At 71.8% G+C, this 56,357-nt stretch carries 49 protein-coding genes (2 of these 49 running past the window's edge); 30 read left to right on the top strand and 19 right to left on the bottom strand.

What is annotated here, in order from left to right; all coding sequences use genetic code 11:
• The 4 genes in view from M0L44_RS14185 to M0L44_RS14170 are tightly spaced (at most 17 nt apart) and all read right to left on the bottom strand, a layout consistent with a single transcriptional unit that may run on beyond the window.
• Positions 1–192, bottom strand: the start of a protein-coding gene (locus M0L44_RS14185) for a chemotaxis protein CheA (RefSeq protein ID WP_252770438.1). The gene continues 1,941 nt to the left of window position 1, outside the view; only the first 192 of its 2,133 coding nucleotides appear in the window; its start codon is at positions 190–192; its stop codon lies beyond the left edge, outside the window.
• A 2-nt stretch (positions 193–194) separates the two neighbouring features.
• On the bottom strand, positions 195–497 hold the full coding sequence (locus M0L44_RS14180; RefSeq protein WP_252770403.1) for an STAS domain-containing protein: 303 nt from the start codon (positions 495–497) through the stop codon (positions 195–197).
• Positions 498–513: 16 nt separating this feature from the next.
• Positions 514–882 carry a response regulator gene (locus M0L44_RS14175; protein ID WP_252770402.1) on the bottom strand — a complete coding sequence of 123 codons (369 nt, stop codon included), beginning with the start codon at positions 880–882 and terminating at the stop codon, positions 514–516.
• Between the two features lie 17 nt (positions 883–899).
• Positions 900–2,054: a methyl-accepting chemotaxis protein gene (locus M0L44_RS14170; RefSeq protein ID WP_252770401.1), complete on the bottom strand. Its 1,155-nt coding sequence runs from the start codon at positions 2,052–2,054 to the stop codon at positions 900–902.
• Between the two features lie 179 nt (positions 2,055–2,233).
• On the opposite strand from M0L44_RS14170, the gene M0L44_RS14165 reads away from it, so the two are divergent.
• The 5 genes from M0L44_RS14165 (at position 2,234) to M0L44_RS14145 (ending at position 7,842) form a co-directional block, all read left to right on the top strand.
• Entirely contained in the window at positions 2,234–3,286 is a 1,053-nt protein-coding gene (locus M0L44_RS14165) for an AraC family transcriptional regulator (protein ID WP_252770400.1), read from the top strand.
• A gap of 6 nt (positions 3,287–3,292) precedes the next feature.
• Positions 3,293–3,946, top strand: a complete 654-nt coding sequence (locus M0L44_RS14160; protein ID WP_252770398.1) for a response regulator transcription factor — start codon at positions 3,293–3,295, stop codon at positions 3,944–3,946.
• A 160-nt stretch (positions 3,947–4,106) separates the two neighbouring features.
• On the top strand, positions 4,107–6,170 hold the full coding sequence (locus M0L44_RS14155; RefSeq protein ID WP_252770396.1) for a carbon starvation CstA family protein: 2,064 nt from the start codon (positions 4,107–4,109) through the stop codon (positions 6,168–6,170).
• Positions 6,171–6,223: 53 nt separating this feature from the next.
• Positions 6,224–6,418, top strand: a complete 195-nt coding sequence (locus M0L44_RS14150; RefSeq protein ID WP_026096154.1) for a YbdD/YjiX family protein — start codon at positions 6,224–6,226, stop codon at positions 6,416–6,418.
• A 35-nt stretch (positions 6,419–6,453) separates the two neighbouring features.
• Positions 6,454–7,842, top strand: a complete 1,389-nt coding sequence (locus M0L44_RS14145) for a cache domain-containing protein (protein WP_252770394.1) — start codon at positions 6,454–6,456, stop codon at positions 7,840–7,842.
• 18 nt (positions 7,843–7,860) lie between these two features.
• On the opposite strand, the gene M0L44_RS14140 is transcribed toward M0L44_RS14145, so the two are convergent.
• From M0L44_RS14140 to M0L44_RS14130, 3 genes are read right to left on the bottom strand one after another with little or no spacing between them, the layout of a single operon-like run.
• On the bottom strand, positions 7,861–8,283 hold the full coding sequence (locus M0L44_RS14140; protein WP_252770391.1) for a response regulator: 423 nt from the start codon (positions 8,281–8,283) through the stop codon (positions 7,861–7,863).
• The gene (locus M0L44_RS14135; RefSeq protein WP_252770389.1) at positions 8,276–14,416 is read right to left on the bottom strand and encodes a PAS domain S-box protein; all 6,141 of its coding nucleotides are present in this window, start codon (positions 14,414–14,416) and stop codon (positions 8,276–8,278) included. Before M0L44_RS14135 ends, M0L44_RS14140 begins: the two co-directional genes overlap by 8 nt.
• A gap of 8 nt (positions 14,417–14,424) precedes the next feature.
• Positions 14,425–15,543 carry an HD-GYP domain-containing protein gene (locus M0L44_RS14130; RefSeq protein WP_252770387.1) on the bottom strand — a complete coding sequence of 373 codons (1,119 nt, stop codon included), beginning with the start codon at positions 15,541–15,543 and terminating at the stop codon, positions 14,425–14,427.
• A 175-nt stretch (positions 15,544–15,718) separates the two neighbouring features.
• Between M0L44_RS14130 and fumC the strand changes: the two genes are divergently transcribed.
• Positions 15,719–17,110: a class II fumarate hydratase gene (gene fumC, locus M0L44_RS14125; RefSeq protein WP_252770386.1), complete on the top strand. Its 1,392-nt coding sequence runs from the start codon at positions 15,719–15,721 to the stop codon at positions 17,108–17,110.
• Here fumC and M0L44_RS14120 read toward each other — a convergent pair.
• A complete protein-coding gene (locus M0L44_RS14120) occupies positions 17,107–18,069 on the bottom strand; it encodes a LysR family transcriptional regulator (protein WP_252770385.1) in 963 nt (320 codons plus the stop codon). The genes fumC and M0L44_RS14120 overlap by 4 nt on opposite strands.
• Positions 18,070–18,179: 110 nt before the next feature.
• Between M0L44_RS14120 and M0L44_RS14115 the strand changes: the two genes are divergently transcribed.
• The 11 genes from M0L44_RS14115 (at position 18,180) to M0L44_RS14065 (ending at position 30,476) form a co-directional block, all read left to right on the top strand.
• The gene (locus tag M0L44_RS14115; RefSeq protein ID WP_252770383.1) at positions 18,180–19,649 is read left to right on the top strand and encodes a form I ribulose bisphosphate carboxylase large subunit; all 1,470 of its coding nucleotides are present in this window, start codon (positions 18,180–18,182) and stop codon (positions 19,647–19,649) included.
• Positions 19,650–19,995: 346 nt separating this feature from the next.
• Entirely contained in the window at positions 19,996–20,430 is a 435-nt protein-coding gene (locus M0L44_RS14110; RefSeq protein ID WP_151125767.1) for a ribulose bisphosphate carboxylase small subunit, read from the top strand.
• Between the two features lie 78 nt (positions 20,431–20,508).
• Positions 20,509–21,483 carry a CbbX protein gene (cbbX, locus tag M0L44_RS14105; RefSeq protein WP_252770381.1) on the top strand — a complete coding sequence of 325 codons (975 nt, stop codon included), beginning with the start codon at positions 20,509–20,511 and terminating at the stop codon, positions 21,481–21,483.
• A gap of 39 nt (positions 21,484–21,522) precedes the next feature.
• Complete coding sequence (locus M0L44_RS14100; protein ID WP_252770380.1) at positions 21,523–22,605, top strand: class 1 fructose-bisphosphatase; 1,083 nt, start codon at positions 21,523–21,525, stop codon at positions 22,603–22,605.
• A 61-nt stretch (positions 22,606–22,666) separates the two neighbouring features.
• Positions 22,667–23,551 carry a phosphoribulokinase gene (locus tag M0L44_RS14095; RefSeq protein ID WP_252770379.1) on the top strand — a complete coding sequence of 295 codons (885 nt, stop codon included), beginning with the start codon at positions 22,667–22,669 and terminating at the stop codon, positions 23,549–23,551.
• A gap of 2 nt (positions 23,552–23,553) precedes the next feature.
• Complete coding sequence (gene tkt / locus M0L44_RS14090) at positions 23,554–25,611, top strand: transketolase (protein ID WP_256490265.1); 2,058 nt, start codon at positions 23,554–23,556, stop codon at positions 25,609–25,611.
• A 32-nt stretch (positions 25,612–25,643) separates the two neighbouring features.
• A complete protein-coding gene (gene gph, locus M0L44_RS14085) occupies positions 25,644–26,354 on the top strand; it encodes a phosphoglycolate phosphatase (protein WP_252770378.1) in 711 nt (236 codons plus the stop codon).
• A 50-nt stretch (positions 26,355–26,404) separates the two neighbouring features.
• Positions 26,405–27,418 carry a type I glyceraldehyde-3-phosphate dehydrogenase gene (gene gap / locus M0L44_RS14080; RefSeq protein WP_252770376.1) on the top strand — a complete coding sequence of 338 codons (1,014 nt, stop codon included), beginning with the start codon at positions 26,405–26,407 and terminating at the stop codon, positions 27,416–27,418.
• Entirely contained in the window at positions 27,415–28,686 is a 1,272-nt protein-coding gene (locus tag M0L44_RS14075; RefSeq protein WP_252770375.1) for a phosphoglycerate kinase, read from the top strand. Before gap ends, M0L44_RS14075 begins: the two co-directional genes overlap by 4 nt.
• Before the next feature lie 24 nt (positions 28,687–28,710).
• Positions 28,711–29,748: a class II fructose-bisphosphate aldolase gene (fba, locus tag M0L44_RS14070; protein ID WP_252770372.1), complete on the top strand. Its 1,038-nt coding sequence runs from the start codon at positions 28,711–28,713 to the stop codon at positions 29,746–29,748.
• Between the two features lie 11 nt (positions 29,749–29,759).
• Positions 29,760–30,476 carry an HAD-IA family hydrolase gene (locus tag M0L44_RS14065; RefSeq protein ID WP_252770369.1) on the top strand — a complete coding sequence of 239 codons (717 nt, stop codon included), beginning with the start codon at positions 29,760–29,762 and terminating at the stop codon, positions 30,474–30,476.
• A 6-nt stretch (positions 30,477–30,482) separates the two neighbouring features.
• Here M0L44_RS14065 and M0L44_RS14060 read toward each other — a convergent pair whose 3' ends face one another.
• Positions 30,483–32,012 (bottom strand): GGDEF domain-containing protein, encoded by a 1,530-nt coding sequence (locus M0L44_RS14060; RefSeq protein ID WP_252770367.1) that lies wholly within the window; start codon positions 32,010–32,012, stop codon positions 30,483–30,485.
• 64 nt (positions 32,013–32,076) lie between these two features.
• Between M0L44_RS14060 and M0L44_RS14055 the strand changes: the two genes are divergently transcribed.
• Positions 32,077–32,697, top strand: a complete 621-nt coding sequence (locus M0L44_RS14055) for a DUF938 domain-containing protein (protein ID WP_252770365.1) — start codon at positions 32,077–32,079, stop codon at positions 32,695–32,697.
• Here M0L44_RS14055 and M0L44_RS14050 read toward each other — a convergent pair.
• Positions 32,694–33,845 (bottom strand): HPP family protein, encoded by a 1,152-nt coding sequence (locus M0L44_RS14050; RefSeq protein WP_252770364.1) that lies wholly within the window; start codon positions 33,843–33,845, stop codon positions 32,694–32,696. The genes M0L44_RS14055 and M0L44_RS14050 overlap by 4 nt on opposite strands.
• Positions 33,842–35,032, bottom strand: coding sequence for an NO-inducible flavohemoprotein (hmpA, locus tag M0L44_RS14045; protein ID WP_252770362.1), 1,191 nt, complete (start codon positions 35,030–35,032; stop codon positions 33,842–33,844). The genes M0L44_RS14050 and hmpA overlap by 4 nt, the downstream gene beginning before the upstream one ends.
• A 176-nt stretch (positions 35,033–35,208) precedes the next feature.
• Here hmpA and norR point away from each other — a divergent pair, with 176 nt between their 5' ends.
• Entirely contained in the window at positions 35,209–36,753 is a 1,545-nt protein-coding gene (gene norR / locus M0L44_RS14040) for a nitric oxide reductase transcriptional regulator NorR (RefSeq protein ID WP_252770360.1), read from the top strand.
• 13 nt (positions 36,754–36,766) lie between these two features.
• On the opposite strand, the gene M0L44_RS14035 is transcribed toward norR, so the two are convergent.
• Both M0L44_RS14035 and M0L44_RS14030 read right to left on the bottom strand, forming a co-directional pair.
• Positions 36,767–37,372: a rhomboid family intramembrane serine protease gene (locus M0L44_RS14035; RefSeq protein WP_252770358.1), complete on the bottom strand. Its 606-nt coding sequence runs from the start codon at positions 37,370–37,372 to the stop codon at positions 36,767–36,769.
• A 28-nt stretch (positions 37,373–37,400) separates the two neighbouring features.
• Positions 37,401–37,886 (bottom strand): hypothetical protein, encoded by a 486-nt coding sequence (locus M0L44_RS14030; protein ID WP_252770357.1) that lies wholly within the window; start codon positions 37,884–37,886, stop codon positions 37,401–37,403.
• A gap of 129 nt (positions 37,887–38,015) precedes the next feature.
• Here M0L44_RS14030 and M0L44_RS14025 point away from each other — a divergent pair, with 129 nt between their 5' ends.
• The 3 genes from M0L44_RS14025 to otnI are packed head-to-tail and all read left to right on the top strand — an operon-like array spanning position 38,016 to position 41,351.
• On the top strand, positions 38,016–39,506 hold the full coding sequence (locus tag M0L44_RS14025) for an amidase (RefSeq protein WP_252770355.1): 1,491 nt from the start codon (positions 38,016–38,018) through the stop codon (positions 39,504–39,506).
• 13 nt (positions 39,507–39,519) lie between these two features.
• The gene (locus tag M0L44_RS14020) at positions 39,520–40,512 is read left to right on the top strand and encodes an alpha/beta fold hydrolase (protein ID WP_252770353.1); all 993 of its coding nucleotides are present in this window, start codon (positions 39,520–39,522) and stop codon (positions 40,510–40,512) included.
• Between the two features lie 38 nt (positions 40,513–40,550).
• Positions 40,551–41,351, top strand: a complete 801-nt coding sequence (otnI, locus tag M0L44_RS14015; RefSeq protein ID WP_252770352.1) for a 2-oxo-tetronate isomerase — start codon at positions 40,551–40,553, stop codon at positions 41,349–41,351.
• A gap of 22 nt (positions 41,352–41,373) precedes the next feature.
• On the opposite strand, the gene M0L44_RS14010 is transcribed toward otnI, so the two are convergent.
• The 3 genes from M0L44_RS14010 to M0L44_RS14000 are packed head-to-tail and all read right to left on the bottom strand — an operon-like array spanning position 41,374 to position 46,057.
• Positions 41,374–42,156: an SDR family oxidoreductase gene (locus M0L44_RS14010; RefSeq protein ID WP_252770350.1), complete on the bottom strand. Its 783-nt coding sequence runs from the start codon at positions 42,154–42,156 to the stop codon at positions 41,374–41,376.
• Entirely contained in the window at positions 42,123–44,627 is a 2,505-nt protein-coding gene (locus tag M0L44_RS14005; RefSeq protein ID WP_252770348.1) for an alpha/beta hydrolase fold domain-containing protein, read from the bottom strand. Before M0L44_RS14005 ends, M0L44_RS14010 begins: the two co-directional genes overlap by 34 nt.
• 8 nt (positions 44,628–44,635) lie before the next feature.
• Entirely contained in the window at positions 44,636–46,057 is a 1,422-nt protein-coding gene (locus tag M0L44_RS14000; RefSeq protein WP_252770345.1) for a coniferyl aldehyde dehydrogenase, read from the bottom strand.
• Positions 46,058–46,214: 157 nt separating this feature from the next.
• Between M0L44_RS14000 and M0L44_RS13995 the strand changes: the two genes are divergently transcribed.
• Positions 46,215–47,258, top strand: coding sequence for an AraC family transcriptional regulator (locus M0L44_RS13995; RefSeq protein WP_252770344.1), 1,044 nt, complete (start codon positions 46,215–46,217; stop codon positions 47,256–47,258).
• 12 nt (positions 47,259–47,270) lie between these two features.
• Here M0L44_RS13995 and M0L44_RS13990 read toward each other — a convergent pair whose 3' ends face one another.
• The 3 genes from M0L44_RS13990 to M0L44_RS13980 form a co-directional block, all read right to left on the bottom strand.
• Positions 47,271–48,185, bottom strand: coding sequence for a restriction endonuclease (locus tag M0L44_RS13990; protein WP_252770342.1), 915 nt, complete (start codon positions 48,183–48,185; stop codon positions 47,271–47,273).
• A gap of 79 nt (positions 48,186–48,264) precedes the next feature.
• Positions 48,265–48,903 carry a response regulator transcription factor gene (locus M0L44_RS13985; protein ID WP_435526420.1) on the bottom strand — a complete coding sequence of 213 codons (639 nt, stop codon included), beginning with the start codon at positions 48,901–48,903 and terminating at the stop codon, positions 48,265–48,267.
• Between the two features lie 19 nt (positions 48,904–48,922).
• Positions 48,923–50,437, bottom strand: a complete 1,515-nt coding sequence (locus M0L44_RS13980) for a PAS domain S-box protein (protein WP_252770338.1) — start codon at positions 50,435–50,437, stop codon at positions 48,923–48,925.
• 166 nt (positions 50,438–50,603) lie between these two features.
• Between M0L44_RS13980 and M0L44_RS13975 the strand changes: the two genes are divergently transcribed.
• The 7 genes in view from M0L44_RS13975 to M0L44_RS13945 are tightly spaced (at most 42 nt apart) and all read left to right on the top strand, a layout consistent with a single transcriptional unit that may run on beyond the window.
• On the top strand, positions 50,604–51,923 hold the full coding sequence (locus M0L44_RS13975; protein WP_252770337.1) for an acetamidase/formamidase family protein: 1,320 nt from the start codon (positions 50,604–50,606) through the stop codon (positions 51,921–51,923).
• 42 nt (positions 51,924–51,965) lie between these two features.
• Positions 51,966–53,171 (top strand): aromatic ring-hydroxylating oxygenase subunit alpha, encoded by a 1,206-nt coding sequence (locus M0L44_RS13970; RefSeq protein WP_252770335.1) that lies wholly within the window; start codon positions 51,966–51,968, stop codon positions 53,169–53,171.
• Between the two features lie 11 nt (positions 53,172–53,182).
• Entirely contained in the window at positions 53,183–53,527 is a 345-nt protein-coding gene (locus M0L44_RS13965; RefSeq protein WP_252770333.1) for a hypothetical protein, read from the top strand.
• Between the two features lies 1 nt (position 53,528).
• Positions 53,529–54,017 carry a nuclear transport factor 2 family protein gene (locus M0L44_RS13960; protein WP_252770332.1) on the top strand — a complete coding sequence of 163 codons (489 nt, stop codon included), beginning with the start codon at positions 53,529–53,531 and terminating at the stop codon, positions 54,015–54,017.
• A 20-nt stretch (positions 54,018–54,037) separates the two neighbouring features.
• On the top strand, positions 54,038–55,303 hold the full coding sequence (locus tag M0L44_RS13955; protein WP_252770331.1) for a styrene monooxygenase/indole monooxygenase family protein: 1,266 nt from the start codon (positions 54,038–54,040) through the stop codon (positions 55,301–55,303).
• Entirely contained in the window at positions 55,293–55,826 is a 534-nt protein-coding gene (locus M0L44_RS13950) for a flavin reductase family protein (RefSeq protein WP_252770330.1), read from the top strand. The genes M0L44_RS13955 and M0L44_RS13950 overlap by 11 nt, the downstream gene beginning before the upstream one ends.
• Positions 55,827–55,843: 17 nt before the next feature.
• Positions 55,844–56,357, top strand: the 5' portion of a protein-coding gene (locus M0L44_RS13945) for an SDR family oxidoreductase (RefSeq protein ID WP_252770329.1). The gene runs 269 nt beyond the window's last position; only the first 514 of its 783 coding nucleotides appear in the window; it begins with the start codon at positions 55,844–55,846; the stop codon falls past the right edge of the window.

The following is a 56,357-nucleotide window of genomic DNA, read 5'->3' as shown; positions in this document are numbered from 1 at the left end:
GGTGAAGCGCACCACCCCGTCCAGCCCGAACAGGCCGGCCGAGCCCTTGATCGTGTGGGCCGCGCGGAAGATGGCGTTCACCAGCTCGTGGCGCTCTTCGCTGTCGAGCACGCTCAGCAGCGCACCCTCCATCTCTTCGAGCAGTTCACGGCTCTCGGCCAGAAAGGTCGGCAGGGCCTGATCCATGTCCAGGGTCATTGCAGCGCTCCAGTCGTCTCAAGCGGTGGGTGCAGCAGGCCGGCCAGGCCCATCAGGCCCAGCACCTCGCGAACGGGGCCGCTGGCCACGGGGATGGCAAAGCGCTTGCCTGCGGCCAGCGCGTCCTGCCGCGCCGCCAGCAGCAGCTGCACGGCGCTGCTGTCGAGCTCGCTGACGCCCTCCAGATCCAGGCGCAGGTCGCCGGGCTGGTCGAGGGCATCGAGCAGGGTCTGTCGCAGCTCCTGGGCCCGGTAGATGGTCAGCTCGCCATCCAGGCGAAGCGCGGTGGGGGTGCTCATCGTGGTGCTCCCCGGCTCAAGGCAGGACCAGCTTCTCGACCGCGGCCAGCAGCTGTGGCGGCTGGAAGGGCTTGACCACCCAGGCCTTGGCGCCGGCCATCTGGCCCTCGCGCTTCTTGGCTTCCTGGCTCTCGGTGGTCAGCATGATCACCGGCGTGAACCGGTAGGCCGGCAGCGCCTTGACGGCCTTCAGGAACGTGATGCCGTCCATGCGCGGCATGTTCACGTCGCTGATGATCAGGTGCACCTTCTGGCCGGTGAGCTTGCCCAGCGCGTCCTGGCCATCGCTGCCCTCGATCACGCTGTAGCCCGCGCCTTTGAGCGCAATGCCCACCACCTGGCGCACGGAGGCGGAGTCGTCGACGATGAGAATGGTCTTGCTCATGGCAGTCCTCGGGGGTCTCAGAAAAAGGTGATCTCGGTCTCGGCGGCGGCCGCCGTGCTGGCCGCCGGGGTGGGTGCGCCGGCATGCACGGCACGCTCGTCGGCCATCGCATAGGTCTGCGCCAATTCGGCCAGCAGCGGCGTGGCATCCAGCGGATGGGGCTGGCCGTCCTGCGCGATGCGCTGCTGGTGGGCCTCCACTACCTCGGGCAGGCGCTGCACGTTGTCGCGCACATGGCAGAGGATCTGGCTGACCCGGTCCTGGAACTGCAGCTGCACCAGGGATTCGTACACCTCGGCCTGGATGCGGGTGCTGCCTTCGCGCAGTTGGCCGGCGGCCTGGCGCAGCCCCTCGGTCAGCGTGCCGAACTCGTCGAGCACCCCCTGGATTGCGGCACCCGAGGCCTGCGCGGCCTGGGCCTCGTGCTGGGCCGAGGCCTCCGCGGCGGCGCGTGCCTCGGCGATGGCCTGGTTGATCAATCGGATCTTCTCGGCGATGTGCGCGCCGGTCTCGCCGGAGCGCTGTGACAGCGTGCGGACTTCGGCGGCCACGGTGGCGAAGCCGCGGCCCATCGGGCCGGCATGCGCCGCCTCGATGGCCGCATTGATGGCCAGCAGGTTGGTCTGCTGCGCGATCTTGGCCACCGCCTCGGCCATGTCCTTGAGTTCGGTGACGAAGCCCTCCAGCCCTTGCACGCGGCTGAGCGTGCGCTGGTTGGCCGTCTGCGAGCCGTGCAGGGCCTGCAGCACCTCGTTCAGGCGGGCCTCGCTGCGGGCCCGCACGGTGTGGGCCTCGGTGCCATCGCCGCTGCCCTGGGCCAGCGTGCTGTCCAGCGCGCTGGCGATGGCGCCGAAGCGCTCGCTCAGGCTGGCGATGGCCTGCTCCATCTGCTGGCGGGAGCTTTCGATCTGGCCCGACCAGACCGGGCTGATCTGCTCGCAGAAGCGCTGTTCGCTGGCCAGGTAGGCCTGCCACGGCGCGGGCAGGCCGGTGGCTGGCGCCGTCGGGCGTGACGCCCAGGCCAGCCCCGCGGCCAGGCTGGCCAGCACGGCCCCCAGGCCCCAGCCCCAGGCCGAGCCGTCGGAGACCAGCACGGCGCCGACCGCGCCCAGGGCGCCCAATGCCAGTGTCCCGTGCCACGCTGGGCGGAATCGCGAAACCGCGGTGCTCATGAATACGACCTCCTTGAGCTCAGGGTTTCGGTTCCATCCCGGGGGGCTGGAGGACCTTGACGGCCAATCAGCGGGCCTGGCCGGCCAAACCCGCAGCCCGTCGGCGGGTACCGATAATCCTTCGTCAGCAAGGGTTGTTCGACGTGTCAGAGAAAACTCAAAGAGGGGTGTGGTCGGGGATGGCGCCGGGTGTCACCGGGGCTGCTCCTGCCCCGGGTCATGTGCCGGTGGTGGTCTGGCAGCTGCTGGCGTGCTGCAGTGAACGGGGCCTGCCGCTGGAGCCCCATTTCGAGCAGCTGGGACTGCTGCCCGAGGACCTGACCCGGCCGGGCTGCCTGGTCGATCCGGCGGTGGGCCTGGAGCTGGTGCGGCGCATGCTGGCCGCGCTGGGGCCACCGCCGCAGCTGGGGCTGCGCTGCGGGCGCAGCATCAACCTCAGCAAGCTGGGCGTGCTGGCCATGGGCCTGCAGGCCAGCCCCACATTGGGGGAGGCGCTGGCATTGACCCTGCGCCATCCCTGGTCGGCGGGCTTCTTCGTCTCGCTGCACGTGGGGCCGGGCCCGGGGCAGGACCTGCGAGCCGAGCCGCTGCCTGGCGGTGCCGACCTGATGCCTTTCCTGGCCGACAACCTGTTCGCCGCGATGGTGGCGCTGCGCCGCCGCATCGTTGGCGAGGACTACACCCCTCAGCGGGTCGAGCTGGTCCACCCAGTGGAGGGGGATGCCCGTGGCTACGAGGACTTCTTCCGCTGCCCGGTGCAGTTCGACGCGCCGCGCAACCGCTTGCTCACCAGCCAGGCCTGGCTCGAGCGCCCTCTGCCCACCGGCCACCTGAGCACCTGGCGCCTGGCGCGGGACATGCTGGATCGCATGGCCCGCGAGCAGGTGCGGTTGCCGCCCCTGGTCCAGGCGGTGGACCGCATCCTGCGCCAGGGCATGCCGCGGCCGCCGGCACCCGCCGAGCTGGCGGGGCGCTTCAACATGAGCGAACGCAGCCTGCGCCGCAAGCTGGCCGAGCTGGGCCTGAGCTACGACGTGCTGCTCGACCGCGTGCGCCATGCCCGTGCCGAGGAGCTGATCCGCAACTCCGCGTTGAGCCTGACCCAGGTGGCCGACCAGCTGGGCTTCACCGACGTGCGGGCCTTCCGCCGGGCGTTCCGGCGCTGGACCGGCCGCTCCCCGTCCGAAGCCCGTGGGCAGGGTGAGGCCGGCCCGACCGATGGCACCATGTGACCCACCATGTCCGAACCCACCCGCATCCGCCTGCTCCTTGTTGACGACCACCCGCTGGTGCGCGACGGCCTGCGCGCGCGCCTGTCCGCGCTGGACGGTGTGGCCGTGGTGGGCGAGGCCGGCGATGCCACCGAGGCCCAGGCCGAGGCCCTGCGCTGCCAGCCCACGCTGGTGCTGATGGACGTGGGCATGCGCGAGGTCAACGGCATCGAGCTGGCCGCCCGCCTGCTGGCCGACCACGCGGGCCTGCGCGTGCTGATGCTGAGCATGTACGACAACCCGGAGTACGTGCAGCGGGCGCTGCAGGCCGGTGCCAGCGGCTATGTGCTCAAGGACGCGCCGGCCAGCGAGATCGTCAGCGCCATCCGCACCGTGGCCGAGGGCGGCGTCTTCCTCAGCCCGGCGGTCTCACGCCGGCTGTTTCGAAATCAAACGCCCCGGCCCTTGCTTTCCCCGCGCGAAAGCCAGATCCTCTCAGCCCTGGCGCGCGGCCTGTCGAGCAAGCAGATGGCCCGCGAGCTGGACCTGAGCGCCCGCACCGTCGACGCCCACCGCCAGAGCATCAAGCGCAAGCTGGCCCTGGACACCCAGGCCGACCTGATCCGCTACGCCGTCGAGCATGTGCGCCTGCAGGGCGCCGGAGACGCACCGACAACCTAGGGTTATCCATTAAGGATCGTCCCTTAGGCGAGTTGGCGCGGCGCGCTGCGCATTGCGACGGTAGCGGCGCCCCACCCCCCACGCGCAGACTGAAGCCCCCTTGCCCCGGCACCCGTTCCGGGGCGGATGCCTTTGGATCGACCCCATGGAGACAGCCCTCATGTCCAGTCTGCGCCGCCACCTGCCGTGGCTGCTGGTCGCCATCCTCGGAGCCTTCGGGCTCGCCACGGTCGCCCTGGCCCGTGGCGAGCCCGTCAGCGCCCTGTGGATCGTGGTGGCCGCCGTCTGCACCTACCTGATCGCCTACCGCTACTACAGCCTGTTCCTGGCCGACAAGGTCTTCGGCCTGGACCCGCGCCGGCAGACCCCGGCCTGGGCCCACAACGACGGGCTGGACTACGTGCCGACCAACAAGTTCGTGCTCTACGGACACCACTTCGCCGCCATCGCCGGCGCCGGCCCGCTGGTGGGCCCGGTGCTGGCCGCGCAGATGGGCTACCTGCCCGGCCTGCTGTGGATCCTGGCCGGCGTGGTCTTCGCCGGCGCGGTGCAGGACTTCATCGTGCTGTTCATCTCCACCCGCCGCGACGGCCGCTCCCTGGGCGACCTGGTCAAGCAGGAGATGGGCAATGTGCCAGGCGTGATCGCGCTGTTCGGTGCCTTTATGATCATGATCATCATCCTGGCGGTGCTGGCCCTGATCGTCGTGAAGGCCCTGGCCGGCTCGCCCTGGGGCACCTTCACCGTGGCGGCCACCATCCCGGTGGCGTTGTTCATGGGCCTCTACGTGCGCTACATCCGCCCGGGCCGCATCGGCGAGGTCTCCGTCATCGGCTTCGTGCTGCTGATGCTGGCCATCGTCGGTGGCCAGGCCGTGCACGACAGCCCGACCTGGGGCCCGCTGTTCACCTTCGACGGCAAGGCCCTGACCTGGATGCTGATCGGCTACGGCTTCATCGCCTCCGTGCTGCCCGTGTGGCTGCTGCTGGCCCCGCGCGACTACCTGTCGACCTTCCTGAAGATCGGCACCATCGTCGCGCTGGCCATCGGCATCCTGTTCGTCGCGCCGGAACTGAAGATGCCGGCCTTCACCCAGTTCGCCGCCGGCAACGGCCCGGTCTGGTCGGGTGACCTGTTCCCCTTCCTGTTCATCACCATCGCCTGCGGCGCGGTGTCGGGCTTCCATGCGCTGATCTCCTCGGGCACCACGCCCAAGATGCTGGAGAGCGAGAGCCATGCCCGCTTCATCGGCTACGGCGGCATGCTGGCCGAGTCCTTCGTGGCCGTGATGGCCCTGGCCGCCGCCTCGGTGATCGACCCGGGCGTCTACTTCGCGATGAACGCGCCGGCCGCGCTGGTGGGCAGCACGCCCGAGGCCGTGGCCCAGACCCTGTCCACCTGGGGCTTCGTCATCAGCCCTGACGTGCTGGTGCAGACTGCCCAGGACGTGGGCGAGCACACCATCCTGGCCCGCGCCGGTGGCGCGCCCACGCTGGCGGTGGGCATGGCGCAGATCCTGCACCAAGTGGTGGGCGGCAAGGCCATGATGGCCTTCTGGTACCACTTCGCCATCCTGTTCGAGGCCCTGTTCATCCTGACCGCCGTGGACGCGGGCACCCGCGCCGGCCGCTTCATGCTGCAGGACCTGCTGGGCACCTTCGTGCCCTCGCTCAAGCGCACCGAAAGCTGGGTCGCCAACCTGCTGGCCACCGGCCTGTGCGTGGCCACCTGGGGCTACTTCCTCTACCAGGGCGTGGTGGATCCGCTGGGCGGCATCAACACCCTGTGGCCGCTGTTCGGCATCGCCAACCAGATGCTGGCCGCCGTGGCCCTGCTGCTGGGCACCGTGGTGCTGTTCAAGATGAAGAAGGGCCGCTACGCCTGGACCACCGTGCTGCCCGCCCTGTGGCTGCTGGCCTGCACGATGACCGCCGGCTGGCAGAAGATCTTCTCGGCCAACCCCAAGGTCGGCTTCCTGTCGCACGCCCAGAAGTACGCCGACGCCCTGGCCAGCGGCCAGCTGCTGGCCCCGGCCAAGTCGCCCGAGGCCATGGCCCGCATCGTCTTCAACGACCGGCTGGATGCCGCCCTGTGCGCGCTGTTCATGTTCGTCGTGGTGAGCGTGGCGGTCTACGCGGTCAAGGCCATCGCCCAGGCCCGCGCCAGCCAGCGCCCCACCGTGCAGGAGACGCCCTTCGTCGCCCTGGCGGAGGGCGCGCGGTGAGCCTGCTGGGCGGCCTGCTCGAAGGCCAGCGCGCCGGTGCGCTGGCCCGCGGCCTGGGCCAGGAGGTCGGCCAGGCCGGCCGCTACCTGGCCCAGTCCTTCCGGCTGATGGTGGGCGTGCCGGACTACGGCACCTACCTCAAGCACATGGCCGCCACCCACCCGGACCAGGCGCCCATGAGCTACGAGGACTTCTTCCGCGAGCGCCAGCAGGCCCGCTACGGCGCCCGCACCGGCCGCTGCTGCTGACCATGCCCGGGTCCGGCCGCGAGGACAATCGCGGCATGCGCCTTCGCCTCAAGCTCGTCCTGCTGGCCGCCGTGCCGCTGCTGCTCTCGGTGGCCCTGATCGCCGCGGCCGTGCGCCACCAGGAGCAGGCCCTGGCCCGCCGCGAGCAGGCCCTGGTGCAAGAGGCCTACATGGCCGCCCGCCAGGCCGAGCTCAAGCACTACGTGGACCTGGCGGTCAGCACCATCCGCCCGCTCTACGAACGCCGCCACCAGGACCCCCAGGCCCAGGCCGAGGCCTTGCGCCTCTTGGGCAGCCTGGACTACGGCAGCGACGGCTACTTCTTCGTCTACGACCTGCAGGGCCGGGTGCTGATGCACTCGCGCCAGCCCGAGCTGCTGGGCCAGAACCTGTGGGAACTGCGCGACCCGCAGGGCCAGCCCACCATCCAGCAGCTGATCGCCCAGGCCAAGGCCGGCGGCGGTTTCGTCACCTACCCCTGGCGCAAACCGTCGAGCGGCCAGATGGTGCCCAAGCTGGGTTACGTCACCGCCCTGCCCGACTGGAACTGGATGATCGGCACCGGCCTGTACCTGGACGACATCCAGAGCACGCTGGGCGCGCTGGACCGCCAGGTCGGCGCCCACATCACCACCACCTTGCTGTGGATTGCCGGCATCGCCATGGCCGGCCTGGGCCTCTTGAGCGCCAGCGGCCTGTGGCTGAACCTCAGCGAGCACCGGGTGGCCGACGCCAAGCTGGGTCTGCTGGCCCGGCAGGTGGTGCGCTCGCAGGAAAGCGAACGGGCCCACCTGGCGCGCGAGCTGCACGACGGCACCAGCCAGACCCTGGTCTCGGCCAAGCTGATGGTCGAGTCGGCGGTGGACACGCTCGAGCGCGCCGGCACCGTGCCGCCGCCTGCACTGGCCAAGGCGCTGGAACGGCTCAACGACGCCCTGGGCGAGGTGCGCAGCCTGTCGCACCGGCTGCGCCCGGCCACGCTGGACACCCTGGGCCTGCCCGCGGCGCTGGCCTGGCTGGGCCACGAGTTCGGCGAGCACGGCCAGCTGCAGCTCCACCTCCAGCTCGACGAACCCGAGCCGCCCTTGCCCGACGAGGTGGCCACCGTGCTGTTCCGCGTCGCCCAGGAGGCCCTGGCCAACATCGGCAAGCACGCCCAGGCGCAGCGGGTGAGCCTGACCCTGAGCGCCGAGCGCGAGGGGGTCTGCCTGACGATCCACGACGATGGTCAGGGCTTTGATCTGCAGGCGGTGCAGCAGGACCCGCGCCGCGGCATCGGCCTGCGCAACATGCGCGAGCGGCTGGAATCGATCGACGGCACGCTGGAGTTGGACGCGGCTCCCGGCGCCGGCACCACGCTGTGGGCGCGGGTGCCAGCCCAGGCCCTGGCCCGTTTGGGCGGGGCGGTGGCCGGCCAGGCCTGAGCGGGCGGCCCCCGCGCTTCAGCCGGCGGAGGCGCAGCGCACGCCGTGCTGCAGCAGGCAGGCCCGCAGGGCCTCGAGCGTGAAAGGCTTGGCCAGAAAGCCGTCCATGCCGGCGGCCCGGCAATCGGGGCCGTCCACGGCCTCGTCGCCGCCGGTCATGGCCACCACCGGCACGCGCGGGCGGCCCGCGGCTTCGGCGTTGGCACGCAGCTGGCGGGTGGCTTCCAGTCCGTCCAGTCCGGGCATGTGCAGGTCCATCAGCACCAGGTCCAGCTCGACCACGGCCGCGCATTCAACGGCCTCGCCGCCGTCCTCGGCCAGCGTGCAGCTGACGCCCAGGCTGGCCAGCATGGCCTGGGCCACCACCCGGTTGACCGGGTGGTCCTCGGCGACCAGCACATGGGCCGGTCGCCCCGCATCGGGCGCGGTGGCGTCATCCATGGACATCCTCCTTGGGCGCATTCGCTTCCTGCCGCCCCTGCGCCTGCTCCAGTGTGGCATGGGCCGCGGCAAAGCTGTAGGCCGTCACCTCGTCCACCAGGGTCTGTCCCAGCGGGCCCAGGCCGCGGGTCAGCAGGGTGCGCTGGCGTTCCACCAGCTCGACGGCCGCGGTGTCGTGCGATTTGAGCAGCGGCTTGAGCTTGCGCAGCAGGCGGCGCAGGGCGCCGCGCTCGGTCTCGCTCCATGGCGGGGGGGCCGGCTGGGCGGTGGCGGGCAAGGGACTGAGGGCGGCCGCGAGCGCGTTCTGCACGGCTTCGAGGGCGCTGGCCAGGGCCAGGGCGGCGTCGCGGGCGGTGTCGGGCAGCCCGTCGGCCGCATGCCGGGCGGGTTCCAGCGCAGCGCCGAGCGTGCGGGCCAGCGCCGCCAGATCCGCCAGGCCCACCGTGTCGGCCGCGCCGGCCAGGGCATGGGCCAGCGGCCCCATCGGCTCGGCGCTGCCCTGCGCAGCGGCTTCCCGCAGACGGCGCACATCGGGCGCGTGGTGGTCCCGGAACAGCTGCAAGGCGCGCAGGAACACCGCCTGCTGGCCCTGCACCCGGCCCAGGCCATCCGCCAGGTCCAGCCCGGGCACCGTCCGCAGGCGGCTCAGCAGCGCGGCCTCGGCGGGCGCATCGGCCTGGGCGGGGGGCGGGGTCTGCGGGCTGGGCGCGGCGGTGGGCGGGTGGGCCAGCCAGCGGGCCAGGCACTGCCAGAGCAGCTCCGGCACCACGGGCTTGGAGAGGTAGTCGTTCATGCCGGCGGCCAGGCAGGCGGTGCGGTCTTCCTCGAAGGCATTGGCCGTCATCGCGATGATGGGCAGGGCCTCGGCCGTGTGCCGCTGCCGGATCTGCCGGGTGGCCTGCAGGCCGTCCATCACCGGCATCTGCACATCCATCAGCACCAGGGCGAAGCGGCCGCTCTCCACCTGGCGCACGGCCTCCTCGCCGTTGTCGGCCAGGGCGTAGTCCAGCCCCTGGCTGCGCAGCAGCATGCCGGCCACCTCCTGGTTGGTGGGGTTGTCCTCGGCCAGCAGGATGCGGGCCTGGCGCCAGTCCACGCTCTTGACCTCGGCCGCCGGTGTGGCGGGGGCCGGTGGCAAGGGGGACGGAGTCGCCCTTCCCGTCGTCTGGAAGGGCAGCTCCACCCAGAACAGGCTGCCCACGCCGTCGCGGCTCTCGGCCCCGATGTCGCCTCCCATCATCAGGGCCAGGCGCTTGCTGATCGCCAGGCCCAGGCCCGTGCCGCCGAAGCGCCGGGTGGTGGAGACATCGGCCTGCTCGAAGGCCTCGAACAGGTGGGGCATCTGCTCCTCGCGGATGCCGATGCCGGTGTCCTGCACCTCGAAGCGCAGCCGCAGCTGCCGCCCGGCGCGCGCCAGCACCCGCACCCGCAGGTCCACCCGGCCGTGCGGGGTGAACTTCACCGCGTTGCTCAGCAGGTTCAGCAGGATCTGCTCCAGCCGCAGGCGGTCGCCCAGCACGCGGGCCGGGCAGTCGGGCGCCAGGTCGACCTCCAGGGCCACGTCCTTGGCGCGGGCGCGGTCGGCCAGCATCGTGCTCACCCGCTCGATGCTGGTGCTGAGCATGAATTCGCCCACCTCCAGCGAGAGCTTGCGGGCCTCGATCTTGGAGAAGTCCAGGATGTCGTTGATGACCTGCAGCAGATGCTGCCCGGCGTCGCCGATCTTTTCGAGCTGGTCGGTCTGCCGGGGGGTCAGCGGATCCAGGTGCAGCAGGTGGGCAAAGCCGATGATGGCATTCATCGGCGTGCGGATCTCGTGGCTCATGTTGGCCAGGAAGGCGCTCTTGGCCTGGTTGGCCGCCTCGGCGTCCTGCTTGGCCTGGGCCAGGTCGATCTCGATGCGCCGGCGCCGCACGATGCGCCAGAGGTCGCCGCCGAACAGCGTCATTTCACGCAGATCGGCCTCGTCGTAGGGCTGCGCCTTGTCGGCCACGCCCAGCAGCATGCGGGTGCGTCCGCCGTCGCTGACGGGCACCAGGGCCAGGCGCATCAGGCCGGGGTCGAGATCGCCTTCGTGCGCGGCCGGGTCGGTCAGCTCCAGCATCAGCGGCTGGTCGGCCGCCAGCACGCGTGCCTGGGCGTCCTGGCTCCAGCGGGCCAGGCCCTGGCGCAGCGCGGCCGGCGTGCCGCGGCTCCACAGCACCCGCGGGATCTCCCCTTCGGTGCCCCACAGCAGCTGGGCGAAGGCGCCGGCACTGCGGCTGAGCGCGGCCACGTCGTCGATGCCCTTCTGCAGCAGTTCGTCCTCGGACAGGGTGCTGGCCCGCTCGCTGAGCGACAGCATGGTGCGCAGCCGCCGGTCCTCGCGGTGCAGGCGGGCGTTGACGCTCTCGAGCTCGGCCGTGCGGCTCGCGACCAGGTCTTCCAGGTGCTGCCGGTAGCGCATCAGCTCCTGCTCGGAGGCCACCCGGTCGCTGATGTCGGTGCCGGTGCCCACCACCAGGGTCTGCTCGCCCTGCTGGATGCGGCGCGACACGAACAGGTAGGGCGTGCGCCGGCCATCGCGGGATTCCAGCATGGCCTCCACGGTGGCTTCGCCCTCGGCCATCACCTCCAGCAGGCGCTGGGCAATCAGGCCCCGATCCTCCGGCGCGAAGAAGTCCGTGGCCAGCCTGCCCGCGATCTCGTGCGGGCCGTAGCCGGTGACTTCTTCGACCCGGCGGTTCCACAGCGTCAGGCGGCCCTCGCCGTCGATGGCGAAAAAGAGGTTGGAGATGGAGTCGATCAGCTGGCCGCGGAAGCGCTGCTCGGTGCGGCGGGCCTCCTCGGCCGCGGCGAACTCCAGCGCGAAGCCGATGTCCTGGGCCAGGCGGCTGAGCAAGGCCACCAGGTCTTCATCGAAGTGGTTGGCCGCCGAGGCATAGACGTTGAACACCGCGCGGGGTTGACCGGACACCCGGATCGGAAAGCAGGCCGAGGCGCCATAGCCCTGTGCCAGGGCCTTCTCGCGCCAGGGGCCCACCCGCGGGTCGTAGCGCAGGTCGCTCACCACCACGGGCTCGCCGCTGCGCCAGGCCTGCGCGGTGGGCCCGGGGGGGTCTGCCGGGCCCACGGCGATGTGCAGGTCATCCAGGTAGCCGTTCACATCGCCGGCGTGTTCGCTGGGGGTCAGCGTCAAACCGTCTTCGCTCAGCTGACCCATCCAGGCCATGCGGAAGCCGCCGGTCTCCACCGCCACGCGGCACACCTCACCGAACAGCGAGGCCTGATCGCGGATGCGCACGATGGCCTCGTTGACGCCGCTGAGCACGGCATAGGCCTGGTTCAGACGCTGGAAGCGGGTCTCGCGCTGCTTGGCCTCGGTGATGTCGCGCCAGACGGCGCAGACCAGCGGGCGCCCGGCATAGACGACCTGGCGCAGCGTCAGGTCGATCAGCTGAAGATCACCCTGGACATGACGGTGACGGGTTTCCAGGCACACCGTCTCGCCCGCCAGCACGCGGGCCATCAAGGCCCGGATCGCGGGTTCCTCCAGCTCGGCCTGCAGGTCCATCACGCACATCCGGGCGAAAGCCTCGCGGCTGTGGCCCAGGCCCTGCCAGGCCTTGGCATTGAAGTGCACGAAGCCCAGGGTGTCGGGGTCGACCAGCACGATGGCATCGGTGGTCTGACCGAACATGGTGTCGATCAGCCGCTCCTGTTCGGCCACCACCCGCGCGCCCTGTTTGATCAGGGTGATGTCGCGTGCCACGCTGAGCACGCCGGCCACACGGCCTTCGGCGTCGAACAGCGGGGACTTGATCGTCTCGAACAGACGGCGCGCCGCCTGACCGGCCGGGCACAGCCACTGCTCCGTGGCCCGGGGGCTGGCCAGGGCCATGACCTCGGCGTGGCCGGCGGTCAGGGCCAGGCGGGTCTCTTCGTCCAGGCCGGGCAGCGTGCCTTGCTGCAGGATGTCCTGTCGGTGCAGGTCCACAAAGCGTTCGAAGGCCGCGTTGCAGGCCTGGTAGCGGCCCTCGCCATCGGCCAGCCAGATGAGGTCGGGGATGGCCTCCAGGATGGCGCTGAGCCGGCGCTGGCTTTGCTGCAGCGCCTCGGCCGTGCGCCCGTGGATGATGGCCGTGGAGGCCAGCTGGGCAGAGAACTGCAGGTGTTCCAGCTCTTCCGGCGAGGGGTGGGCCGGGTGGCGGTGGTAGATCGCGAAGGAGCCCAGCACCCGCCCGTTCGGGCCGGGAACGGGTTCGGACCAGCAGGAGGCCAGGCCGGCCTGGGCCGCCAGGGTCTTGTAGGGCGCCCAGTTCGGGTGGGTGGCGATGTCCTCCACCACGATGCGGCGGCCCAGGGCCATGGCCGCGCCGCAGGAGCCGGCCGTGGGGGAGATGACCAGGCCGTCCAGGGCCTGGCAGTAGAAGCTCGGCAGGTGCGGTGCGGCGGCCGGCCGGATGTGCTGGCCATCCGGATCCAGCAGCAGGATGGAGCACAGGGCCCCGGGGAACAGCTGCTCGTAGTCCAGCGTCAGCTGCTCCAGCAGGGGCAGCAGGGGCTCGCCGGCCACCAGCCGCTCCAGCAGGACCAGGCGGTCGCGCTCGCGCTGCTGGGCCCGGTCGCTGGGCCCCAGGTCCCTGAGCACGGCCACCCGGCAGGGCCGGCCCTGGTGGGTGATGACATGGGAGCGCCCCAGGACCCGCATCAGGCTGCCGTCCGCCCGCAGGCAGTGCCAGCTGCCTTCGCTGGTCCGGTCGCCCAGGCTGGCCACCCGTTCGCGCATGGCCTGCCGCTGTTCGGCGACGACGAAATCGGGCAGCTGCATCTGCCCGGCCTGCTGTGCGCTGTAGCCCAGCAACGCCTGGAAGGCCTGGTTGCTGCGCAGCACCCCCAGGGTGTCCAGCGCATAGATGAACATGGGCGCCGGGTTGTGGTCGAAGAGGTCGCGGAACTCCTGCTCGGCTTCGCGCAGCGAGGTGATGTCCCGCCCGATGCCCAGCACGCCCTGGACCTGGCCGTCGGCATTGCGCACCGCGATTTTCCGCGTCTGCAGCAGCTCGCGGTGGCCGTCCGGGAAGGTGACCCACTCCTCGTTGCTGCGCGGTCCGTCGCTGGCCATGGCGGCGCGGTCGTTGGCGCGGAAGGACTCGGCCTGCTCGGTGTCGACGAAATCGAAATCGGTGCGGCCCACGATGTCGCGCTCGGTGGCCCCGTAGAAGGCCTCGAAGCGCGGGTTGCAGCTGAGGAAGACCCCCTGGGTGTCCTTGAGCCAGACCAGGTCCGGAATGGCCTGCAGCACCGCCTGCTGCAGCCGGCGTTCCTCCTCGATCACGCCATCCATCACCGCCAGGGCCATGGTGCGCGTGAGGTCGTGTTCGTTGAGCACGCCCTGGAAGAGGCCTTCGGCGTCCACCACCACCAGGTGGCGGATGCCCAGGGCCAGCATGCGGGCGGCGGCCTCGTTGAGGCTGGCGTCCGGGGCGATGGTGTGCACCGGCTGGCTCATCCAGTCCTGCAGCAGGGCGTTGTCCAGGGTGGCCTGGCCCTGCGCCACCTGGCGGGTGAGGTCCCTCAGGGTCAGCACGCCCACCGGGCGCTGGCTGTCCAGCACCACCACCCCGGCTTCGGGCTGCTGGGCCATCAGGGCGCGGGCCTGGGCCAGCGTGGCCTGCGGCGGCAGCGTGGGCGCCACCAGGCGCATCACCGAGCGCACCCGGTGGCGGCCGGTCAGCACCTCCAGGTTGAGCAGGCAGCGGAAGTCGGTCTCGCTGACCACCCCATCCAGGTCGCCCTGCTTGTCCAGCACCAGCAGGTGGCTGACGTTGCGGGTCAGGCAGAGCCGGTAGGCGTCCTCCGCCTGCAGGTGACCCGGCGCCGAGGCGGCCGGCTGCAGCTGGGTGTCCACCCGTGTGTCCGGCGGCAGGCCCTGCTGGCTGGCCCGCAGCAGCTGGGCCTCGGTGATGACGCCCAGGGCCTTGCCATCGGCGTCCAGCACCGGGGCGAAGGAGATGCGGCGCTCGCTCAGGCAGCGGGCCGCGTCGAGCAGTGTCGCGTTCCGCGGCAGCGTCACCACGGGACGGCTGGCCAGCGTGTGCAGGGGCCGGCGCAGCGGATGCTGGGTGTCCAGGCAGAGCAGGGTGTCGGCCATGGTGGGGCTCAGTCGCTCAGGCGTTGCATGACCTGGGCCATCTCGTGGCGCGTGGCCTCGAAGGCCTGCACCACGGCCGGGTCGAACTGCGTCCCCGCGCCGGCGAGGATCTGCGCATCGGTGGTCTCCATCGACCAGGCCGGCTTGTAGACCCGCTCGTGGGTCAGGGCGTCGTAGACGTCGGCCACGGCCATCAGCCGGGCCGGCAGCGGGATGGCCTCGCCGGCCAGGCCATCCGGGTAGCCCTCGCCGTCCCAGCGCTCGTGGTGGTACAGGGCGATCAGCCGGGCCACCTCGAGGTAGCGCAGCGACTCTGGCTGGGTGGCTTCGGTGAAGGCCTGGCCCAGCGTGCCCTGGGCCCGGGCGATGGCATGGCGGATGGCCCGGCTGCCGATGGTGGTGTGCTGCCGCATCAGATCGAACTCTTCGGCCGTCAGCGGGCCCGGCTTAAGCAGGATGTGGTCCGGGATGCCGATCTTGCCGATGTCGTGCATGGGGGCCGCCTTGACGATGCGCTGGATCTGGGCCTCGTCCAGGGCATCGGCGTGCTGGGGGTCCTGCCGCAGCTGGCGGGCCAGCAGGTCGACGTAATGCTGGGTGCGCAGCACATGGTTGCCGGTCTCGCTGTCGCGTGTCTCGGCCAGCTCGGCCATGCCCGAGAGCATCAGCTCCTGGGCCAGCAGCAGCTCGTCCACCCGGCGTGCCAGTTCCTGTTCCAGGCTGCCGTTCTGCTGGCGCAGGCGGTCGCGGTGCTGCTTGATCTCCAGCTGGGTGCGCACCCGGGCCAGCACCACGGCCGGGCGCACCGGCTTGACGACATAGTCCACCGCGCCCAGGGCCAGGCCCAGCTCCTCGTCGCCATCGTCGCCCAGGGCGGAGACGAAGATGACCGGGATGTCGCGCGTGCCTTCCTGCTGCCGCAGGGCGGCCAGCACCGCATGGCCGTCCATGCCGGGCATCTTCACGTCCAGCAGGATCAGGTCGGGCTGCTCGGCCGCGGCCAGCGCCACGGCAGAGGCCCCGGAGCGGGTGGCCAGGACACGGTAGTGGGGATTGAGCAGCCGCGAAAGCACCGCCAGGTTCAGAGGCTCGTCGTCGACAACGAGGATGGTCGCAGGGTGTTTCATCTTGTTTTCGACCGGGGCGGCAGCAGCGGGTCGCGGGCCTTGGCAGGTTCGCGCGGCCATCGTAAGCTGCTGCCAGCCCGTGAGGGCTTGGAGAGAGCCCTCAGTTGCCGTCTATCTTCGCCCCGGGGGCAAGCCAGGTGAGGGCGAAATCATCCCTTCTTTTCGGGAGAACGGCATGAGCGAAGTGCGCCTGGAACGTGACACCTTCGGCGAAATCGCCGTCCCCGTCGAGCGCCTCTGGGGCGCTCAGACGCAGCGGTCACTGGAGCACTTCGAGATCTCCCAAGAGCGTATGCCAGCGGCCCTGGTGCATGCCTTGACGCGGGTCAAGCGCGCAGCGGCCGAGGCCAACGCCGGCCTGGGCCTGCTGGACGCGGCCAAGGCGCAGGCCATCGTGGCGGCGGCCGACGAGGTGCTGGCCGGGCGCTGGGAGGCCGAGTTCCCGCTGGTGGTCTGGCAGACCGGCTCGGGCACGCAGACGAACATGAACGTCAACGAGGTGCTGGCCAACCGGGCCTCGCAGCTGCTGGGCGGCCCGGTGGGCGCCGGGCGGCGGGTGCACCCCAACGACGAGGTGAACCTCGGCCAGTCCTCCAACGATGTCTTTCCGACCGCGATGAACCTGGCGGCCACCCAGGCCCTGCAGGCCGAGCTGCTGCCGGCGCTGGGCCGCTTGCGCGACACCTTGCGGGCCAAATCCCGCCTGTTCGCCGACATCGTCAAGATCGGCCGCACCCACCTGCAGGACGCCACGCCGCTGACCCTGGGCCAGGAGATGTCGGGCTGGGTGGCCCAGCTCGACCATGCCGAGGCCCACCTGCGCGCGGCCCTGCCTCACCTGCGCGAGCTGGCCCTGGGCGGCACCGCGGTGGGCACCGGGCTGAATGCCCACCCCGAATTCGCCACCCGGGTGGTGGCGCTGCTGAACCAGGCCACCGGCCTGGGCCTGGTGAATGCGCCCAACCGCTTCGAGGCCATGGCCGCGCACGACGCCATCGTCCACGCCCATGGTGCGCTCAAGACCCTGGCGGCGTCCTTGTTCAAGATCGCCAACGACGTGCGCTGGCTGGCTTCGGGCCCGCGCGCCGGCCTGGGCGAGCTGCGCATCCCGGAGAACGAGCCGGGCAGCTCCATCATGCCGGGCAAGGTCAACCCGACCCAGTGCGAGGCCCTGACCATGGCCTGCTGCCAGGTCTTCGGCAACGATGTCGCGGTCAACCTGGCCGGCGCCTCGGGCAACTTCGAGCTCAATGTCTACAAGCCGGTGCTGATCCACAACTTCCTGCAGAGCGCGCGCCTGCTGGCCGACGGCATGCGCAGCTTCGACACCCACTGCGCCAGCGGCATCGAACCGGACCGGGCCCGCATGCACGAGCTGCTGGAACGCTCGCTGATGCTGGTGACCGCGCTCAACCCCCACATCGGCTACGACCGCGCCGCCGCCATCGCCAAGAAGGCCCACCGCGAGGGCACGACGCTGCGCGAGGCGGCCATCGCCAGCGGCCACGTCACGGCCGAGCAGTTCGACGCCTGGGTGGACCCCGCGCGCATGGTGGGTCCCGCCTAGGCCTTCGCGGGGCCGCGGTCTTCCAGACCCGGGCCGATCCAGGGCCGGTCGTGCGCGGCCAGCCAGGCTTCGCCCTCCTCCAGGATGAAGTAGCGGAAGGCCTCGGCCGCCGGTGAAAGCAGGCGCGACTGCAGGTGCACCACGTTCCAGGTGCGGATCACCGGCGCGTGCTCCACGTGCAGCAACTCGATCTCCTGCGCGCGCAGCTCCAACCCCAGCGTGTGCAGGCTCAGGAAGCTCAGGCCCATGCCGGCCATCACCGCCTGCTTGATGGTCTCATTGCTGGGCATTTCCATCGCGATGCGCGGCGTCACCCGGTGGTCCTGGAAGAAGCGGTCCATCAGGGCCCGGGTGCCCGAGGCCCCCTCGCGCACGATCAGCGGCTGGTTTTCCAGCATGGCCACCGGCACATGGCCCAGGGCCAGCAGCGGGTGGCCCGGCGGGGCGACGAAGACATGCGGGTGGGCGGCAAAGGGCTCGGCGCGGGTGGCCAGCTCGCGCGGGGGCCGGCCCATGATGGCCAGGTCCACCTCGCCGTTGTTGAGCAGGGTCACCAGCTGGTCGCGCCTGCCGGCCACCTGCAGCCGCACCTCCACCCCCGGGTGCTCGTCGCGAAAGCGCGCCAGCAGGCGCGGCACGAAGTACTTGGCCGTGCTCACCAGACCCACGTTGAGCACGCCGGTCTCCAGGTGGCGCAGGCGCTGCATGGCGTCCTCGGCGTCCTTCATCACCGCCAGCAGGCGCCGCGCATGCACCAGGAAGTACTCGCCCGCCGTGGTCAGCGCCACCTTGCGGCCCTGGCGGTCGAACAGCGGCAGTTCCAGCTGGGCCTCCAGCTCCTTGACCTGCATGGTCACGGCCGGCGGCGTCAGGTGCAGGGCCTCGGCCGCCCGCACGAAGCTGAGCTGCCGGGCCACCTCGGTGAAAACCCGGATCTGCCGGAAGGTGACGTTTTTCATTCAGGGAAACTGAATCGAAAGCCAACGAAGTCTGAATTTACCTTATCCATCGCGCTTCCTACATTGGGCTCCAACGACCGACGAACCCGTCCACCCCGAGGAGACACCCCATGAACCAAGCCGTCGAGACCGGCGTGATCCAGGATGCCAAGAAGCGCTACAGCGCTGGCGTGCTCAAGTACCGCCAGATGGGCTACTGGGACCCGGATTACCAGCCCAAGGACACCGACACCCTGTGCCTGTTCCGCATCACCCCGCAGGAAGGGGTGGACCCGGTGGAGGCCGCCGCCGCGGTGGCCGGCGAGAGCAGCACCGCCACCTGGACGGTGGTCTGGACCGACCGCCTGACCGCCTGCGACAGCTACCGTGCCAAGGCCTACAAGATCGAGCCGGTGCCCGGCACCCCGGGGCAGTACTTCGCCTGGGTGGCCTACGACATCATCCTGTTCGAGGAAGGCTCCATCGCCAACATCACCGCCAGCCTGATCGGCAACGTCTTCAGCTTCAAGCCGCTGAAGGCCGCCCGGCTGGAGGACATCCGCATGCCGGTGGCCCTGGTCAAGACCTTCAAGGGCCCGCCCACCGGCCTGGTGGTCGAGCGCGAGCGCCTGGACAAGTTCGGCCGCCCGTTGCTGGGCGCCACCACCAAGCCCAAGCTGGGCCTGTCCGGGCGCAACTACGGCCGGGTGATCTACGAGGGCCTCAAGGGCGGCCTGGACTTCATGAAGGACGACGAGAACATCAACTCGCAGCCCTTCATGCACTGGCGTGACCGCTTCCTGTACGTGATGGAGGCGGTCAACAAGGCCAGCGCCGCCACCGGGGAGGTCAAGGGCAGCTACCTGAACGTGACCGGCGCGACGATGGAGGACATCTACGAGCGCGCCGAGTTCGCCAAGGAGCTGGGCTCGGTGGTCATCATGGTGGACCTGATCATCGGCTGGAGCGCCATCCAGTCCATCGCCAACTGGGCCCGCAAGCACGACATGATCGTGCACATGCACCGGGCCGGCCACGGCACCTACACCCGGCAGAAGAACCACGGCGTGAGCTTCCGCGTGATGGCCAAGTGGCTGCGCCTGGCCGGCGTGGACCACCTGCACACCGGCACCGCGGTGGGCAAGCTCGAGGGTGACCCGATGACGGTGCAGGGCTACTACAACGTCTGCCGCGACAGCTTCACGAAGCAGGACCTGCCGCGCGGCCTGTTCTTCGACCAGGACTGGGCCGACATGAAGAAGGTGATGCCGGTGGCCTCCGGCGGCATCCACGCCGGCCAGATGCACCAGCTGCTGAGCCTGTTCGGCGACGACGTGATCCTGCAGTTCGGCGGCGGCACCATCGGCCACCCGGCCGGCATCCAGGCCGGCGCCGTGGCCAACCGGGTGGCGCTGGAGTGCATGGTCAAGGCCCGCAACGAGGGCCGTGACATCGCGGTCGAGGGCCCGGAGATCCTGCGCGCGGCAGCCCAGTTCTGCACCCCGCTGAAACAGGCCCTCGATACCTGGGGCGAGATCAGCTTCAACTACGCCAGCACCGACACCAGCGATTTCGCGCTGACGCCTGCCGTGGCGGCCTGAATCACCCCCAGCAGGCCACGGTCTGCGCGGGATCGGGCCCCCCGGGGCACTTCCCTGCGCTCATGTCCCCCGGACGACGCTGCGCGCCGTCCTCCTCCTTGACTTCGCTCCGGCAAGCACCCCGGGTTGCCCGATCGGCACGGTGCTTGGCAGTCAAACCATCGCAGGCCATCCACGTTGCCGGTCAGGTCGGTGGGGTGACTTCTGAAGCGAAGTCAAGGAGGAGGCCCTGGCTGAAGGCCAGGGCCGGGGGACATGAGCGGAAGAAGTCGCCCCGCCGGCCTGACCCCACACGCCGCGACCGCTTTTGACCGAAATGGGCGAGAGCCCCCAAGGAGCACCCACCATGATGACCAACCCCACCGGCCGCCTGACCCAGGGCCAGTTCAGCTTCCTGCCCGACCTGAGCGACGCCGAGATCCGCGCACAGATCGAGTACGGCCTGGCCAAGGGCTATGCCTGGAGCGTCGAATACACCGACGACCCGCACCCGCGCAACACCTACTGGGAGATGTACGGCATGCCCATGTTCGACCTGCAGGACGCCGCCGGCGTGATGCTCGAACTGCAGGGCTGCCGCCAGGCTTTCCCGCGCCACTACATCCGCATGATGGCCTTCGATTCGACCCGCGGCATCGAATCCATCGCCATGTGCTTCATCGTCAACCGCCCGCCGGCCGAGCCGGGCTTCCAGCTGCAGCGCCAGGAGATCCACGGCCGCAGCCAGCGCTACACCCTGCGCGGCTACGCCGCCGACCACCCCGAGGCCGAGCGTTACTGAGCCGCGCGATCCCTGCGCGTCCCCTGTCCCGGGTCAGGCTCGTCCCATGAGCCTGACCCCCTTGCCGGAGGTTCCCCGATGAACGCCCCGCTCTACGCCATTCCCGGCGTGGCGACGGCCACGGCCGCCCCCACGCCCGCCGCCGCGCCCGAGGCTGCCCCCGCGGCCCGCACCGTCCACGAGGTGCTGGCCCAGAGCCGGGTGATGGAGGTGCTCGACGAGCTCGACCGCGACCTGATCGGCCTGCGCCCGGTCAAGGCCCGGCTGCGCGACATCGCCGCGCTGCTGGTGATCGACAAGCTGCGCGCCCAGTTCCAGCTGGCCGCGCAGGCTCCCAGCCTGCACATGTGTTTCACCGGCAACCCCGGCACCGGCAAGACCACGGTGGCCCTGCGCATGGCCGAGATCCTTCACCGCCTGGGCTACATCCGCAAGGGCCACCTGGTGGCCGTCACGCGCGACGACCTGGTGGGCCAGTACATCGGCCACACCGCGCCCAAGACCAAGGAGGTGCTGAAGAAGGCCATGGGCGGCGTGCTGTTCATCGACGAGGCCTACTACCTCTACCGGCCCGAGAACGAGCGCGACTACGGCCAGGAGGCCATCGAGATCCTGCTGCAGGTGATGGAGAACCAGCGCGACGACCTGGTGGTGATCCTGGCGGGCTACAAGGACCGCATGGACACCTTCTTCCAGTCCAACCCGGGCATGAGCTCGCGCATCGCCCACCACCTCGACTTCCCCGACTACAGCGCCGACGAACTGCTGGGCATTGCCGACCGCATGCTCGCCGGCCAGCACTACCGCTTCGGCGAGGGGACGCGCGAGACCTTCGCCCGCTACCTGGCGCTGCGCCTGGCCCAGCCGCACTTCGCCAATGCCCGCAGCGTGCGCAATGCGCTGGACCGGGCCCGCCTGCGCCAGGCCAGCCGGCTCTTCGCCGAGCCCGACCGGGTGCTCGATGCCGAGACCCTGTCCACGCTGGTGCCCGACGACATCGCCGCCAGTCGGGTCTTTGCCTCGGCCACCACGGCTGACACGCCCGCGGCCTGAGCCGGCGCGGCCACCCCCAGAACACACGAGGAGACTGTCATGCCCCTGTCCCACCGCCCCACGCTCACCCAGTACCTGATCGAGCAGCGCCGCCGCTTTCCCGGCGCCAGCGGCGAGCTCAATGCCCTGATCCTCGACGTCTCCCTGGCCGCCAAGGCCATCGCCCGCGCGGTCAAGCTCGGCGAGCTGGGCAGCGCGGCCCCGGCCACCCCGGCGGCCGTCAACGTGCAGGGCGAGGAACAGAAGCCCCTGGACGTGCTGGCCAACGAGGTCTTCCTGCGTCGCAACGAGGGCTCGGGCACCCTGGCCGGCATGGCCTCCGAGGAGATGGAGGCGCCCTACCCCATCCCGGACAGCCAGCCGCGCGGCAAGTACCTGCTGCTGTTCGACCCGCTGGACGGCTCCAGCAACATCGACGTCAACGTCTCGGTGGGCAGCATCTTCTCCATCCTGCGCGCGCCGCAGGACGTGGTGGACAGCGGCCGCGCGCCGGTGGAGGCCGACTTCCTGCAGCCCGGCGCGGCCCAGGTGGCCGCCGGCTACGCGCTCTACGGCCCCACCACCATGCTGGTGCTCAGCGTGGGCCACGGCACGGTGGGCTTCACCCTGCACCCGGACCTGGGCGAGTTCATGCTGACCCACCCGGACCTGCAGGTGCCGCCCGACACCCGCGAGTTCGCGATCAATGCCTCCAACAGCCGCTTCTGGGAGCCGCCGATCAAGCGCTATGTGGACGAGTGCCTGGCCGGCGCCAGCGGCGCGCGCGGCAAGGACTTCAACATGCGCTGGATCGCCTCGCTGGTGGCCGAGACCCACCGCATCCTGATGCGCGGCGGCGTCTTCATGTACCCGCGCGACCGCAAGGAGCCGGCCCGCGCCGGCCGCCTGCGCCTCCTGTACGAGGCCAACCCGGTGGGCTTTCTGATCGAGCAGGCGGGCGGGCGCGCCTCCACCGGCCTGCAGCCGGTGCTGGGCGTGCGGCCCGGCGCGCTGCACCAGCGCATCGGCCTGGTCTTCGGCTCGCGCCACGAGGTCGAGCGCATCGAGCAGTACCACCGCGACCCGTCGGAGGCCGAGCCGGCCAACCCGCTGTTCGCCGAGCGCAGCCTGTTCAGGGCCTGAGGCCTCGCCGGCCCTCGCCCCTCACGCCATCCATTCCAAGAAGACCCGGAGACACACGACCATGTCCGCGCGACACCCCATCATCGCCATCACCGGCTCGTCCGGTGCGGGCACCTCCTCGGTGACCCGCACCTTCGAGAACATCTTCCGCCGCGAGAACGTGCGCGCCGCCGTCGTCGAAGGCGACAGCTTCCACCGCTACGACCGCGGCGAGATGCGCCAGCGCCAACGCGCGGCCGAGGAGGCTGGCAACACCCACTTCAGCCACTTCGGGCCGGAGAACAACCTCTTCGCCGAGCTCGAGCAGCTCTTTCACAGCTATGGCGAATCGGGCACCGGCCGGCGCCGGCGCTACCTGCACGACCCGGTGGAGGCCCAGCCCTACGGCCAGGAGCCCGGCACCTTCACCCCCTGGGAAGAGCTGCCCGGCGACACCGACCTGCTGTTCTACGAGGGCCTGCACGGCGCCGTCGTCACGCCCGAGATCGACATCGCCCGCCACCCCGACCTGCTGATCGGCGTGGTGCCCGTCATCAACCTGGAATGGATCCAGAAGCTCTGGCGCGACAAGCATGTGCGCGGCTACAGCGCCGAGGCCGTGACCGACACCATCCTGCGCCGCATGCCCGACTACGTGCACTACATCGCGCCGCAGTTCGCCCACACCCACGTCAACTTCCAGCGCGTGCCGGTGGTGGACACCTCCAACCCCTTCATCGCCCGCGACATCCCCACGGCCGACGAGTCGATCTGCGTGATCCGCTTCGCCAACCCCAAGGGCATCGACTTCCCCTACCTGCTCAACATGATCAACAACGCGTGGATGAGCCGGGCCAACACCCTGGTGGTGCCCGGCGGCAAGATGGAACTGGCGATGCAGCTCATCTTCACGCCCTACATCTGGCGCATGATGGAACGGCGCCAGCGTGCGCGTCAGGCGGTGTGACCATGGCCGCCAACGCCTCCGCCGCCGAGCGCGTGGTCCGCCCCGCGCGCACCCCGCTGAACCCGCTGGCCAATGCGCTGCGCGCGCTGGCCATGGACGCCGTGCAGCAGGCCCGCAGCGGCCACCCCGGCGCGCCCATGGGCATGGCCGAGATGGCCGTGGCCCTGTGGCACCACCACCTGCGCCACGACCCGGCTGATCCCCACTGGTGGGATCGCGACCGCTTCGTGCTCTCCAACGGCCACGCCAGCATGCTGCTCTATGCACTGCTGCACCTGACCGGCTACGACCTCTCCGTGGACGAGCTGCGCCGCTTCCGCCAGGCCGGCAGCCGCACCCCCGGCCACCCCGAGGTGGACCACACCCCCGGTGTCGAGACCACCACCGGCCCCTTGGGCCAGGGCCTGGCCAATGCGGTGGGCCTGGCCCTGGCCGAGAAGCTGCTGGCCGACGAGTTCAACCGCCCCGAGCACACCGTGGTGGACCACCGCACCTGGGTCTTCCTGGGCGATGGCTGCCTGATGGAGGGCCTGAGCCAGGAAGCCATCTCGCTGGCCGGGGCCTGGCGGCTGCACAAGCTGGTGGCGCTGTACGACGACAACGGCATCAGCATCGACGGCGCCGTCACACCCTGGTTCGCCGACGACACCGCGGCCCGCTTCACCGCCTGCGGTTGGGCTGTGCTGGGCCCGGTGGACGGCCATGACGTGGCCGCGCTGGACGCCGCGCTGGCCCAGGCCCGCCGCCACGACCGGCCCACCCTGGTCATCTGCCGCACCACCATCGGCCGCGGCGCGCCGGGCCGCCAGGGCTCGGCCCAGGCCCACGGCGAGCCGTTGGGCGCCGAGGAGATCGCCGCCACCCGCGCCGCGCTGGGCTGGACGGCCGGGCCTTTCGAGGTGCCGGCCGACATCGCCCAGGCCTGGGACGCCCGGGCCCGCGGCGCGGCCGCGCACGCGGCCTGGCAGGCCCGTTGGGACGCCTACCGGGCCGCCTTCCCCGCCGAGGCCGCCGAGCTGGCGCGCCGGCTGCGCGGCGAGCTGCCGCTGGACTTCGAGCTCGAAGGCTGGCGCGAGCTGGCCGAGGTGCAGCAGCGTGGTGAGGCCGTGGCCACCCGCAAGGCCTCGCAGCAGGCCATCGCCCGGCTGGCGCCCCGGCTGCCGGAACTGCTGGGCGGCTCGGCCGACCTCACCGCCTCCAACCTGACCGACTGGCCCGGCTGCGGCGCGGTGCGCGGCGGCCAGCCCGGCGGGCGCCACATCAACTACGGCGTGCGCGAGTTCGGCATGTCGGCCATCATGAACGGCATCGCGCTGCATGGCGGCTTCATCCCCTTCGGCGGCACCTTCATGGTGTTCAGCGACTACAGCCGCAACGCCATCCGCATGGCCGCGCTGATGAAGAAGCGCGTCATCCACGTCTTCACCCACGACTCCATCGGCCTGGGCGAGGACGGCCCCACCCACCAGCCGGTGGAGCACGCCTGGTCGCTGCGCCTGATCCCCAACCTCGACGTCTGGCGCCCTTGCGATGCGGCCGAGACGGCGGTGGCCTGGCAGATGGCCCTGTCGCAGGCCGACCGGCCCAGCGCCCTGCTGCTGTCGCGCCAGGCCCTGCCGGCCCAGGCGCGCAGCCCCGAGCAGGTGGCGGCCATCCGGCGCGGTGGCTATGTGCTGTCGGACCGGCCGAAGGCTCAGGCGGTGATCCTGGCCACCGGCTCGGAGGTGGCGTTGGCGATGCAGGCCCAGGCCCTGCTGGACGCGCAGGGCCTGCCGGTGCGGGTGGTGTCCATGCCGTCCACCAGCGTGTTCGACGTCCAGGACGCGCGCTACCGCGACAGCGTGCTGGGCCGCCACCTGCCGCGCGTGGCGGTGGAGGCCGGCAGCACCCGCGGCTGGGCCTTCTACGGCTGCCGCGAGGTGCTGGGCCTGGACCACTTTGGCGCCTCGGCCCCCGGCCCGGCCCTGATGCAGTCCCTGGGCTTCACCGCCGAGCAGCTGGCCGACAAGGTGCGCGCAGCGATCGACCACGAGCCCCAGATCGAGCGTTCCTCCAACTGAGGCTGTCCGTCTCCTCCTCTGAAAGGCCCCCCATGCGCTACAGCGTCCTCAGCTTCGACCTGGACGGCACCCTGGTGGACACCGCCGCCGAGATCGCCGAGGCGGTCAACCGCACCCTGGCCGAGTTCGACGTGCCACGCCAGGACGAGGAACGCATCACCCGCCACATTGGCCACGGCGCGCGCCACACCCTGCTACGGGTGCTGGCCGACCTGCTGCTGGCCGACCCGCAGCAGGCCGACCGTCTGCGGCCCGACACGGTGCTGCCCCGCTGGGAAGCCCACTACGGTGCCCTGGCCGGCCGCCAGGCCAAGCCCTACCCGGGCTGCGCCCAGATGCTGCGCGCCCTGCGCCTGGGCGGTGTGCGCCTGGCCTGCCTGACCAACAAGGAGCACCGCCACGCCCAGCAGGTGCTGCAGCGCTGCGGCCTGGGCAGCGCCTTCGACTTCGTGCTGGGCGGCGACAGCCTGCCCCAGCGCAAGCCGGACCCCGCCACGCTGCGCCATGTGCTGGCGGCCCTGGGCGGCCAGCCCCAGCGCGCGGCCCATGTGGGCGACTCGCGCATCGACATCGAGACCGCCCGCGCCGCCGGCGCCCAGGCCTGGGCGGTGCCTTGGGGCTACGACGGCGGGGCCCCGCTGCTGGAGGCCCGGCCCGACCAGGTCTTCGACAGCCTGCCCGACATCGCCGAACACGTGCTGGGCGTCAACCGGGCCTGGATCGCCGCGGCGGCCACGGCCTGAGCACCCGGGTTCTCTCTTCCCTTCACCCTCTCACTTTCTCAAGGTTGCTCATGACGATCCGGATCGGCATCAACGGCTTCGGCCGCATGGTGTTCCGCGCTGCGGTGCAGAACTTCGCCAACGACATCGAGATCGTCGGCATCAACGACCTGCTGGAGCCCGACTACCTGGCCTACATGCTGACCTACGACAGCGTGCATGGCCGCTTCCAGGGCGAGGTGGCCGTGGACGGCCAGACCCTGATCGTCAACGGCCGGCGCATCCGGCTGACGTCGGTGAAGGACCCGGCCGAGCTGAGGTGGGACGAAGTCGGCGCCGATGTGGTGATCGAATCCACCGGTCTGTTCCTGACCAAGGAAGCCGCCGAGAAGCACCTGAAGGCCGGCGCCAAGAAGGTCATCATGTCGGCCCCGTCCAAGGACGACACCCCGATGTTCGTCTACGGCGTGAACGACAAGACCTACGTCGGCCAGGCCATCATCTCCAACGCCAGCTGCACCACCAACTGCCTGGCCCCGGTGGCCAAGGTGCTCAACGACACCTTCGGCATCAAGCGTGGCCTGATGACCACCGTGCACGCCGCCACCGCCACCCAGAAGACCGTGGACGGCCCGTCCAACAAGGACTGGCGCGGTGGCCGCGGCATCCTGGAGAACATCATCCCCAGCAGCACCGGTGCCGCCAAGGCCGTGGGTGTGGTGATCCCCGAGCTCAACAAGAAGCTCACCGGCATGTCGTTGCGCGTGCCGACCTCCGACGTGTCGGTGGTGGACCTGACCGTCGAGCTGAACAAGGAAGCCAGCTACGCCGACATCTGCGCGGCGATGAAGGCCGCCAGCCAGGGCGCCATGAAGGGCGTGCTGGGCTACACCGAGGACAAGGTGGTGGCCACCGACTTCCGTGGCGAGTCCTGCACCTCGGTCTTCGATGCCGATGCCGGCATCGCGCTGGACACCACCTTCGTCAAGGTCGTGGCCTGGTACGACAACGAGTGGGGTTACTCCAACAAGTGCCTGGAGATGGCGCGCGTGGTGGCCCGTGGCGTCGGGCGGGGCCGGGCATGAAGGTGCTGCGCTTCAAGGACCTCGTCAACGAGGGGCGCGTCACCGGCCAGCGCGTGTTCATCCGCGCCGACCTGAACGTCCCGCTGGACGACGCGGGCCGCATCACCGAGGACACCCGCATCCGCGCCTCGGTGCCCTGCATCGAGCTGGCCCTGCAGGCTGGCGCCGCGGTGATGGTCACCTCCCACCTGGGCCGCCCCACCGAGGGTGCGTTCAAGCCCGAGGACTCGCTGGCCCCGGTGGCCGCGCGCCTGTCCGAGCTGCTGGGCCGCGAGGTGAAGCTCGTCCCGAACTGGGTCGACGGCGTGGACGTGGCCCCCGGCCAGGTCGTGCTGCTGGAGAACTGCCGCGTCAACGTCGGCGAGAAGAAGAACAAACCTGAACTGGCGCAGAAGATGGCCGCCCTGTGCGACATCTACGTCAACGACGCCTTCGGCACCGCCCACCGCGCCGAGGGCACCACCTACGGCATCGCCGAGTACGCCAAGGTGGCCTGCGCCGGCCCGCTGCTGGCCGCCGAGATCGATGCCATCACCCAGGCGCTGGCCTTGGGCGCCGTCGCCGGGCCGTCCCAAGACGGTGCCGGCCCCCTCGGGGGGCCCGGCGCAGCCGGGGTGGGGGCTCCAGGACCCAAGCGGCCTCTCATCGCCATCGTGGCCGGCTCCAAGGTCAGCACCAAGCTGACCATCCTGCAGAGCCTGTCGAGCAAGGTCGACGGCCTGATCGTCGGCGGCGGCATCGCCAACACCTTCCTGCTGGCCGCGGGCCTGAAGATCGGCAAGAGCCTGGCCGAGCCGGACCTGGTGGGCGAGGCCACCGCGGTGATCGAGGCCATGAAGGCCCGCGGCGCCGAGGTGCCCATCCCCGTGGACGTGGTTTGCGCCAAGACCTTCGCCGCCGATGCGCCGGCCACCGTCAAGGCGGCCGGCGAGGTGGCCGACGACGACCTGATCCTGGACATCGGCCCGAAGACCGCGGCCATCCTGGCCGACAAGCTCCAGGCCGCCGGCACCATCGTCTGGAACGGCCCGGTGGGCGTGTTCGAGTTCGACGCCTTCGCCCATGGCACCGAGACCATCGCCCGGGCCATCGCGGCCAGTGACGCCTTCAGCATCGCCGGCGGTGGCGACACCCTGGCGGCCATCGCCAAGTACGGCATCGAGCAGGACGTGGGCTACATCTCCACCGGCGGCGGCGCCTTCCTGGAGGTGCTGGAGGGCAAGACCCTGCCGGCCTTCGAGATCCTGCAAAGACGGGCCCTGGCCTGAACCCATCACACAAGGAGACACCCCATGGCCCTCATCGCCCTGCGCCAACTGCTGGACCACGCCGCCGACCACGGCTACGGCGTGCCCGCCTTCAACGTCAACAACCTCGAGCAGGTCCACGCCATCATGCAGGCGGCCCAGGCCACCGACAGCCCGGTGATCCTGCAGGCCAGCGCCGGCGCCCGCAAGTACGCGGGCGAGGCCTATCTGCGCCACCTGGTGCTGGCCGCCATCGAGACCCACCCGGACATCCCCGTCTGCCTGCACCAGGACCACGGCGCCTCGCCGGCCGTCTGCCTCCAGGCCATCCGCTCGGGCTTCTCCAGCGTGATGATGGATGGCTCGCTGAAGGAAGACGCCAAGACCCCGGTCGACTACGCCTACAACGTGGCCGTCACCGCCCAGGTCTGCCAGATGGCCCATGCCGTGGGCGTGAGCGTGGAGGGCGAGCTGGGCTGCCTGGGCTCGCTGGAGACCGGCGATGCCGGCGAGGAGGACGGCGTGGGCGCGGTCGGCAAGCTCAGCCACGACCAGATGCTGACCGACCCGGCCGAGGCCCGGGACTTCGTGGCCCGCACCGGGGTGGACGCGTTGGCCATCGCCATCGGCACCAGCCACGGCGCCTACAAGTTCACCCGCCCGCCCACCGGCGAGGTGCTGGCCATCGACCGCATCGCGCAGATCCACGCCGCGGTGCCCAACACCCACCTGGTGATGCACGGCAGCTCCAGCGTGCCGCAGGAGTGGCTGGCCATCCTGCGCCAGTACGGGGGCGACATCAAGGAGACCTACGGCGTGCCGGTGGAGGAGATCGTGCGCGGCATCGCCAGCGGGGTGCGCAAGGTCAACATCGACACCGACATCCGCCTGGCCATGTTCGGCGCCATGCGCCAGCTCATGGCCACCCAGCCCAGCGAATTCGACCCGCGCAAGGCCCTGGCCGCCGCGACAAAGGCCGCCCAGGGCCTGTGCCAGGCGCGCTTCGAGGCCTTCGGCTGTGCCGGCCAGGCCAGCCGCATCCGGCCGCTGCCGCTGGAGGCCCTGGTGCCGCGCTACCGCTGAAAGGAACCGCGATGCTCGAAGCCCTGCTGTGGGACGTGGACGGCACCCTGGCCGAGACCGAGCGCGACGGCCACCGGGTGGCCTTCAACCTGGCCTTTGCCGAGGCCGGCCTGCCCTGGGGCTGGTGCGAGCGTCGCTACGGTGAGCTGCTGCAGGTGACCGGCGGGCGCGAGCGCCTGCTGGCCGACATGGCCATCCGCGCCGACGCCCCGGCCACGCCGGCCGCGCGCGAGGCCCTGGCCCGGCGCCTGCACGCGCTGAAGAACGCGGCCTACGCCCGCCTGGTGGCCGAGGATCGGCTGCGTGCCCGCCCGGGCGTGGTCGGCCTGATCCGCGCCGCGCGCGCGGCCGGGCTGCGCCAGGCCATCGTCACCACGACCAGCCGGGCCAACGTCCAGGCCCTGCTGCCGCGCCTGCTGGGGTCGGACTGGGCGGACTGCTTCGACGCCCTGCTGTGCGGCGAGGACGTGGCCGCCAAGAAGCCCGACCCCGAGGTCTACACGCTGGCGCTGCAGCGTCTGGGCCTGGCGCCCGAGCAGGCCCTGGCGCTGGAGGATTCGCCCGCCGGCCTGCGGGCCGCGCAGGCCGCCGGCGTGGCGGTGCTGCTGCGCCCGAGCGCCTACTTCCCCCGCCCGCCGGACGGGGCCGGCTGGACCTGGGACGAGGCCCAACCCCCGGACCTGGCCGCGCTGCGCCTGGGCCATGCCCGTCACAGGGCCGTGGCCTGAGGCCGCTCAGGCCATGCCGGCCACCCGGTTGCGGCCCTCGCACTTGGCGCGGTAGAGCGCCAGGTCGGCCTGGGCGATCAGGGTGTCCATGTCCAGCTCGCCGGTCTGCTCGCTGTGGCTGGCCCAGCCCACGCTGACCGTGACGCAGCCGCTGGGCGAGGCCGGGTGCTGCAGGGCCAGGGCCTCCACCGCGCCGCGCAGCCGCTCGGCCAGGCCCGGCGCGTCGCGGTGGGAGGTGGCCGGGAACAGGGCCAGGAACTCCTCGCCGCCGTAGCGCACCAGCACGTCGTCGGGGCGGGCCAGCGTGCCGCTCAGGGCCTGGGCCACCTGGCGCAGGCAGGCGTCGCCGTAGCGGTGGCCGCGCTGGTCGTTGAGCGGCTTGAAGTGGTCCACGTCCACCATCATCACCGTCCAGTCGCGTGGGGGGTGGCGCCGCCGCTCGGGCTGCTGCAGCCGGGCCATCACCTGCTTGAGGTGGTGGCGGTTGGGTACGCCGGTCAGGGCGTCGGTCCAGGCGATGCGGGCCAGCTTGCGGCGCTGGCGCCGCAGTGATTCGCTCTTGAGCCGGTGCTGCACCTGGGCCAGGGTGCTGCGCCAGGCGCTGGCTCCGGCGGCCAGCAGCACGCCGGCCACGCCCCAGCCGTAGTCCAGGCGGACGAGTCGCAGCGACAGCAGCAGCAGCGTGCCCGACAGCAGCATGGGGCTGACGCTGCGCACCAGGAACTCCCAGCGCCGCGAGGGCAGCGGCCAGGGGCTGGGCAGCGACCGGGCTCCCGGCCAGGCCAGCCACACCAGGGGCAGGAAGGCCAGCGTGATCAGGCTGCTCCAGGCCGGGGTCACGGCCTCGGGCCAGTGGACGGTCAGGTGGTTGTTCAGCGCTGCACCCAGGGTGTAGAGGCCCACATGCAGGCTCATTGCGCCGAACAGGGTGCGCTCGGCCGAAGAGACCGCCGCGCTCCAGCAGACCGCCATGCCCACCCCCAGGTAGAGGTTCTGGGTGTCGATCAGCCAGAGCTGGACCGACAGGCCCGGCGCATCCGGCGCGCTGTCCGGCGCCAGCGAACCCCAGGTCAGCCAGAACCAGACCAGCGACAAGGCCAGCGCCTGGAGCACATCCAGGCCGAAGGCGGTGTGGGGTTCGCGCTCACGCCAGGGCCGGGCCAGCAGCAGCAACAGCGGCACCGCCCAGAGCTGGAACAGCAGCAGGATGGCGCGGTGGGGCAGGGCGTGCTGCCCCAGGCCCCATTCCCACCAGAGGTTGCCCGCCTGGCCCAGGCTCCACACGCCCAGGCTGGCGGCCACGCAGGCCCAGCCCCAGCGCACGGCGGGCTCGGTTTCGCTCAGGGCGCGCCGCAGCGTGACGGCCAGGGCCAGCAAGGGGGCGGCCAGCACCACCAGGTAGGCCGGCAGGGTCGTGTCGCCCACCACGCCCCCGGCCAGCAGCAAGGCCTGGGCCGCGAGGAAAGCGACGGTGACACGCGAAGGGGACGGCACGGCGGGCACCCCGCGGTACTGCAGCGGGGCGGTGGCGAACAAGCGTTCGATTCTCGCCAAAACCGCCGGTCGGGCAGGGGGTGTTTCGTCCGTTCACAATGCGAGCGTGAATTCCGCACTCCCCCACAGCCCGGCGGCCGACCGCAACAAGGGCCCCATCCTGGACCAGCTGCGTGCGCTGCTGCCCGTGGGCGCCCAGGTGCTGGAGATCGCCAGCGGCACCGGCCAGCATGCCGAGCACTTCGCCCTGGCCTCGCGCAGCGGCGGCTGGGGCTGGCAGTGGCAACCCAGCGAGGCCGGCCCGGCCAGCCTGCCGGCCCTGACCGAGCGCCTGGCGGCGCTGCCCGGGGTGCGGGCCCCCCTGCTGCTGGACGTCCGCCAGCCCGATTGGCCCCGGGCCCCCGGCGCGTCCGGCTGGGATGGTGTCTACGTGGCCAACCTGCTGCACATCTCACCCTGGGCCTGCACCGGGGCGCTGATGCGCGGCGCCGCCCGGGCGCTGCGCCCCGGTGGGCGGCTGATCGTCTACGGGCCCTTCATCGTCGAGGGTGAGCCCACCTCGCCCAGCAACCAGGCCTTCGACATCGACCTGCGCAGCCGCGACGCGGCCTGGGGCCTGCGCCACCTGAGCGATGTGCAGGACGAGGCCCGCGCCGCCGGCCTGGGTTTCGAGGCCCTGCACGACATGCCGGCGCACAACCGGCTGCTGGTGTTCGCCCGGCCCTAGCCGCCACCCTCGCCCGGTGCCGCCGTCCCCATGCGGTAGAGCGCGGCCACCAGGTCGGACTGGGTCACCATGCCGACCAGGCGCTGGCGCGCGTCGACGATGGGCAGGTGGTGGAAGTTGCGGTCCGACAGCAGCGGCACCAGTTCGCCCACATGCAGGTCGGCCGGGGCGGTGCGCACCGGCTGGGTCATGATCTGCCCGGCCACCTCCGGGTGCAGGCTGTGGCTGCGGCCGCTGGGGCGCAGCAGCGCGCGCAGGCGCCGGCCCAGCGTGGCCGGACCGTCCAGGCCGGCGTGCTGCAGGAAGTCGGTCAGCGTGACGATGCCCACCACCCGGCGTCCGCGGTCCAGCACCGGCAGCGCATGGATGCGGTGCTGGCGCAGCGTGTCCCAGGCCTCCTGCAGCGGGGTGCCGAAATCCAGCGTCACCACGTCGCGCGACATGATGTCGCCGCAGCTCACCTCGCCATGCAGGCGCCGGAAGGCGCGCTGCTCGGTCTGGTGCAGCAGCTCGGCCAGATCGTCCGGGTCCACGTCCAGCACCTGATCCTGCTGGCGCAGCACGGCGTCCAGGTCCTCGCGCGTGAAGCCCAGGCGCTCGCCCGGTGGGGCGTCGCGCGTGCCGTGGTTGGCCGCGGGGGCCGGCGGCCGATGCGGATAGGGATGGCGGGTGGCGTTGTTGTAGACCACCGCCACCGCCAGCAGCACCAGCGACTCCAGCCCCACCGGCACCAGCACGAAGCCCGGGCCGGCGCCCTGCAGCGCCGCGGTCAGCGCAATGGCCCCGCCCGGCGGGTGCAGGCAGCGCAGCGCGAACATGGCCAGCAGCGCGGCGGCCATGGCCACCGCGGGGGCCACCCCCGGTCCGGCATGGCCCAGGGCGGCCGCGCAGGCCACGCCCACTGCGGCCGAGACGGCATTGCCCAGCAGCATGTTCCAGGGCTGGGCCAGCGGGCTGGCCGGCAGCGCGAACAGCAGCACGGCCGAGGCCCCCATCGGGGCGATCAGCGCGGGGGCGCCCAGCGCATGGCTGAGCAGCCCGGTCAGCAGGATGCCCAGGCCGGCACCGCCGGCGGCCCGCCAGCGCTCGGGCCGGCCCACGTTCAGCGTGGGGGCCCAATGCCGCCAACGGTCTGCCAGGTCCCTCATGCCGCCTGCAGCGATTCCAGCGGGCCGAAGAACTCCCAGCGCAGGCGCTCGGGCGCCACGCCCGCGGCCAGGCCGGCGGCATGCACCGCCTGCATGAAGGGCTTGGGCCCCAGGAAGTACAGGTCCACGTCGCGGTCGGCCGGCAGCAGCTCCGACAGCAGCGCGCTGTTGACCCGGCCCACGGCGTCGGGCCGGTCCTGCAGGCGGGGCGACTCGTAGACGAAGAAGGGCTGCACGTTCGGGTGCTGCGCGGCCAGCGCCTTGACCCGTTCGGCGAAGGCGTGCCAGCCACCGTCGCGCGCGGCGTGGATGAAGTGGATGGGCCGGCCGCTGGCCGCAGTGGCCTCCAGCATGCTCATCGCCGGGGTGATGCCCACGCCGCCGGTCACCAGGACCAGCGGGCGCTTGGCCGGGGCCTGGGCGTCCAGCACGAAGTCGCCGCAGGGGGCCAGGGCGTGGAGCGTGTCGCCCACCTGCGCGGTGTCGTGCAGCCAGTTGGAGGCCTTGCCGCCGTCCTCGCGCTTGACGCTGATGCGCAGCCAGGGGCGCCCCGGGGCGTCCGACAGCGAGTAGTTGCGCCGGGTCGGCTGGCCATCGATGTCCAGCACCAGGGTCAGGTACTGACCGGGCTGGAAGGCGGGCAGCGCGCCGCCGTCCACCGGCTCCAGGTAGAAGGAGGTGATGACCTCGCTCTCGGCCTGCTTGCGGGCGATGCGCAGGGCCCGCTCGCCGCGCCAGCCGCCGGGGGCCTGGGCGTTGGCGTCGTAGAGCTGCGCCTCGGCGGCGATCAGCAGATCGGCCAGGGCCTGGTAGGCCTCGCCCCAGGCGGCGATGATCTCGCCGGTGGCGGCCGCACCCAGCACCTCGCGGATGGCCTGCAGCAGGCACTGGCCGACGATGGGGTAGTGCTCGGGCTGCACGCCCAGCGCCACGTGCTTGTGGATGATGCGCGGCAGCGCGCCGGCGATCTCGTCCAGCCGGTCGATGTGGGCGGCGTAGGCCAGCACGGCGCCGGCCAGGGCCTTGGGCTGGGCGCCCCCGGCCTGGTGGGCCTCGTTGAAGAAGGCCTTCACCTCCGGGTACTGGCGGAACATCAGCGGATAGAAGTGGCGGGTGATGGCTTCGCCGTGCTCCTGCAGCACCGGCACGGTGGCCTTCACCAGGGCAATGGTCTGGGCACTCAGCATGTCGTCGGGTCCTTGCGTGAAAGGGATTCGGGTGGTTTGCGCCAGATCAAGATGCGGGCCAGCCGCCGGCCATTCTGCAAGTGCTTGTCAGACCGCGGGTTTTCACCCTGACGTGATCGGGGTGGTCCCCTTGACCACAGCTTGGTCGTGGTCAGTTCGACCACAATGCGGTCACGATGACTTCCAACGTCTCCGCCCACGCCGGCCTGGACCGCGACCGTCTGGCCCCCCTGCTGGCGGCCGTGCGCGGCATGGTGAGCTGCGACGCCGCAGCCCTGCTGCGCCTGGAGCCCGAGACCGGCGTGCTGCGGCCGGTGGCGGTGGACGGGCTCAGCGAGGAGGCCCTGGGCCGCGTCTTCCCGGTGGCGGCCCACCCCCGGCTGGCCCAGCTGCTGGCCAGCGATGGCGAGGGCCTGCGCTTCGCGGCGGACTGCGGCCTGCCCGACCCCTACGACGGCCTGGTGGACGGCCAGCCCGACATCCTGCCGGTGCACGACTGCATGGGCGCGCCGCTGCAGCTGGGCGGCCGGCTCTGGGGCCTGCTGACGCTCGATGCCCTGCAGCCGGGGGCCTTCGACCGCGTGACGCCGGCCCAGCGCCAGGCCCTGGTCGCCCTGGTGCAGGAGGGCATCGAGGCGGCCCACACCATCCACCAGCTGGCCGAGCAGGCCAGTCGCGAGCAGGCCCGCCTGCAGGCCCTGCAGAGCAGCGCCCTGGCCCGCCGCGCCCTGGGCGGCCAGAGCCCCGCCATGCAGGCCCTGCTGCGTGAGCTGGACCTGGTGGCCGGCTCGGCCCTGACGGTGCTGATCCTGGGCGAGACCGGGGTCGGCAAGGAGCTGGTCGCGCAGCGCCTGCATGCCCTGTCCGAGCGCCGCGAACGGCCGCTGGTGCAGGTCAACTGCGCGGCCCTGCCCGACACCCTGGCCGACAGCGAGCTCTTCGGCCACCGCCGCGGCGCCTTCACCGGCGCGCTGCAGGACCGGGCCGGCCGCTTCGAGCTGGCCGACGGCGGCACCCTGTTCCTGGACGAGGTGGGCGAGCTGACCCTGCCGGTGCAGGCCAAGCTGCTGCGGGTGCTGCAGAGCGGCGAGGTGCAGCGCCCCGGCAGCGACCGCCTGCTGAAGGTGGACGTGCGGGTGCTGGCCGCCACCAACCGTGACCTGGCCGCCGAGGTGGCCGCCGGCCGCTTCCGGGCCGACCTCTACCACCGGCTGTCGGTCTACCCGCTGCGGGTGCCGCCCTTGCGCGAGCGCGGGCGCGACGTGCTGGCCCTGGCCGGCGGCTTTCTGGAGGAGAACCAGCACCGCCTGGGCGCGCGCAACCTGCGGCTCAGCCCGGCGGCCAAGGCCTGGCTGCAGCAGCAGGCCTGGCCCGGCAATGTGCGCGAGCTGGAGCATGTCATCAGCCGCGCAGCGCTGCGGGCGGTGGCCGAACAGGGCCGCACGGCCCGCTGGGTCGGCATCGAGCCGCGCCACCTGGGGGACCTGCCGACGCTGGCGGGGTTGCCCCTGTCGCCAGCCCCCTTGGCGGGGCCCGCGTGGGCCGACGAGGCGGCGGCCGGGCCCAGTCTGCGCGAAGCCACCGATGCCTTCCAGCGCCAATGGCTGCAGGCCCTGCTGGCCCGCCATGGCGGCGTGGCCGCGGCCGCCGCGCGCGAGGCCGGCATGGACCGCAGCAACTTCCACCGCCTGCTGCGCCGGCTGGGCCTGGCGCAGCGCTGAAACGGCGGCGGGCTCAGCCGCCGAGCCAGGCCCGCGCCACCCAGCCCGGGGCCACCACCAGCGCGAACAGCAGGCCCGACACCGCGCCCCACAGGTGCGCCTCGTGGTTGGTGCGGCCGCGTTGCTGCTGGCCCGCCCACAGGGTGTAGGCCAGGTAGCCCAGGCCGAAGATCGGCGCCGGGATGGGCACCGGGATCGGCAGGATGAAGAGCTTGGCGCCGGGGAACAGTGCGATGGCCGCGAACACCACCGCCATCACCGCGCCGGAGGCACCCAGGCACTGGTAGGCCGGGTTGTGGCGCTGCTTCAGCCAGGTGCCCAGCGTGCTGGCCAGCAGGCCTACCGCATACAGCAGCAGGAACAGCGGCGTGCCCAGGGCCCGCTCCAGCCCAGGGGCGAAAGCCCAGAAGCTGAAGCCGTTGAAGATCAGGTGGGTCAGGTCCGCATGCAGGAAGGCATGGCTGAGCACGGTGCCCCACTGTCGGCGGCGCAGCAGCCAGTAGGGGCGCAGCACGCCACGGTCCAGCCATTGCGGGGCGCGGTAGAAGGCCCACAGGCTGATGGCGGCCATGGCGGCCAGCAACAGGCTGGCGGCGGGAGCGGCGAGAACAGAGGACATGGCCGGCGATGGTAGCCGGCCGGGAGGGTCAATCCTGTGTCACCGGCAGCAGGCGCTGGTGCGGGACCTCCAGCAGGTCGCGCTCGGCCCAGCCGCGGCCAGCGCACAGCGGGAAGCTGGCCACATGGCAGCCATCGGCCTCGGCCAGCTCCACCCACACCACCGGCACGTCGTGCGGGCTGGGCTGCTCCACCGCGTAGGCGTACAGGGCGGCCGGCTGCGCGCTGTCGAGCAGCTGCTCGAACAGCCGGGGCCGCTGGGTGGCGTCGGCCCAGTCCTCGGCACTGCCGTTGTCCAGGTCGCCGGGCAGCAGGCGCACGCTGCCAATCACCTGGCCGGGGATCTGGCTGTCGGCCTCCAGCGCGAAGAGCTGCCCTCGCACATGCAGCCCGCGCTGCACTTGGCGGCGCATGCCGCGGTACAGCAGGTCGAAGGCCGCGTTGATGTCCGATGACTCCATGAAACGGTGGCGGCGGTCGCCGCGGTGGTCCTGCAGAGGGGGGAAGTCGAACATGGCGGGGGTACAGCAAGGGTTGGGACAGGTTCTGGACGGAATCGTAGGCGCCGGGGCCCGTCGCAATCCCGGGAATAAGCCGGGAAAGCCGCGCTGCGTCCGGCTCAAGTTCGCCGCTATCCTGGCCCGATGAATGTCGACGAGTACCTGCAACACGACGCGACTGCGCTGGCCGAGCGCGTGGCCCGCGGCGAGCTCGCCCCGGCCGAGCTGCTGGACCTGGCCTTGGCCCGCCAGCAGGCGGTGCACGGCCGCCTCAATGCCTTGAGCCGGCTGATGGAAGGCGAGGCCCGTGGCCTGATCGCCGACGGCCTGCCCGAAGGACCCTTCCGTGGCGTGCCCTTCCTGCTCAAGGACGGCGTGCACGACTGGGCCGGCCTGCCCACCAGCTACGGCTGCCGCGGCATGCTGCGCCTGGTGCCGACCGAGCATGCCTATGTGGTGCGGCGCTACCTGCGCATGGGTCTGGTGGTCTTCGGCAAGACCAACCTGCCCGAGCTGGCGCTCAAGGCGGTCAGCGACTCCGCGCTGCACGGCCGGGCCTGCAACCCCTGGGACCTGGGCCGCACGCCCGGAGGCTCCAGCGGCGGCGCGGCCGCGGCGGTGGCCGCCGGCATCGTGCCCATGGCCGCCGGCAACGACGGCGGCGGCTCCATCCGCATCCCGGCGGCCTGCTGCGGCCTGGTGGGCCTGCGGCCCTCGCGCGGCCGGGTCTCGGTGGGCCCGGGCATTGGCGAGGTTTGGTACGGCGCCTCCACCGAAGGCGTGCTCAGCCGCAGCGTGCGCGACACCGCCCGCGCGCTGGACGCGCTGCAGGGCCCCGAGCCGGGCGACCCTTTCGTCATCGCCCCGCCGGCCGAGCCCTACGCCCAGGCCTGGCAGCGCCCGCCCGGCCGGCTGCGCATCGGCTGGACCACCCGCTCGCCCATCGGCACGCCGGTCCACCCCGAGGCGGTGGCCGCGGTGCACGACGCGGTGGCCTTGCTCGCCTCGCTGGGCCACGAGCTGGTCGAGGCCGAACCGGCCATCGACGGCGACGCGCTGGCCCGCAGCTACCTGCACCTGTACTTCGGCCAGGTGCCGGCCCTGGTGGCGCGGGCCCGCGCCGCCGGTGCCCGCGACGGCGACTTCGAGCCCCTGACCCGGGTGCTGGAGACCCTGGGCCGCGCCGTCTCGGCCGGCCAGCTCACCCAGGAGCTCTGGCAGTGGAACGGCTTCGGCCGCGCGCTGGCCGACTTCCACGCCCGCCACGACCTGCTGCTCACCCCCACGCTGGCCGAGCCGCCGATCCGCCACGGCCAGGGCGACCCGCCGGCCTGGCAACAGACCCTGCTGGACGGCCTGAACCGCAGCGGCCTGCTGGGCGCGCTGGCCCGCCGAGGCTGGCTCGACGGCATGGTCAACCAGATCGCCCGCGACAACCTGCAGGCCGTGCCCTTCACCCAGCTGGCCAACCTGACCGGCGTGCCGGCCATCAGCCTGCCGCTGTACTGGACGCCCGAGGGCTTGCCGCTGGGCGTGCAGTTCGTCGCCCCCTTCGGCCGCGAGGACCGGCTGCTGCAGCTGGCCGGCCAGTTGGAGCAGGCACGGCCCTGGGCCGGGCGCCGCCCGCTGCTGTGAGCCCGGAGCTGCGATGACCCTGGCCCCACGGACCGAGCGGCACACCCTGCGCGACGTGCGCCTGCACGACGGCACGCTGCTGCCCGCGCTGGCGCTGGCCTGCACCACGCTGGGCGCGCCGGACGGCGAGCCGGTGCTGTTGCTGCACGGCAGCCAGGGCTCGGCGGCCAGCTGGCTCACGCCGGCCTGGGCCGGGCGGATGTTCGGCCCCGGCCAGCCGCTGGACGCTGCGCGCCACCACTTGATCCTGCCCGACGCGCTGGGCAGCGGCCGGTCGGCCAAGCCCAGCGACGGCCTGGGCCCGGCCTTCCCGGCCTACACCTATGGCGACATGGTGGCCGTGCTGCACCGCCTGCTGACCGAGGCACTCGGCATCCGGCACCTGCGCGCGGTCATCGGCTACTCGATGGGCGGCATGCACACCTGGCTGCTGGCCGGCCAGCACCCGGATTGGATGGACATCGCTGTGCCCATGGCCGCCTCCCCCGTGCCCATGGGCGGGCGCAACTGGCTGTTGCGTCGCATGCTGTGCGAGAGCATCCGCCGCGACCCGGCCTGGCAGGGCGGGCGCTACACCACCCAGCCGCCCGCGCTGGCCTGGGCCTCCACCTTCTTCGCGCTGGCCAGCAATGGCGGCGAGCCGGCCCTGCGGGCCCAGGCGCCTGACGTGGCCGCGGCCGACGCGCTGCTGCACCGCCGCCTGGCCGCGCCCTTCACGGGCGATGCCAACGACCACCTCTGGCAGTGGGAGGCCGCGCGCGACTACGACCCCACGCCCGGCCTGCCCCACATCCGCGCCCGGGTACTGGCCATCACCAGCGCCGACGACGAGCGCAACCCGCCGGCCCTGGACCTGATGGCCCCGGCCATCGCCCGCATCCCCCACGCCCGCCATCTGCTGGTGCCGCCCAGTGCCGGCACCAGCGGCCACGCCAGCCTGATGGACGCCCGCTTCTGCGCCGACGCCCTGGCCACCCTGCTGCGTGAGGCGCCGCGCCTGGCCTGAACCCGCTACGCTTGGCGGTCCTTCCGCACGCTGTCGCCATGCCCCGTTTCGCCGCCAACCTGTCCCTGCTCTACAACGACGTGGACTTCCTGGATCGCTTTGCCGCCGCCGCCGCCGATGGCTTCCAGGGGGTCGAGTACCTCTTCCCCTACGCCTGGCCGGCCGAGCAGCTGGCCGGCCTGCTGAAGGCTCACGGCCTGCAGCAGGTGCTGTTCAACGCGCCTCCGGGCGACTGGGATGCCGGTGAGCGTGGCCTGGCCTGCCGGCCCGGGCGCGAGGCCGAGTTCCGCGCCGGCTTCGAGCAGGCGCTGGGCTACGCCCGCGTGCTGGCCTGCCCGCGCATCCACGTGATGGCCGGCCTGGTGCCCGCGGGCGAGACCCGTGACAGCGTGCGCGCCACCTACGTGGCCAACCTGAAGGTGGCGGCCGCGCGGGCCGCCGAGGCCGGGGTGGACGTGCTGATCGAGCCGATCAACGAGCGCGACATGCCCGGCTTCTTCCTGAACCGCCAGGACCAGGCCCATGCCCTGGTGGCCGAGATCGGCGCGCCCAACGTCAAGGTGCAGATGGACCTCTACCACTGCCAGATCGTCGAGGGCGACCTGGCGATGAAGATCCGCCAGTACCTGCCCACCGGCCGCGTCGGCCACTTCCAGATCGCCGGCGTGCCCGAGCGCCACGAGCCCGATATCGGCGAGATCCACCACCCCTACTTGTTCCGCCTCATCGACGAACTGGGCTGGGACGGCTGGATCGGCTGCGAGTACCGCCCGGCCCGTGGCAGCGCGCCGCACGCCACCTCCGACGGCCTGGGCTGGCTCCAGCCCTGGCTGGGCTGAAGACCCGGGTCGGCGTCGCGGCTCAGGCCGCGATGCGCCGGGCGATCCAGCGTTCCAGCCACTGCGGCCCGCCGCCCGACAGCCGGAACAGCCAGCGCGCCATGCCGCCCACCGGCCAGTGCACCCGGCTGTGGCCGCGGGCCCGGGCGGTGCGCCAGACCTGCTCGGCCACGTCCTCGGCCGTCAGCCGCACGCCCAGGCGGCGGATGCTCTGGGCGTCCATGTCCTGCACCATGGCCGTCTGCACGAACAGCGGCATCAGGTCCTGCACGCGGATGCCGTCGGGTTCCCACTCGATGTTCAGCGCCTCGGTCAGCCCGCGCACCGCGAACTTGCTGGCCGAGTAGGTGGCCAGCGAGGCCTGACCGTAGAGGGCCGCGGTGGAGCACAGGTTGATGACCTGCGCGCCCGGCGTGGCCGCCAGCAGCGGGTGGGCCAGCCAGCAGCCGTTGAGCAGGCCCTTCACGTTCACATCGATCACCGCGTGGTGCCTTTCCAGCGGCGACTCGGCGAAGGGCCCGGAGATCAGGATGCCGGCGTTGTTGACCAGCAGGTCCAGCCGGCCGAAGCGCTGGCGCACGGTGGCCAGGACCGCCGTCCACTGGGCCGGGTCGGTCACGTCCAGGGCCAGGCCCAGGCAGCGCGCCTCGCCCAGGCCACGCACCAGGTCGGCCAGGCCGGTGGCGTCGATGTCGCCGGCCACCACCTGCCAGCCCTCCAGCGCGAAGCGGCGGGCGGTGGCCCGGCCGATGCCGGTGGCCGCGCCGGTGATCAGGACGCAGCGGCTTGGGGTGTCGTGGGCCATGGGGCGGAGCTTTCGTCGGGAATCGTGGCGGCGCTGGCCGGGGCGGCCTGGGCCATGAAGCGCTGGCTGGCCTGGCCCAGGGCCTGCACCGCGGCGGCGGCCGAGGCCAGGTAGCCCGCCTGCAGCTGGAACACATGCCAGCGCCGGGCGTGCACCTCCAGCTGCACCGGCAGGCCGCAGGCGCGGGCGTGGCGGGCCAGGGCCAGCGCGTGGCCACGCAGGATCTCCTCCTCGCCCACCTGGATGAACAGCGGCGGCAGGCCGGCCAGGTCCTGGCTCAGCGGCTGGTGCTCCGGCGCGTCGGCCGGCGCGGCGTACCAGCGCAGGGCCTGGGTGAGCCAGCCCGGGCGCAGCATGGGGTCGCGCTGCGCGGGGTCGGTGGGGCCGCCCTCGGGGCGCAGGTCCGTCACCGGCGAGAGCAGCAGCAGCCCGGCCGCCGGGGCCTCACCCAGGGCCTTGAGCCGCAGGGCCAGCGCCAGGGCCAGCGCACCGCCGGCCGAATCGCCCGCGATGACGATGCGCCCGGCCGGCAGGCCGCGCGCCCGCAGCGCCCGCCACACCGCCAGCGCGTCGTCCAGCCCGGCGGGGTAGGGGTGCTCGGGCGCCAGCCGGTAGTCCACCATCCAGACGGGGCACTGCGCGGCCGGGGCCAGGCGGCTGCTCAGGCTGCGGTGGGTGGCCGGGCCGCCCAGGCAGAAGGCGCCGCCGTGCAGGTAGAGGATGGCGCCGTCGGCGGCCTCGCTGAGGCCGGGCGGGCTGAGGACTTCCACCGGCACCGCGCCCACGCGTTCCTGACGCCGCTGCACGCCGCCGCCGGCGAACATGGTGAGCGTCAGTGCCCGCGCCACCGCGCGCTGCAGCGGCGCGTTCAGCGGCGGGCCCACCAGCAGGCGAAAGCTGTGGCGCAGCAGGCTGCGCAGGCCGGCGGCCACCAGCGCCTCGGTGCGGCTGGCGGGCTCGCGCAGCTCCACGGCGCCGGGCAGCATCGGAGCTTCCGCCAGCGGCCGGCTCAGGCGGTAGGCCGACAGCGAGGACCAGCGCGTCCAGGCCCGGAAGCTCAGCGTGAAGCCGGGCCAGTTGGTGGGGTTGTGGCCGCGGGCGTCGATGTACCAGCTGCGGCAGCCGTTCCACACCGTGGCCGTCAGCCGGCGCTGCACCCAGCGGTTGAAGCGGCCGAAGCGGCCGGGGTCCACCTCCAGCGCAGTGGCGGCGGCCTGCTGCATCGCCCGCCGGCAGCGCATCACATGGGCGATCTGGCTCTCCAGCATGTAGACGATGGAGTTGTGGCCGAGGTTGGTGTTGGGCCCGTAGAGCGTGAACAGGTTGGGAAAGCCCGGCACCGTCAGGCCCAGGTAGGCGGCGGCGCCCTCGCGCCAGGCCTCGTCCAGCGTGCGGCCGTCGCGGCCGGTGATGCGCATGGGCGCCAGGAACTCGGTGGCCGCGAAGCCGGTGCCATAGACCAGCACGTCGGCCGGGTGCAGCCGCCCGTCCACCGTCTCCACCCCCGTGGGCGTGATGCGGCGGATGCCCTCGGTCACCAGCGCCACGTTGGGCCGGGCCATGGTGGCCAGGTAGGTGGAGGACAGCAGGATGCGTTTGCAGCCGATCGGGTAGTCGGGCGTCAGGCGCTGGCGCAGCGCGGCGTCCGGCACCTGGCGCTTGAGCAGGCGCTGGAAGGGCACGCCCACGGCCCAGCGCATCAGGCCCTTGAAGCGGGTGAAGGCCAGGGCCTGGGATTCGTAGTGTAGGTAGATGCCCAGGCGGCGCAGCCGCATGCGCCAGGGCTGGCGCCGCATCGCGCTCTGCTCGGCCGCGCTGTAGGGCCGGTCCGGCCGCGGCAGCACATAGGCGGCCGAGCGCTGGAACACGCTGAGCTGGGCCACCCGCGGCGCGATGGCCGGCACGAACTGGATGGCCGAGGCGCCGGTGCCGATCACCGCCACGCGCTGGCCTTCCAGCGCCACGCCATGGTCCCACTGCGCCGAGTGGAAGCGCGGGCCGGTGAAGTCCGCCAGGCCGGGGATGTCGGGCAGGGCCGGCCGGCTGAGCTGGCCCACGGCGGTGATCAGCTGGCGGGCCTGCAGCGTCTCACCACTGGCCAGCGTCACCGTCCAGTGCTGGCCGGCTTCGTCCCAGGCGGCCTCGCGCACCTCGGTGTGCAGGCGCAGGTGGCGGCGCAGGTCGTATTTGTCCGCGCAGTGGCGCAGGTAGTCCAGGATCTCGGGCTGGGTGGCGAAGCTGCGCGTCCAGTCGGGCTTGGGCTCGAAGGAGAAGGAGTAGAGGTGCGAGGGCACGTCGCAGGCGGCGCCGGGGTAGGCGTTGTCGCGCCAGACGCCGCCCACGTCGCCGCCCTTCTCCAGGATCAGGAAGCGGGTCTCGCCGGCCTGGCGCAGCGCCACGGCCATGCCCAGCCCGGCAAAGCCGCTGCCGATGATCAGGGCGTCCAGCATCTCGGGGTTCGTGTGGTCCATCGTGGGCCTCAACCCAGGCGCTGCAGCAGGCCCAGCAGGCGCTCGAAGGTGGCGCCGTAGGGCGGGCGGAACAGCGCGGTGCCGGCCCAGCGCGACTGGTGGAACACCGGCTTCAACTTGCTGAAGGTGTTGAAGCCCCACTCGCCGTGGTAGGCCCCCATGCCGCTGGCGCCCACACCGCCGAAGGGCTGGTGCTCCTGGCCCAGGTGCCACAGGCAGTCGTTGACGGTGACGCCGCCGGAGATCGTCTCGCGCAGCACCCGGTCGCGGTGGGCCGTGTCGCGGCCGAACCAGTACAGGGCCAGCGGCCGATCCCCCTGCTGGACGTGGGCGATGGCCGCGTCCAGCGAGGGCACCTCCAGGATGGGCAGCACCGGGCCGAAGATCTCCTCGCGCATCAGGCGGGCCGCCGGCGAGGGGTTCAGCACCAGGGTCGGCGCGATCTTGCGCGTGCCCTGGGCCAGCGATTCGTTGGCCGGGTTGACCTGCACGATGGTGGCGCCCAGGCCCGCGGCCTCGGCCACCATGTCCTGCAGCCGGGCGTGGTGGCGCGGGCTGACGATGGCGGTGTAGTCGGGGTTGTTGCGCAGCGTCGGGTACATGCGCTCGGCCGCACGGGCGATGCGCCGCGCCAGGGCCTCGCCCTGGCCGGTGGGCACCAGCACGTAGTCGGGCGCCACGCAGGTCTGGCCGGCGTTGAGCAGCTTGCCGTAGGCGATGCGCTGGGCCGCCTCGTCCAGGTCGGCGGAACTGTCGACGATGGCCGGCGACTTGCCGCCCAGCTCCAGCGTCACCGGCGTCAGGTTGGCTGCGGCGGCCTGGGCCACCAGCCGGCCCACCGGGGTCGAGCCGGTGAAGAAGAGGTGGTCGAAGGGCAGGTGGCTGAAGGCCTGGCCCACGCTGGCGTCGCCGGTCACCACGCTCATCTCGTCGGGGGCGAAGGCCTCGGCCACCGCGCGCTCCAGCAGGGCCGAGAAGGCCGGGGTCAGCTCCGAAGGCTTGATCAGCACGCGGTTGCCCGCGGCCAGGGCCGCCAGCGCCGGGCCCAGCGAGAGCTGCAGCGGGTAGTTCCAGGGCGCCACCACGCCCACCACGCCCAGGGGCTGGGGCAGCAGCCGGTTGCGCCCGGGCAGGAAGTGCAGCTGGGTGGGCACGCGCCGCTCGCGCATCCAGCCCTTCAGATGGCGCAACGCATGGCGCAGGCCGGCGCGCACCACGAAGGCCTCGGCCAGCCGGGTCTCGTGCGGGCTGCGGCCGCTGAAGTCGGCGCTGATGGCCTGCACCAGGGCCGCCTCGTGGCGGTCCAGCAGCGCGGCCAGGCGCTGCAGCCGGTCGCGCCGCTCGGCCAGGGTCGGAAAGGGCTGGCGGCCAAAGGCCTGGCGCTGGGCCTCGAAACGGTCCACCAGGGGGGAGGGCGGGGTCTGTTGCACGGCGGGTCTCCGGTCGGTGTGGCGGGCGAACGCACGTTCGCTTTTCTGGCCGCGATGATGCGGTCCACAGGGGTCTTCACCCAGGGCCCAAGAGGCCGATCACTTTATGATTCAGGCCAATTGATGGCCTCTCAGGGAAAGTGAGGAGGCCCGCGCGATGAACAACTTCTGGGATTTCCACCGCAGCCCCGTCAGCGTGGCCCTGCTGCTGCAGGTGGGCCGCGAGCACGGCCTGGCGCCGGTCGACCTGCTGGCCGGCACCCGGCTCACCGAGGCCCAGCTGGGCGACCCCAACACCCTGCTGTCGGGCGGCCAGGAGCTGAGCGTGGCCACCCAGCTGCTGAAGGCCCTCGGGCATCCGCCCGGCCTGGGGCTGGAGGTGGGGGCCCGCTATCACTTCTCGCACTACGGGCTGTGGGGCTACGCCCTGATCACCAGCGCCACGGCCGGCGACGCGCTGGCGCTGGCGCTGCGCTTCCTGCCGCTCAGCCATGCCTTCACCGCCATCCGCTACCGCGAGGAGGGTCCGCTGGGCGTGCTGAGCTTCGGCGCACCGGACCTGGCCTCGGCCGGCCTGCAGCGCTTTGTGGTCGAGCGCGACCTGGTGGGGGCGGCGGTGCTGCTGCAGGAGGTGGCCGGCGCCAATGTGGATCTGGCCTGGCTGCGCCTGCAGGCCCCGCGCCCGGCCACCCGCGGCCGCCCCGCCCCGGTGCTGGACCGGCCGGTGGCCGGCGCGGTGCCGCAATGGGGCGCGCCCGACACCAGCCTGGCCTTCGACCGCCGCCTGCTGGCGCGTCCCCTGCCCCAGGCCAACGCGCTGACGCTGGCGCAGTGCGAGCAGCTCTGTGCCCAGATGCTGGAACAGCGCCGCGCCCGCCTGGCCACGGCCCAGCAGGTGCGCCAGCAGCTGGCCGCCCGCGGGGCCGCGCCGGCGCAGAGCGAACTGGGCCTGCTGGCCCGGGCCCTGCACCTGAGCGAGCGCACCCTCAAGCGCCGCCTGCAGGCCGAAGGCACCTCCTTGCGCGCCCTGCAGGCCGAAGCCCGCCGCAGCCAGGCCCTGGCCCTGTTGGCCGATGGCCGGCTGAGCCTGGGCGAGGTGGCCGAGCGCCTGGGCTTTGCCGACCTCTCCAGCTTCTCCCAGGCCTTCAAGCGCTGGGAGGGCGTGTCGCCCCGGGCGTACCGGCAGCGCGGCGACGCCTGAGGGCTCAGGGCCTCAGCGCAGCGGGAGCGTGCCGCGGCAGCCGGGATAGCCGGTGCAACCCCAGAAGGCCTGACCGGCGTTCGCGCCCCGCTTGGCCACGCGGCGCACCATGGTCTGCCCACAGGCGGGGCAGGCCGGGGGGGCGGTGGATGCGGCGGAAGTTGGGGCCGCGGGTGCCGCGGCCTGCGCCACCGGCCGGGCGGGCCGGGGTGGCGCTGCCGGGGGCGTCACGGGCGCGGTGGCCGCAGGGGCGGCAGCCGGCCGCACCTGCCGGATGAGGCCCAGCAGCCGTGGCCCGTCCAGCAGGCGGATGTGCCGCCCTTCGGCAAAGGCGCGGGCTTCGTCGGTGAAGCGGCCGGAGGTCACCACATAGCCGCTGGCCGCGCCGCGGGCGGCCATCACGCCGTAGAGCTCGCGCACCACGTTCACGCCCACCCGGTAGGCGCGCCACTGCTTGCACTGCACCAGATGGGTTTCGCCCTCACGGCGCAGCACCAGGTCCACCCCGCCATCGGGCCCGCCGCCGCCGGTTTCCACGACCTGGAAGCCCTGCCGGCGGAAGATCTCGCCCACCAGCAGTTCGAAGGTCTGCCAGTCCATGCCGTCCAGCGTGTCGGCCGTGGGGTTGGCGCTGACGTTCTCCACCAGCGCCCGCCGCTGGCGGCGGCGCAGCGCCGAGGCCCCCGCGCCCACCAGGCAGATGATCGGCACCACGTACTGGCCCGCGTTGGCCAGGGCGCGCCACAGGCTGTGCTGCAGCAGGGCACCCATCTGGGCCGGATCGGTGGGCACCGGCACGGGCTGCCGGGCCACCTGGTGCAGGCCCAGATAGGCCACCAGCGCCAGGGTGACGCCGCCCCACCAGGGCAGCAAGGCCACCAACGCCATCAGATCCTCGAGGGGACTGCTCTTCTTTCGACGTGCCATGGATCGTTCTCTCCCAACGGAGACGATCCTAGGGCGGGACGAGTCTCTTCCCGAGGTGAATACTGCCGAAGGCCTTCGCTCAGAGCCGATGCCCCGGCCCGCCGCCACCGGCCGGCACGGCGGCCTGCGGGTCGATGTGGATCATCATCCGCACCAGCTCCGCCACGCTGTCGATGCCGAGCTTCTCGCGGATGCGACAGCGGTGGACCTCGACGGTCTTCTTGCTGATGCCCAGTTCCTCGCCGATCTCGCGGCTGGACAGGCCCTCGATCAGCAGGTCCAGCACCTCGCGCTCGCGCGGGGAGAGCGTGGCCAGCTGGCGCTTCATCAGCCGCGCGTGCCGTTGCTGGCGGTGCAGCTCGGCGGCCAGGTTGATGGCGTCCTGCACGCGGTCCAGCAGGGCCTGGTCGGAAAAGGGCTTCTCGATGAAGTCGAAGGCGCCCGAGCGCATGGCACGCACCGACATCGGGATGGAGCCGTGCCCGCTCAGGAACAGGATGGGCAGCTCGGGGCTGGTGGCGCGCAGCACCTCCTGCAGCTCGAAGCCGCCCATCTGCGGCATGCGGATGTCCAGCAGCAGGCAGCCGGGCTGCTCGGGGTCGTGGCTGTCCAGGAACTCGCGTCCGTTGCGGAAGACCTCCACCGGGTGGCCGACGGATTCGAGCAGCCAGCGCAGCGAGGTGCGCACGGCATCGTCGTCGTCGACGACGAAGACCACGGGGGTGTGAGACGGTGGCTTAGTGGAAGAGCTGGGGTGCATGGTCGACAGGCGCGGCCGGGGTGGCCAGCGGCAGGGTGAAGTGAAACTTGGCGCCGCCCGAGGCGCTTTGTGTGACCCACAGGCTGCCGCCGTGGGAATCGATGATGGAGCGGCACAGCGACAGGCCGATGCCCAGGCCTTCCTTCTTGGTCGTGAAGAAGGCGTCGAAGATCTTGTCCGGGTTGCAGCGCGGCAGGCCGTGGCCACAGTCCTCGATGGACAGGCTCACCGTGCCGGCGGCGGTCAGGTGGGTGGCCAGGGTCAGCTGGCGCTGGCCTTCGGGCGTGTGCTCCATGGCCTCGATGCCGTTGCGGGCGATGTTGGAGATGACCTGTTCGATCAGCACCCAGTCGCAGTCCACCAGCGCGGGTTCGCGCAGCAGCCGGTAGCGGGTGGCCACGCCGCGGGCCCGGGCCTCGATCTCGATGAAGGGCGCGATCTCCTCGACGATGGTGCGGATGTCCACCGTCTCGCGGTGGTAGGCGCTCTTGCGGGTGAAGTTGCGCACCGTGCGGATGATGCGACCGGCCCGCTCGGCCTGCACGCGGGTGTGCTCCAGCACCTCCATCAGCTCCGGCAGGCCCAGGCTGCCGGCCTGGGCGCGGCGAATGGCGCCGCCGACGAAGTTCATGATGGCGAAGAAGGGCTGGTTCAGTTCGTGCGCCAGGGCCGAGGCCATCTCGCCGGTGGTGGACAGTCGGGCCATGTGGCTGAGCTCCAGGTCGCGCTGGCGCACCCGGTCCTCGGCCTCCAGGCGGGCGCTGACGTCGCGGAAGGTCACCAGCAGACCGTCGACATGGCGGTCCTCCAGCAGGTTGACGCAGCTGCCTTCCAGCCAGCGCCAGCCGCCGTCGCGGTGCTGGATGCGGCAGGCAAAGCGCTGCTCGCTGCCGGGCTGCAGGGCCACCTGCCGAAGCAAATCGCCCAGTTGCTGGGCTTCACCTGACGCCACGCGGCCGAACACCGTCTTGCCACGCACCTCGCGTTCGCGAAAGCCCAGCACCTTGCGGATCGAGGGGCCGACCCAGACCACCTTGCCGTGCCGGTCGAGGATGGCGATGCCGTCGCTGATGTTGCCGATCAGCTGGCGGTAGTAGGCCTCGCGGGTGATCAGCCGCTCCTCGGTGGCCTTGCGGTCGGTGATCTCGCGCACCAGCGCGATCACCTTGGGCTGGCCACCGGTGACGATGCGCTTGAGGTTCACCTCGGTGGGCACCTCGCTGCCATCGGGCCGGCGCACCCACCACTCGAAGAGCTGCGGCCCCTCGTCCACCGCGCGGTGGATGTGCCGCAGGGCCCCCAGGCCATCGCAGCCATGCGGGCGCGAGCTGATGTCGCCCACGCCCATGCGGGTGAGCACCGGCACGGGCACGCCGGTCATCCGCGCGGCCATGCGGTTGGCATCCAGGATGGCGCCGGTGCGCTCGTCGTGGATGAAGATCGCGTCGTTCGCGTGATCGAACACGTCCTTGTAGTTGGTCGCCAACTGCATTGCGTCCTCCTGGGGGCGGTGTCGCGGGCCGGTAAGAACAAGCACCTACTGGCTTAGATGCGTTGCCGGATTTGCGCCACGCCATCCGGTTCCTAACCTTGCAAGCATGTTTCGGGCCGATGCCACGGGCCGAAGCGCTCACCCAGTTTTGCTGCAAGGACGCCCCATGAGCAACCGTGATTCCACCCCCCAGCCCGTCGTGGAGGTCAAGACCTACACCTGCGGTATCGTCGGCCCGAGCAACGCCATGTTGGGCCCCGTCGCCGATGGCGGCACCCTGCGCGTGGGCACCCCGCCGGGCTGCTGGGGCCCGATGATCACCCCCAAGTTCCAGGGCGGCCACGAGGTCTCGCAGCCGGTGGCCGTGGCCGGGGCCGAGGTCGGCGATGCGGTGGCGCTCAAGCTGCGCCACATGGTCGTCACCTCGCTGGCCACCTCCTCGGGCGTGATGTCCTTCGTCGATGGCCGCTACCTGGGCGACCCCTTCGTCGCCAAGCTCTGCCCGAACTGCGGCACCGTCAGCCCGCCCAGCCACATCGAAGGCATCGGCGACAACGCGGTGCACTGCGACGTCTGCGGCGCCGAGGTCAATGCCTTCCGCTTCACCAACGGCTATGTGATCGTGCTGGACCAGGACAGCGGCGTGTCGCTGACCGTGGGACAGGAGGTGGCCGACCAGCTGGCGGCCAAGGCCCTGGAATACGCCCGCCTGCCCGAGGCGGCCGAGCAGCACTCCATCCTGTCGCTGGCGCGCTCGGACATCGCCGGCCTGGCCGCGCACATGCAGCCTTTCCTCGGCAACATCGGCACCACGCCCTCGCGCGACCTGCCCGATTCGCACAACGCCGGGGACTTCGGCGCCTTCCTGGTCGATGCACCGCACCAGTACGCGATGAGCCAGGAAGCGCTGGACCAGCACAAGACCGACGGCCACATGGACACCAACTCGGTGCGGGCCGGCGCCATCCTGATCTGCCCCGTCAAGGTGCCTGGGGCCGGCGTCTACCTGGGCGACATGCACGCCCAGCAGGGCAACGGCGAGGTGGCGGGCCATGCCACCGACGTGGCCGGCTTCACCGAACTGGACGTGCAGGTCATCAAGGGCCTGACGCTGGACGGCCCCATCCTGCTGCAGCGTCCCGACGACCTGCCCCCGATGGCCCGGCCGATGAGCCCCGAGCAGCGTGCCGCGGTGGAGCGCCTGGCCCGACGCTACGGCCAGAAGACGATCGAGCGCAACGGCCCGATCACCTTCATCGGCTCCGGCCGCACGCTCAATGACGCCACCCACAACGGCGTGGACCGCGCCGCCAAGGTGACCGGCCTGTCGCCCGACGAGATCCTCAACCGCGCCACGATCACAGGCTCCATCGAGATCAGCCGCCTGCCCGGTGTGGTGCGCGTCACCTTCCTGTGCCCGATGGACATCCTGGACCGCCTGGGCCTGGGCGCGCTGGTGCGAGAGCAGTACGGGCTCAGCGACTGAGCCTTTCCATTCCCGATTCATTCCCTCTCACGGAGCACCGCCATGAACGCACCCGCTGAACTGCGCTGGGCCGCCAAGTACCCCGAGCTGGGCACCGGCCCCATCCCCATCGACCCCTGTGTCTCGCCCGAGTTCTTCGAGCAGGAACGGCAGAAGGTCTTCCTCAAGACCTGGCTGAAGGTCGGCCGCGTCGAGGAGATTCCCAACGCCGGCGACTACAAGGTCAAGAAGCTGGACTTCGCCAAGACCTCGGTGATCTTGATCCGCGGCAAGGACGGCCAGGTCCGTGGCTTCCACAACACCTGCTCGCACCGCGGCAACAAGGTCATCGTCGAGACCGGCGAGGAGACCTTCGGAAAGAACAAGGCCGCGGTGGTGACCTGCCGCTTCCACGGCTGGGTCTACGACGCCAAGGGGGCCATCGTCCAGGTGCCCGAGGAGCAGAAGTTCCACGCCTGCTTCGAGAAGGACAAGAACGCCCTGACCTCGGTGCACACCGATGTCTGGGAAGGCTTCATCTTCGTCAACCTGGACCCGGCGCCGCAGGTGCAACCGCTGGCCGAGTTCCTGGGCGGCCTGGGCCAGCACCTGAGCGGCTTCCCGTACCACGAGCTGTCGCACTGCTTCAGCTACCACACCTACCTGGACTGCAACTGGAAGGTGGCGCACGACGCCTTCGCCGAGGCCTACCACGTGGCCACCATCCACGCGGGCTCCTTCCCCAACGTGTTCACCTCCGGCCTGCAGAACGTGGAGCTGTTCGGCCCGCACCGCACCGCGGCCATCTGCCTGTCGCTGCAGAACGACCCGACCCCGGTGGCCAAGATCGCCAATGCCCTGGCCACCGGCTCGCTGGTGGCGCGCCGCGGCGCGTCGATGCTGCCGCCGGGCGTCAACCCGGACCACCGCGAGGACTTCGCCTTCGAGCTCTCGGTGATGTTCCCCAACCTGCTGCTGCACGTCTCCGAAGGCATCTGGTTCACCCACCAGTTCTGGCCGGTGTCGCACAACAAGACCCTGTGGGAAGGCAAGTACTACGTGCGCCCGCCCAAGACCAATGGCCAGCGCTGGGCCCTGGAGCACGCCCAGTGCCTGCAGCGCAACGCCTGGCTGGAGGACACCGCGACGATGGAAGACACCCAGATCGCGCTGGAGTCCGGCGCCAAGCCGGTGATGCACCTGCAGGACGACGAGGTCCTGATCCGCCACGGCTACCACGCGCTGGAAGCCGCCATGCACGCCGAATGAGGAGCCCCACCATGAGCATCACCACCCTGCCCAAGTCCTTCGAAGTGCTGGAACCCCTGGTGCCCAGCTGGGCCCTGGCCACCCAGAACGAGCGCCAGCAGCGGCGCATCCACGCCTCGCGCGGCGAGCTGCGCGCCTTCTACGAGGCGATGCTGCCGCGCATCGAGGACATCGTCAGCTACGTCGACCGCTACCCGCTGGGCGAGCTGCCGCCCGAGGCCGAACGCCTGTTCGCGCTGGCCCTGTCGCTGGCCGAGGTGGCACCGCACATCGAGCTCTACGGCGGCGACCCCAAGGTGCCGCACAGCTTCGACGAGGCCCGCTTCGTCGCCGACCACGGCGAGCAGGTGCTCTGAGATGGACCTCGCCGGCCTGACCGAACGCCTCGTGCGGCTCGAGGACCAGGAGGCCATCCGCACCCTGGTGGCGACCTATGCGCTGGGGGCGGACCGCCACAACGACCCGGCCATCCTCGGCCCGCTGTTCACCGAGGACGCGGTCTGGGCCTGCGAGGGCTTCGGCCAGCACCAGGGTGCTGAAGAGATCGCCCGCGCCCTGGCCGAGATCGGCCGCACCCGCATCCGCTGGTCGCTGCACTACATGGTGTCGCCGCTGGTGGAGCGGGCCGACGATGGCGCCACCGCCCGCTGCCGCTGGTACCTCTGGGAGCTGGCCCAGGTGGCCGAGCCCGGCGATCCCGCGCCGCAGGCGCACTGGATCGGCGGCTGCTACCACGCCCAGGTGCTGAAGGGCCCGCGGGGCTGGCGCTTCGCCCGGGTCGACCTGCAACTCAAGCTCCTGAGCCCCCACCGCGAGGGCTGGCAGACCCTGCCGCCCACCCTCTGACCCGCATCCAAGGAAGTTTCATGCGCAAGATTTCTCTGATCGGTGGAGGCCAGGCCGGCCTTCTCCTGGGCTTCGCCCTGCTCGACAAGGGCTACGCCGTCACCCTCTACACCGACCGCAGCCCCGAGCAGGTGCTCAACAGCCGCATCCCCAGCACCGCCTTCCTGTTCAACAGCTCGCTGCAGTTCGAACGCGAGCTGGGCCTGAACTTCTGGGAGGATGTGGTGCCCTACGGCGAGGGCATGCACGTGGACTTCCGCGGGCCCGATGGCCGCATCGGCCTGACGGTGCAGGGCCGCCTGGGTGAGCTGAAAGGCCAGGCGCTGGACCAGCGCACCAAGTTCTCGCGCTGGATGCGCGAGTTCAGCCAGCGCGGCGGCAAGCTGGTGATCCAGTCGGTCTCGGTGGCCGACCTGGAACGCATCGCCGCCGACAGCGACCTGACCATGGTCGCGGCCGGCAAGGGCCCCATCAACGCCTTCTTCGAGCGCGACGAGGTGCGCAGCGCCCACAGCACGCCGCCGCGCCACCTGGCCGCGCTGCTGCTCACCGGCCCGCAGCTGATGGGCGACCGGCCCTGGGCCCGCGTGCCCTTCCGCCCGCTGCGCTTCAACTTCGTGGCCGGGGTGGGCGAGTTCTTCTCGCTGCCCTTCTACACGCACACCCGTGGCGAGTGCCGCAGCTTCCTGTTCGAGGCCATTCCCGGCGGCCCGATGGACCGCTTCCAGGCCGCCCGCGATGGCCACGAGCTGCTGGAGATCGCCCGTGCGGTGGTGGCCGACTTCGCGCCCGACGACCTGCACCACCTGGACGGTGCCGAGCTGACCGACGAGGACGCCTGGCTCAAGGGCAGCTTCCTGCCCACGGTGCGCAAGCCCGTCGGCCGCTTGCCCGGTGGCGGCCTGGTGATGGCCATCGGCGACACCGCGGTGCTCAACGACCCGATCGCCGGCCAGGGCGCCAACAACGCGGTGCGCATGGTGCGTTACCTGGCCGAGCGCATCCAGGCCCAGGGCCAGCGCGCCTTCGACGCGGACTGGATGCAGGACGTCTTCGAGACCTTCTGGAACGAATCGGCCGTCTTCACCACCGGCTTCACCAACGCGCTGCTGCTGCCCCCGGGCGAGCCGGTGATGGAAGTGCTGGGCGCGGCCTCGGTCCACCCGCCGGTGGCCGATGCCTTCATGCGTTGCTTCGACAACCCGCGCAACTACTTCCCCTGGATCACCGACGTGTCCCTGGCGCGCGCCTTCGTGGCCGAAAGGACGGTGCGCGATGCGGCCTGACCCCGGCTCCCCCTGGCGCGACGACGGCGAGGCCGGCGACCCCGCCGCCCTGCGCCGCGCGCTGGGCCTGTTCGCCACCGGCGTGACCGTGGTGACCACCCTCACCGACGACGGCCGGCCGGTGGGCATCACCGCCAGTTCCTTCAACACCGTCTCGCTGGACCCGGCCCTGGTGCTGTGGAGCCTGTCGCGCCGCTCGCCGCACGCCGGCAGCTTCCGGCCCGGCCGCCCCTTCGGCGTGAACGTGCTGGCGGGGGACCAGACGGCCCTGTGCCAGCGCTTCGGCCAGCCCGGCGCCGACAAGTTCGCCGGCCTGGTCACCACGCCGGGGGTGGGGGGCGTGCCCATGCTGCCCGGTGCGGCCGCGCAGTTCGAGTGCGTGGGCTTTGCCGAGCATCCCGGCGGCGACCACGTGATCGTCGTGGGCCAGGTGCTGCGCCTGCGCTGGCGCGACACCGCCCCGATGGTCTTCTGCCGCGGCCGGCTGGGCGTGCTGCCCGAAGCCGAGCCGCTGGCGGCCTGAGTCAAGGAGAGGAATCCATGCGAGGACTCGAGAACAAGGTGGCCATCGTCAGCGGTGGCGCGACGCTGATCGGCGCGGCGGTGGCGCGGGCCTTCGTGGCCGCCGGCGCGCGGGTGCTGGTGGCTGACATCGACGACGCGGGTGGCCAGGCCCTGGCCGCCGAGCTGGGCCCGGCCCTGCGCTTCCAGCACACCGACCTGGCCGTGGAGGCCGAGGTCGAGGCCTGCGTGGCCGCCGCCCAGGCCGCCTTCGGCCGCATCGACTTCGTCGTCAACGTGGCGGCCGTCTATGCCGACCAGGGGCCGGCCACCACGCGCGACGAATGGACCCGCTCCTTCGCCGTCAACGTGATCGGCCCGGCGCGGCTGGTGCAGCTGGCCTGCCCGCACATGGCGCCCGGCAGCGCGGTGGTGAACTTCGGCTCCACCAGCGCGGGCGTGGCCCAGGCTGGCCGCTGGGCCTACCCGGCCACCAAGGCCGCCGTGCTGCAGCTCACCCGCAGCCAGGCGCTGGACCTGGCCGCCGCCGGCA

This window comes from Ideonella oryzae, assembly GCF_024055665.1.
Classification (GTDB): Bacteria; Pseudomonadota; Gammaproteobacteria; order Burkholderiales; family Burkholderiaceae_C; genus Ideonella; species Ideonella oryzae.
This window is presented reverse-complemented; position numbering and strand designations above follow the sequence as displayed.

What these genes read in the sequence shown, in the direction of transcription:
- M0L44_RS14065 (WP_252770369.1), top strand. Translation starts at nt 29,760, where the DNA reads ATGCTCGAAGCCCTGCTGTGGGACGTGGACGGCACCCTGGCCGAGACC.
- M0L44_RS13965 (WP_252770333.1), top strand. Translation starts at nt 53,183, where the DNA reads ATGAGCATCACCACCCTGCCCAAGTCCTTCGAAGTGCTGGAACCCCTG.
- M0L44_RS14155 (WP_252770396.1), top strand. Translation starts at nt 4,107, where the DNA reads ATGTCCAGTCTGCGCCGCCACCTGCCGTGGCTGCTGGTCGCCATCCTC.
- M0L44_RS14135 (WP_252770389.1), bottom strand. Translation starts at nt 14,416, where the DNA reads ATGGCCGACACCCTGCTCTGCCTGGACACCCAGCATCCGCTGCGCCGG.
- M0L44_RS14110 (WP_151125767.1), top strand. Translation starts at nt 19,996, where the DNA reads ATGATGACCAACCCCACCGGCCGCCTGACCCAGGGCCAGTTCAGCTTC.
- M0L44_RS14010 (WP_252770350.1), bottom strand. Translation starts at nt 42,156, where the DNA reads ATGGCCCACGACACCCCAAGCCGCTGCGTCCTGATCACCGGCGCGGCC.
- M0L44_RS14165 (WP_252770400.1), top strand. Translation starts at nt 2,234, where the DNA reads ATGGCGCCGGGTGTCACCGGGGCTGCTCCTGCCCCGGGTCATGTGCCG.
- gap (WP_252770376.1), top strand. Translation starts at nt 26,405, where the DNA reads ATGACGATCCGGATCGGCATCAACGGCTTCGGCCGCATGGTGTTCCGC.
- M0L44_RS13960 (WP_252770332.1), top strand. Translation starts at nt 53,529, where the DNA reads ATGGACCTCGCCGGCCTGACCGAACGCCTCGTGCGGCTCGAGGACCAG.
- M0L44_RS14025 (WP_252770355.1), top strand. Translation starts at nt 38,016, where the DNA reads ATGAATGTCGACGAGTACCTGCAACACGACGCGACTGCGCTGGCCGAG.
- M0L44_RS13955 (WP_252770331.1), top strand. Translation starts at nt 54,038, where the DNA reads ATGCGCAAGATTTCTCTGATCGGTGGAGGCCAGGCCGGCCTTCTCCTG.
- tkt (WP_256490265.1), top strand. Translation starts at nt 23,554, where the DNA reads ATGGCCGCCAACGCCTCCGCCGCCGAGCGCGTGGTCCGCCCCGCGCGC.
- M0L44_RS14175 (WP_252770402.1), bottom strand. Translation starts at nt 882, where the DNA reads ATGAGCAAGACCATTCTCATCGTCGACGACTCCGCCTCCGTGCGCCAG.
- fba (WP_252770372.1), top strand. Translation starts at nt 28,711, where the DNA reads ATGGCCCTCATCGCCCTGCGCCAACTGCTGGACCACGCCGCCGACCAC.
- M0L44_RS14020 (WP_252770353.1), top strand. Translation starts at nt 39,520, where the DNA reads ATGACCCTGGCCCCACGGACCGAGCGGCACACCCTGCGCGACGTGCGC.
- hmpA (WP_252770362.1), bottom strand. Translation starts at nt 35,032, where the DNA reads ATGCTGAGTGCCCAGACCATTGCCCTGGTGAAGGCCACCGTGCCGGTG.
- M0L44_RS14075 (WP_252770375.1), top strand. Translation starts at nt 27,415, where the DNA reads ATGAAGGTGCTGCGCTTCAAGGACCTCGTCAACGAGGGGCGCGTCACC.
- M0L44_RS13975 (WP_252770337.1), top strand. Translation starts at nt 50,604, where the DNA reads ATGAGCAACCGTGATTCCACCCCCCAGCCCGTCGTGGAGGTCAAGACC.
- fumC (WP_252770386.1), top strand. Translation starts at nt 15,719, where the DNA reads ATGAGCGAAGTGCGCCTGGAACGTGACACCTTCGGCGAAATCGCCGTC.
- M0L44_RS14100 (WP_252770380.1), top strand. Translation starts at nt 21,523, where the DNA reads ATGCCCCTGTCCCACCGCCCCACGCTCACCCAGTACCTGATCGAGCAG.
- cbbX (WP_252770381.1), top strand. Translation starts at nt 20,509, where the DNA reads ATGAACGCCCCGCTCTACGCCATTCCCGGCGTGGCGACGGCCACGGCC.
- M0L44_RS13950 (WP_252770330.1), top strand. Translation starts at nt 55,293, where the DNA reads ATGCGGCCTGACCCCGGCTCCCCCTGGCGCGACGACGGCGAGGCCGGC.
- M0L44_RS14160 (WP_252770398.1), top strand. Translation starts at nt 3,293, where the DNA reads ATGTCCGAACCCACCCGCATCCGCCTGCTCCTTGTTGACGACCACCCG.
- M0L44_RS14050 (WP_252770364.1), bottom strand. Translation starts at nt 33,845, where the DNA reads ATGAGGGACCTGGCAGACCGTTGGCGGCATTGGGCCCCCACGCTGAAC.
- M0L44_RS13990 (WP_252770342.1), bottom strand. Translation starts at nt 48,185, where the DNA reads ATGGCACGTCGAAAGAAGAGCAGTCCCCTCGAGGATCTGATGGCGTTG.
- gph (WP_252770378.1), top strand. Translation starts at nt 25,644, where the DNA reads ATGCGCTACAGCGTCCTCAGCTTCGACCTGGACGGCACCCTGGTGGAC.
- M0L44_RS14145 (WP_252770394.1), top strand. Translation starts at nt 6,454, where the DNA reads ATGCGCCTTCGCCTCAAGCTCGTCCTGCTGGCCGCCGTGCCGCTGCTG.
- otnI (WP_252770352.1), top strand. Translation starts at nt 40,551, where the DNA reads ATGCCCCGTTTCGCCGCCAACCTGTCCCTGCTCTACAACGACGTGGAC.
- norR (WP_252770360.1), top strand. Translation starts at nt 35,209, where the DNA reads ATGACTTCCAACGTCTCCGCCCACGCCGGCCTGGACCGCGACCGTCTG.
- M0L44_RS14140 (WP_252770391.1), bottom strand. Translation starts at nt 8,283, where the DNA reads ATGGATGACGCCACCGCGCCCGATGCGGGGCGACCGGCCCATGTGCTG.
- M0L44_RS14115 (WP_252770383.1), top strand. Translation starts at nt 18,180, where the DNA reads ATGAACCAAGCCGTCGAGACCGGCGTGATCCAGGATGCCAAGAAGCGC.
- M0L44_RS14030 (WP_252770357.1), bottom strand. Translation starts at nt 37,886, where the DNA reads ATGTTCGACTTCCCCCCTCTGCAGGACCACCGCGGCGACCGCCGCCAC.
- M0L44_RS14005 (WP_252770348.1), bottom strand. Translation starts at nt 44,627, where the DNA reads ATGGACCACACGAACCCCGAGATGCTGGACGCCCTGATCATCGGCAGC.
- M0L44_RS13970 (WP_252770335.1), top strand. Translation starts at nt 51,966, where the DNA reads ATGAACGCACCCGCTGAACTGCGCTGGGCCGCCAAGTACCCCGAGCTG.
- M0L44_RS13980 (WP_252770338.1), bottom strand. Translation starts at nt 50,437, where the DNA reads ATGCAGTTGGCGACCAACTACAAGGACGTGTTCGATCACGCGAACGAC.
- M0L44_RS14095 (WP_252770379.1), top strand. Translation starts at nt 22,667, where the DNA reads ATGTCCGCGCGACACCCCATCATCGCCATCACCGGCTCGTCCGGTGCG.
- M0L44_RS14130 (WP_252770387.1), bottom strand. Translation starts at nt 15,543, where the DNA reads ATGAAACACCCTGCGACCATCCTCGTTGTCGACGACGAGCCTCTGAAC.
- M0L44_RS14120 (WP_252770385.1), bottom strand. Translation starts at nt 18,069, where the DNA reads ATGAAAAACGTCACCTTCCGGCAGATCCGGGTTTTCACCGAGGTGGCC.
- M0L44_RS14180 (WP_252770403.1), bottom strand. Translation starts at nt 497, where the DNA reads ATGAGCACCCCCACCGCGCTTCGCCTGGATGGCGAGCTGACCATCTAC.
- M0L44_RS13995 (WP_252770344.1), top strand. Translation starts at nt 46,215, where the DNA reads ATGAACAACTTCTGGGATTTCCACCGCAGCCCCGTCAGCGTGGCCCTG.
- M0L44_RS14035 (WP_252770358.1), bottom strand. Translation starts at nt 37,372, where the DNA reads ATGTCCTCTGTTCTCGCCGCTCCCGCCGCCAGCCTGTTGCTGGCCGCC.
- M0L44_RS14170 (WP_252770401.1), bottom strand. Translation starts at nt 2,054, where the DNA reads ATGAGCACCGCGGTTTCGCGATTCCGCCCAGCGTGGCACGGGACACTG.